Origin of the sequence: Streptomyces sp. XY431 (assembly GCF_001279805.1) — a bacterium.
In the GTDB taxonomy this organism is placed as follows: domain Bacteria; phylum Actinomycetota; class Actinomycetes; order Streptomycetales; family Streptomycetaceae; genus Kitasatospora; species Kitasatospora purpeofusca.
In genome coordinates this window covers 1-55,913 of record NZ_LGDO01000256.1, presented here as the reverse complement: position 1 = coordinate 55,913, position 55,913 = coordinate 1, and the positions used below count along the sequence as shown (strand labels likewise).

Sequence of the window (55,913 nt, the reverse complement as noted above, 5' to 3'; positions counted from 1 at the left end):
GCAGTTGGGGTCGGTGGTGGCGGCCGGCCGGGTCACGGTCGCGGTGTTCGACAGGGTGCCGATGGTGGAGGAGGGGACGGTGCCCGTGACCGTGTACGTCACGGAGCTGTTCGCCGCGATCGTGGCCGTCGTGTCGAGGTTGCCGGTGCCGCTCGCGGCGCCGCAACTGCTGCCGGTGCCACCGGACGCGCAGGTCCAGGTGAACCCGGACAGTGCGGACGGCAGCGCGTCGCGGACGGCGGCGTTGACGGCGGGCGCGGGTCCGGCGTTGCTCACCACGAAGGTGTAGGTGAGCCGCTGCCCCGGCACGTACGTGGTGGGGGAGGCGGTCTTCTTCACGGACAGGCCGACCTGGGTGACCCATTCGAGGACGATCTCGCCGTTGCCGCCGTCGCTGTAGCCGCCGCCGTCGCCGATTCCGCTGGTGTACTGGGCGTCGCTGCGGCCGCCCGAGGTGCCGCCGACGCCGTTGCCGCTGCTGTTGGTGCCGTTGGAGGTCTGGGTGTTGGTGACGCCGGCGCCCCGGTTGTAGCCGGAGCCGCCGCCGCCCATGCCGTTGGCGTCGAGCGTGCCGCCGCGCTGGCAGGCGCCGCCGCCACCGCCGTAGTAGCCGCCGCCGCCTCCGCCGCCACCCTCGTTCTGCGGGTTGGCGGCGCCGCGGCCGCCCTGGTACTGGCTCCCGGCGGTGGCGGCCGCGCACGCCGTCTGGGTGGCGGCGGCGCCACCCGCGCTCTGGGTGCCGCCCCGGCCGGAGGCCGCGGGCTGGTTGTCCTGGCCGCCGTTGCTGCCACCGCCGCCGCCCGCCGCCGGGGTGGTCGCGTCGGCGCCGGGGGAGGAGCCGCCGCCACCGCCGGCCACGACCAGCGGGTTGGTGCCGTAGGCGCCGTTCCACACGGCGCTCATGCCGCCGCCGCTGCCGCCCGTCGCACCGCCTCCGCCGACGTTGGTGAAGCCCTGACCGCCGGCGCCGCCGCCGCCGTACGTGGAGGTGGTGCTGTTCATCCGGCCGCCCTGGCCGACGGTCAGTGTCAGCGACTGACCGGGCGTCACCGCGAGGGTGCCGGTGGTGTAGCCGCCACCGCCGCCGCCGTACTGGCCGGTGTAGTAGGCGCGGGGGGAGCCCGCGCCGCCGGCGCCGAACACCCGGGCGTAGACGGCGGTCACGCCGGCCGGCACGGTGAAGGTCTGGTCGCCGCCGCTGTAGGTGACGCGGGTGCAGTTGGTGAAGCTGCCGGTCGGTGTGCACGCGGTCAGGGCCCGCTGCTCCCGGGGCAGGCCCTGCGGGCCGTAGGCGGGAGGGGCGGCGGCGAGCGCCAGTCCGCCCTGGGGGACCAGGCACAGCAGCGCGAGCACGCCGCGCATCGCCGTCCGGAACCGAGCGCCGAGCAACGACCTCACCGGGGCCATCCGGCGTCTCCTCTCGCGACCGTGCGCGTGCACGGGCACAGCTGGGCGGACAACACAAAAAATCAGGCGAATGTACGCAAATATCTGCAGATGAGATCAGAGACTGCCGAGGAGGAGCGTCCGTTGGGACGATCTGATGACGTGTCAGTCGCCTTTTGTGCTGGAATCAGCGCTTTCGGCCCATCCCGCTCATCGTTCGGCGCAACCGGGTGGAGCGGCCCCGGGACGGGACCGCCGTGTTGGGACCGGGCCCCGGGGCCCGGTCGCCCGCCGCCGTCAGTCGAAGGCCGGCACGGTGTCCAGGATCGCGAGCCGCGCGTTGGCCGTCCTGATGCTGCCGCAGAGCACCTGCGCGCCGCCGATGCGGTAGTTCTCGCCGCTGCCGGTGGCCTTGATCGCGGCGCCCTGGAGCGAGGTGTACTGCTTGTCCTGCAGGTCGTCCTTGCGCAGGTCGCGGACGACGATGAGCTTGCGGACCAGGTCGCCGGCGCCCTGCTGGGTGGCGAGGGCCTTCTTCTGGTCCTCGCTCAGTTTGGCGAAGGCCGCGTCGTTCGGGGCGAAGACGGTGACGTTCTCCATCGAGTCGAAGATGTCCTTCGCCTTGGCCGTCTTGACCAGGGCGGACAGCTGGGAGAGGTCCTTGGTCTGATCGATCGCGCCCAGCACCGGCAGGCGGCCCATCGCGTCGAGGCTGCCGGGGCCGTCGCCGGGCATCGCCGCGCAGGCCTGGCCGAAGGCCTTCTCGGGCGGCGGGGGCGCGACGGCCACCGGGCCGGGCCCGCCGGTCCCGGCGTCGACGCCGCCGCAACCGGCGAGCGCGGCGACGGCGAGCGCCAGGGCCGTGAGGAGGGCGGGGCGGTGGGTACGGCGGCTCATACGGGGATCCTCCAGGGGGAACCGGTCGAATCGTGCCGGATACGCCCCAGATGGTGACACCGCGCCGAGCCGCCGCCAGGGAGATCGGCCCCGCACCGCACCGCCCGTCACCCGTGCGGAGCCGTCCCCGGACCGGCGGCCGACCGGACCGCACCGGCCGCACCGGCCGCACCGGCCGACCGGACCGCACCGACCGCACTGGCCGACCGGGCCGATCCGGTGCGGCCCCTGCGCGGCCGCACCGGGGGCGTCATCCGGCGGTGCGCATTCCTCCAAGACGCCGTCCCCGGGACTGCGGCAGGCTTCTCCCGGAGGCACAGCCGACTCGAACGGCCCTAGGGGGGCTTCGTGGTCCGGGTCCGGCGGCCTCCGACCGAGAAGTCCACGACGAACCTGGGGGATGCACCATGCGCAAGGCCACGAAACTCACCCTGGCCGCCACGATGAGCGCCGCGGCGCTGTTCGCCGTCGCCGGCCCGGCCGCCGCGTCGAACACCGCCGTCACCGGCGCCGCCGCCTACTACGACCCGAACCGGAACAACTTCGGTCTCCAGGACACCAAGTCCGACGGCAACAGCGTCTTCATCGAGTACTGGATCAACGACGTGAAGCAGCCCCGCATCGTGAACTACAACGGCAACGGCTCCTGGCGGGACTACGTCGTGACCGTCGGCGAGGGCGGTGCGCTGCGGTGGAAGCTGTGCGTCGACATCTCCTTCTCGCCCGACCGCTGCTCCGGGATGGTCTACGACCGGGTCTGATCCCCGGCCCGCCGGCAGAGTCCGGCCGGTGACCGGGGCGGCGCCGATCCGGACGCGCCACCCCGGTCACCGGGGTTGTACCGCTGCTCCAGGACACCCACTCGCCATGACGAACAGCTGCAGGGCGGCCCCGGGGAGCAGGCCTCGCCGAGTCCGTACACCACCGGGGCAGCGCTGTGCCGGTCCCCGGGCGTCCCGTGCTACGTGGTCCGGGTGGGTTCGACGGTGCCGAGCGGGGCGGCCAGTGATTCCAGGCTGCGCCGTTCCGCCTTGACGCCGATCGCCGCCTCGACCAGTCCGGCGAGGGTCATCAGGGTCGCGCCGATGCAGAACGCCAGGGTGGTGTCGGAGACCTTCCCGCTGCTCACCAGGCCGTTGAACAGCAGGGGGCCGCTGATGCCGCCGATGGCGGTGCCGACGGCGTAGAAGAAGGCGATGCACATCGCCCTGGTCTCCAGGGGGAAGATCTCGCTGACCGTCAGGTAGGCGGAGCTGGCCCCGGCGGAGGCCAGGAACAGGACGGCCGTCCAGTAGGCGGTCATGGTGACGGCGGACAGCGAGCCGTGCTGGAAGAGCAGCGCGGTGCCGAACAGCAGTGCACCGGAGCCGATGTAGGTGCCGGCGATCATCGGTTTGCGTCCGACGGAGTCGAACAGGCCGCCCAGCAGCAGCGGTCCGAGGAAGTTCCCGACCGCGATCACCGCGAAGTAGTAGCCGGTGTCGCCCTCGGGGACGGCGAAGTACTTGGTGAGGATCACCGCGTAGCCGAAGGTCACCGAGTTGTAGAGGAAGGCCTGCCCGATGAACAGCGCCAGGCCGAGCACCGTTCGCCGCGGGTAGCGGGTGACGACCGTGCGGGCGATGGTGCCGAAGCCGAGCGGTCCGCGCTCGCGGATGCGGATCGGTGCGCCCTCGGTGGGCGGCAGCTCGCGGCCGTACTCCTCCCGCACGATCCGTTCGGCCTCGGCCACCACCTGCTCGGCCTCCTCGGCCCGGCCGTGGGTGAACAGCCAGCGCGGACTCTCCGGGACGTGCCGGCGCACCAGCAGGATGACCAGGCCGAGGACCACGCCGATGCCGAAGGCCAGCCGCCAGCCCAGGTCGGTCGCGAACAGGGCGGTGTTCAGCAGGGAGATGGAGGCGAAGGCGCCGATCGCCGCGCCGATCCAGAAGCTGCCGTTGATCACCAGATCGATCCGGCCGCGCACCCGGGCCGGGATCAGCTCGTCGATCGCGGAGTTGATCGCCGCGTACTCGCCGCCGATGCCGAATCCGGTGAGGAAGCGGCAGAGGAAGAAGAACCAGGCGGTCCAGGAGAACGCCGTGACGGCGGTGGCGGCCAGGTAGACGGCCAAAGTGATCATGAAGAGCTTCTTGCGGCCCAGCCGGTCGGTCAGCCAGCCGAAGAACAGCGCGCCGCTGCACGCCCCCGCGACGTAGACGGCGGCCGCGATCGTGGTGACCTGGGTCGTCGTGATGGTGATCCCGCTGCCGCTCTCGGCGAGCCGGGCCGCCATGTTGCCGACGATCGTGACCTCCAGACCGTCGAGGATCCAGACCGTCCCCAGCCCGATGACGATCCGCCAGTGCCAGCGGGACCACGGCAGCCGGTCCAGCCGCGCGGGGACGTCCGTCTCGATGACCCCGTCACCGGGGCGGTCCTGGGTCGATGGTGGTTGCCGCGCCTCTCGCTCCATGCCCTTCGCCGGGTCGGCCATGGTGAACCCCTTCCCTCGCGCCGGTAGGACCCCCGGCGTCTGCCCGGATCCCGCAGGACCACACCACACCATGCCAACCCGCTCATTCGGCGCATTCCGTCCGCCCGCCCGCCCGGCCACGCCGTGGCCGGGCGGGCGGGACGCGGTGTCCGTCCACGGGGCCCGTCCGCAGGACCTGTCGGGATCCGTCGCGCGCGGGGACGAGGAGTCCCGAGAAATTCTTCCGCGGGGCTGTCACATCCGTCGCGGGCTGCGGGTCAGTGGAGTGTTCGAGCAGCTGCGGCGGGGCGGGCCGGGATCGGTCCGCCACGTTTGCCCTCCTCTCCCTCTCCATTCGAATCAGGGGTATCCGTCATGTCTGTCGCCCACGTCGTCCTCGCCGTTGTCAGTGCTCTCTGGGTCGGCTTCTCGGGTGTCTCGCTCGCGCGCCGGGCGGAGTTCGTGACCCAGCCGCTCGTCGAGTACGGGGTGCCGCGCTCGTGGTGGGGCCCGCTGGCGCTCGCGAAGCTCGCCGGTGCGGCCGGCCTGCTGGTCGGTCTCGCCGTTCCGGCGCTCGGGGTCGCCGCCGCGATCGGCCTGATCCTGTACTTCCTCGGCGCGGTGATCACCTGTCTGCGGGCCCGCTCCTACAAGACCGTGGCCTTCCCGCTCCTCTACCTCGCCCCCGTCGCGGTCACCCTGGGCCTGGGCTTCGCCGCCTGACCGGGCGAGCCCGTGCCCCCGTCGCCGCTGCCGGCCGTCCGGCAGTGGCGCACGGGCGGGCGGCATGCGCAGGCGTCCACCTCGCCCATTGCAACAGTTCGACCGCTCCCGTTCCGAACCGATCGCCAGGAATACGAAGTCGGCACGGCGTTCGCGATTCCGGAAACGAACGGGCCCCAGCGCAGGAGAGAGCACCATGCTGAAGTTCGACACCCCCGCCCCGGTCACCGCCGCCGTCGACCTCCCGGCCGCCTCGGTGCGGTTCGTCGCCGCCGACCGGGCCGACACCACCGTCGAGGTCCTGCCCGCCGACGCGTCGGAGAGCCACGACGTGCTGGCCGCCGAGCGGGTCCGGGTCACCTGCGCCGACGGCCTGCTGCGCATCACGGCCCCGGAGGCGCCGCACCGGGACCTCGGCGACCCGGGCCGCATCCGGGTGACCGTCCGGCTCCCGTCCGGCTCCCGGGTCCAGGTCAGGGCCGCGCTCGGCGAGCTGCGCGGCGTCGGGCGCCTGGGCGAGGTCACCTTCGAGGGCGAACGGGGGACGGTCGACCTGGAGGAGAGCGTGGGCGCCCACCTCACCGTCAGGTCCGGCGACATCCACCTCGGCCGCCTCTCCGGCCCGGCCCGGATCACCACCCGGAAGGGCGACCTCACCGTCGCCGAGGCCACCGGCGGCGCGATCGACCTGCGCACCGGGCACGGCGACATCACGGTCGCCGCCGCCCGCGGCACCTGCGCCACCCTGAAGGCGACCACCTCCTACGGCCGGATCCTCAACACCCTGAGCGACACCCAGGACACCGCCGCCCGCCTGGCCCTCACCGCGACCACCTCCTTCGGCGACATCGCCGCCCGCAGTCTCTGAGCACCCATCGCGCCACCGCCGGCCGCCCGGACTCGGGGGGCCGCAGCGGCGTCCCCGGCCGGGTTCGGTCCGGCGGATCCTGGCAGGTCACACCGCAGTACGCTGGGGCGGTGCTGCTCCCCACCGTCCCGCGCACCAGCCCGCGGTCCGCCGTCGAACCGTCCATCGACACGCCGTTCGGCCCGCTGGCCTTCGCCACGACGATCGGGAACACGGTCCTTCCGCAACTGCCCGACGAGTTGTTCGAGCTGCCGGGCGACCGTACGCTCGCCCGCCGGGTGACTCCCGGGGCCACTGTCGAGATGCTGATCAACCCGTACGGTCCCGAGCTCGACCCCGACACCTGGGGACCGCTGACCGGCTGACAGAGTGGGCAAATGACCATGGACCGCGAGCACCCGGCCGATCTTTGCCCGGAACCCTGGCTGGGCGCCGCCCCGGCCCACGAGGATCTCGTCGCGGCGAAGGCGCTCGTCTACGACCGCTGCGGATTCTCCTGCTCGCAGCCGGTCCCTGAAGCCGAGAGCGCCGAGTACGCCGCCTACGAGTTCACCCTCGACGGCCTCGCTGTTCGGTTTCGCGCCGCCAGGACGACCCCCACCAAGGCGGGCCAGTTCGTCACGGTCTGGAAGAGGTCCCCGGCCGGACCCATCCAGCCGTTCGATGCCACGGACCCCGTCGACCTCTTTGTCATCAGCACCCGCGACGATCACCACTTCGGTCAGTTCGTCTTTCCCAAGGACGCGCTCCGCCGGCACGGCGTCGTATCGTCGAACGGTTCAGGTGGGAAACGAGCCTTTCGCATCTACCCGCCCTGGGTGACCCCTCCCAACCGCCAGGCCGGCAGTACGCAGGCGTGGCAGCTGGGCTTCTTCCTGCACCTGTACCAGGACGGGCCCGTCGACCTGGCCCGCGCCCAGGAGCTCTACCACCCGCAGGACAGCGCCGGCAGCGACCGGCCGTCACACCACCCCTGAGCGCCTACGAGCGACCTCGGTGACCCCGGAGTCGCAGGACATAGGGCTCCAGCTGGCGAGCAAGGCGTCAGGCCGTGCGCCGGTCCGGAACCTCGCACGATCGGGGCTGCCACGACGCCCCACTCCTTCCCGTCACTGTCATCCCGAGGAGTGCCGCCGCCGAGCCCAGAACAGGACATGGCCGTTGTCGCCCTCGGGCACGAACTCTTCGTGAACCACGTCGAGGCCGGCTCGCACGAGCCATGAGCGGTTCGTCGCGGCGTCCGCGTGACTCCACCACATCGCCGCCCCGCCACCGAGCCAATTCTCATCGGTCCCGGTCCAGGCCCGATGCCCGGTGGTGGCCAGAAACCAGCCCCCGGGCCGCAGCCAGGAAGCGATCCGACCGAGTAGGGCAGGCTGTTCCTCCACCGGAATATGGATCAGGGCGTACAGACAGACCACGGCGTCGAAGCTCTCTTCGGGGAACTCCAAGGTCGTGGCGTCAGCCCGGATGAAGTCGGCGCCCGGCACGAGTTCGCGGGCCCTGCGGATCTGGACCTCACTGATGTCGACGCCCGTCACGCGGTGACCAGCTGTGATCAAGGACCGGGCCGCAGGGACACCGGTGCCGCACCCGATGTCCAGGACGGTGCCTGCCGCCGGCAGTCGGCCGAGCAACTCCTCGATCCACGGTCCGTACTTCGTCTCGCTGCCGAATGTCCGCTCATAGTGTTCCGAGAGCAGGTCGTACCCCCGCCGGACCACCTCTTTGGGATCTTCAACGTCCACGCGGCGCACGCTAAGGCCGCATCGCCGAGAACGCGACTCCTTTTCGGCTCAGGTCCGGCTGCCGGAGCTGACCTCACCGCATGATCGACCCCCGAAGAACCTCCGAAGTCGACCACTCAGCGGTCGGGGGCGGCGTCCTCGATGGCGGCGAGCAGGAGTGCGTGGACGGTGGCGGCCGCCTCCTGGGTGGCCGGGTCGGGGTCCGTGAGCTGCGGTGTGATCAGCTCGGCGGCCGCGGCGAGGAGCGGGACCGGCACGGTGGCCTCGCGCAGGTGGAGGAGCTGGGAGGCGGCGCGCTCGCCGGGGGTGGCCCGGGTGCGGGCGTCGGGGATCAGGGAGGTGAGGCCCCGGGGGAGGGGCTGGGTGCTGGTCACCCGGTCCATTCTTCCGCCTCCGGGGCGCCGGCGATCACCACGGCCGGTCGGTGAGTTCCTCTCTTCACCTTCGCGCCGGGGTCGGCCGTCCGAGGCCGAGCATCGCCTCGGCGACCGCGTCCGTCGCCGCGTCGGGGATCCCGATGGCGGCGTGTTCGAGCACGAGGAGGCGTGCGCCGGGGATCTCGCGGGCCAGGGCCTCGCCGTTGCCGAGGGGGAAGAGCGGGTCGCGGCGGCCGTGGACGACGAGTGCGGGGAGGTCGATCGTGGGCAGGCGTTCGCGCCAGCGGGGTCGGCAGTCGAGCCGGGTGAACACGGTGCCCAGCTGGTTGGCCAGCTGGACCGGGGGCGCGGTGCCGGGGGTGCGGTCCCAGATCCGCGCGGCCTGCTCGCGCGCGGCGGCGGGGTCGTCGCCGCGGATGCCGGCGCCGGTGGCGGCGAACTCCGCGACCGCCTCCCGGTCGGTCCAGTCGGGCATTGGACGGGCGAACAATCGGCCCATGGTCGCCCGGTCGTGGTCGGGGAGGTCCTCGTCGGGCGGGCCGGGAGCGACCGGGCGGGTGCCGGCCAGGGTGAGGGCGGAGAACGCGTCGGGGTGGTCGAGGGCCGCGACCTGGGCGACCATCCCGCCGACGCCGGTCCCCGCGAGGTGCGCGGGTGCCCCGCCCAGCGCGCGGGCGAGGGCGGCGGCGTCGGCGGCGAGGTCGCGCAGGGTGTAGGCGGGCGCCTGCGGGTCCACCGTCGCCGACTCCCCGCTGTCGCGCAGGTCGTAGCGCACCACCCGGCGCCCGCCGGCGGCGAGGCGTTCGCAGAGCGCGTCGGGCCAGGAGAGCATGGTCGGCCCGCCCGCGAGCAGGACGAGCGGTGCGTCGTGGTCACCGAAGGACTCGATGCCCAGGACGGTGCCACGGACGGCGACGGTGGCCATCTCAGATCACCGGCCGTTGCCGTTGCCGTCGCGGCCGAGGCCGCGGTCCGGTGCGCTCATGTCGCCCGTCGCGGGGATGCCGTCGGTGCGGGCGTAGCGCAGGTACACGGTGCCCTCCGGACCGGCGGCCGGCGGTTCGAGGAGGGCGAGGTTCATGGGCACGGCGCCGCCGTCGAACACCTTCTTCCCGACGCCGAGCACGATCGGGTGCACCCACAGGTCGAGGCGGTCGAAGAGCCTCTCCCGCAGCAGCGTCTGCACCAGGTCCAGGCTGCCGACGACCTTCACGTTCTCGTGCCGGTCGCGGATCTCGCGCACGGCGGCGGCCAGGTCCGGGCCGAGCTGCGTGGAGCCGTCCCACGGGAGCTCCGGCTTGCCGCGGGAGGCCACGTACTTCGGGACGCGGTTGAACAGCTCGGCGATCTCGCCGTCCTTCTGGTGCGGCCAGTACGCGGCGAAGATGTCGTACGTCCGCCGGCCGAGCAGCAGGGCGTCCGTGCCCTCGTACGCGGCGAGGATCTGTGCCCCGGTGACCTCGTTCAGCAGGGGCGCCTGCCAGCCCCCGAACGGGAACCCCGCCGGGTCCTCGTCCGGTCCGCCGGGTGCCTGTGCGACGAGGTCGAGGGTGGCGAACAGTTCGATCTGGACGATTCCCATGTCTCTACTCCCGGAGTGCGTGGTTGTCCCTTCGAGATGTAGACCGGCCGGGCCCGGAAAACTCATCGCCACGCCGGTACCCGTTTTTCCGTACCCGTCGGCCGGGGGCCGTGCGCGGTGGCCCCCGGCGCGCGGTCGCGGTGTCAGGCCGGGACCGGTGCGGAGCCGAACTGGCGGGCGAGGTAGTCGAACCAGGTCCGGTGGAAGGCGGCGGCCAGCCGGGAGCCGGGGGCGATGAGGTCGAACGCGTGGTAGGCGCCGGGGTAGAGGTGGAGCTCGACCGGGACGCCCTGGGCGCGCAGCCGGGCCGCGTAGTCGAGGTCCTCGTCCCGGAAGCAGTCGAGGTCGCCGACGGTGATGAAGGTGGGTGGCAGGTCGGCGAGGTCGGCGGCGCGGGCGGGGGCCGCGTACGGGCAGACGTCCTCGGTGCCGGCGCGGTCGCCCAGGATCGCCTGCCAGGCCAGCAGGTTGGTCGAGCGGTCCCAGATCCCGATGTCGGTGATCTCGTGGCTCGACGCGGTCTGGTTGCGGTCGTCGAGCATGGGATACGTCAGGGACTGGAACAGTGGTGCCACGCCGCCGCGGTCGCGGACCATCAGGGCCGTGGCCGCCGCGATCCCGCCGCCGCCGCTCTGGCCGGCGATGCCGATGCGGCTGCCGTCCAGGCCCAGGGCCTCCGCCTCCCGGCAGAGCCACTGGTAGGCGGTGAAGCCGTCCTCGGCGGCGCCGGGGGCGGGCGTCTCCGGGGCGAGCCGGTAGTCGACGGCGGCGACGGCGCAGCCGAGGCTCGCCGCCAGCTTGGTGAGCCACGGCTCGTCCTGGGCGGCGAAGCCGAGCACTTGGCCGCCACCGTGGAACCAGACCAGTACCGGCAGCGGTCCGGTCGCGGTGGTGGGGCGCAGCAGGCGGACCGGCACCTGCACCTCGTGGCCGTCCGGGCCGTCCGCCCGGCCCGCTCGGCCCGTTCCGTCGGCTCGGCTCGCGAGGAGTTCCTCGACGGTGACCGACGGGTCCGCCGGCGAGCTGTCGGCGGCGGATTCGGCCTGGGCGCGGAAGGCCGCGCGCGTGGTGGCCAGGTCGGTCAGGTCGAACGCGCCGTTCGGGGTCATGGGGACCGCGTCGAGGGCCAGGCCCAGCTCCTGGTCCATCAGCCGACGGGAATCGGGCCTGCGGGTTGCAGGGATGCAGGTGTCGGGCGTGCGCGAATCGGCCATGGTCGTGCCTGCTTTCGGGGAGGGAGGGTGCATCGGGGGAGACGGATCAGGCGCGGAACGAGTCGATGACGACGACACCGGTGGGCCCGTACGTCTCCAGGGACTCCAGGACCTCGCTCGCCTCGTGGAGGCCGACGGTGCGCGAGACGATCCGGCCGGGGCTGAGCCGGCCAGCGGCGATCATGTTCAGCATGGTGCCGAAGCGCTGGCCCTGCATGCCGAATGCGCTCAGGAACTCCAGCTCCTTGACCATCATGACGTCGATCGGCAGGGCGACGTCGCCCTGCTCCGCGGCGGTGGTGTGCCCGAGCTGGAGGTGGCGGCCGCGGGTGCGCAGGGACAGCACCGAGTTGCGGCAGGCGGCGGCGATGCCCACGGCGTCGACCGACACATGGGCGCCGCCGCCGGTCAGGGTCTTCACGGCCTCGACGGGGTCGGTCGCGGCGGCGTTCACGGTGTGGACCGCGCCGAGCGCGCGGGCGGCGTCCAGCTTGTCGTCCGTGATGTCGATCGCGATGACGTTGGCGCCCGTCGCCGCGGCGATCTCCACCGTCGACAGCCCCGTGCCGCCCCCGGCGCCGTAGACCGCGACCCACTCGCCGCCGCGGACCCGCGCCTGGTCGACGACCCCGTGGAAGGCCGTCATGTAGCGGCAGGCCAGCGCGGCGACGTCGGTGAAGCCGACGCCCTCGGGCACCTCGACCAGGTTGACGTCGGCGAAGCGGACCATGACGTACTCGGCGAAGGCGCCCCAGTACGAGACCCCGGGCACCAGGGAGTCCACATGTTCGCAGACGTGCTGGTTGCCGCTGCGGCACAGCCCGCAGGAGCCCTCGCCGGGGTTCATCGGGAAGATCACGCGGGCTCCCTCCTGCCACCCCCGGACGTCGCGGCCGACCTCCACCACGGTGCCGGCGAACTCGTGTCCGAGCACGAACGGGGCCTGGACCCGCGGTCCGCCGGTCCAGAACTGCCCGGCCCACAGGGCCCAGTCGGTCCGGCAGATGCCGTTCGCCCCGACCCGCACGATCGCCCCGTCCGGCGGGCAGACGGGGTCGGGCACGTCCTGGAGGACGAGCGGGCGGTGGAGTTCCTCGATGACTGCGGCGCGCATGGCGCGGCCTCCTCGTGCTGCGGGGTGAAGACGCGTGGAGCGGGGAGCCGTCACGCGAAGTCCACCGGTTCAAGCGGTGGACCTGGAAGCTAGCCGCTTGTTCGGAACAATGTCAACCGCATAGAGTGGTGGACATGAAGGGTGAGCTGAAGGACGCAGCACCGGTCGGCGCGGGCGGCGCGGACACGGGCGGTACGGGCAGTACGGGCAGTACGGGCGTTACGGACGGAACCCGGGAGGGGCGTCAGCGCGCCAAGGCCGACTTCCGCTTCGACGACGCGCGGCTGTGCTTCGCCTTCGCCGGCACCCTGGCCGACCGCGGCACCGGCACGCCCTTCGAACGGCTGGCCCGGCCCGAGGACTTGAGCCGCTGGTCGGTGGAGAGCGGCTGCACCACGGCCGCACCGCCCTGCACCGCGGCCGACCTGGAGCGGGCGCGACACCTCCGCGAGGCGATCCACCGCACCGGCCGGGCCCTCGCGGAAGCTGTCCCGCCGGCCCTGGAGGACATCGCGCTCGTCAACCGCGCCGCCGCCGAGCCGCCCTCGACACCCGAACTCGCCCCCGACGCCACCACGGTGTGCTGGCGCGGCGACGGGATCGCGGCGGTACTGTCCATGGTCGCCAGGGACTTGATCGCACTCTGCGCCTCGGAGCACCGAGCCCACGTCCGCCTCTGCGGGAACCCCGACTGCGAAGTCCCCTTCGTCGACACCTCCCGCGCGAGCGCCCGCCGATGGTGCTCGATGAAGACCTGCGGCGCCCTCGCCAAAAAGCGTGCCTACCGCGCGAGGAAGCAGACACCGGAGCGTTGAGGCCGCACCGCCGCCCGGGCGGTCACCGGGCGGCGGTGCGGCTCTGCCCGATGTGGTACTCGACGGAACCGCACAGGCCGAGCGCGTCCTGCGGATCGTCGGCCCGGTGCCCGAACCGGCGGACGAGCACAACTGAGTCGAGGGTGACCTCTGCGCGGGCCAGCACGAACAGCAGGGTGAGCAGGGCGGCGCGGGCGTTGCCGTCGTCGAACGGGTGGAAGAAGCAGACATCGAGGTGGGCCCGGGCCGCCCTCGCGGCCAGGGAGAGCCGGCCGTCGGCCGCCTGCGCCAGGCAGGCGTCGAGCCGGGCGCGGGTGTCGGGGCCGATGCCGTAGCGCTCGCCGCCGCCCTTGGCGAAGGCGGGGAGGGTGCGCAGCCGCGGGGGTTCGGAAGTACCCAGGACGTGCTGCTGCCAGCCTCGCAGCAGCTCGAAGTCGAGGGCCGCTCCGCGTGCCGCGTCGGCCCGAACCAGCTCCAGTGCGGCGAGCAGGCCGGCGCCGCGAGCGGGATCCACGACGGCGTCGAAGGAGCGGAAGTCCTCCGCGGCCCCGTCCCGGGCGGGAGTCACCGGTCCACCGTCGTCACTGCCGTCGCTCTCCGGCCACGGCACGCTGTCGCGCACTTCGATCCAGCGCTCCAGGTGGTCCGGGAGAGGGCCGGGGTCCGGCGGCGACCAGCGGGTGTCCTGCGGGCGCAACGGGCCGACCAGTTTCTCGGCGATGTCCTCCGCCAGGACGGTGTCCGGCGAGGTCCAGCTCTCGAATCGACCGCCGACCGCCTGCCGCACCAGCCGCGCGGCCGACTCGGGGGAGACACCCCAGTAGCCGAGGAACCAGCCCAGGACCTGCAGGCAGTGCCCGTACCAGCCGCTTTCGGCGCCCGTGCGATCGGCCACCCGCAGGATCAGGTTCCGGGCGGCGCGCTCCCACAGGATTCGGTCCGCCACCAGGGTCTCCGGATTCAGCGGGTAGGCCTCGAACCGCTCGGCGAGGTCCTCCAGCCACTCGCGCCACTCGCACAGTGCCGCGACGACGTGGTCGGCGGTCTCCTCCGGGGTGGTGATCGAGTGCGAGCCGCAGCACCAGCTTCCGACCGGCCCCCCGTCGACGTCCCCCTCGCCGACCGACCAGCGCCACCCCGCCGCCCATCGGCCGTAGCGCTGCACCAGCACGTGCGTCATGGCATCGGACCACGGCTTGGCCACGTCCCAGGCCCAGTTGACCCGGGTCGGATCGAAATCGGGGTCCGGCCGGGAGGGTACCTGTTGCGCCGGGCCGAGGGAGCGGACCACGCGCGCCGCCGAGGCGGGATCGAAGGGGTGGTCGGCCGGGTCGACCTCGTCCCAGGTGAGGCCTGCGGGGTGAAATGTCTTCGACACCCGGTCAGGGTGCCACGGGGGCCGGGTGTATGCGCAACGGCGTTTCCGCCCGGGCGCCGACCGTTGTGCCGGCCGCGGCGCAGGCCGTCTCGGCCGGCCGGGTCAGGCCCGCCCGCAGCGTCATCACGAACACCATCACTGTCAGTAGAGGATGCGGCCCTGCAGTGCGGGCGGATTGAAGGGACCGGCCTGGCGGGAGAGGAAGGATCCGCTGGGGGTGCGGTCGTTATGGCGGCCCCAACTCCGAGGAGGAGGGCGATGGTTGTCGTGATTCTCTTCATCCGCAAGGTCACCGTGGTGGAGAGGATGCGAGCACGCGGGCTCCTTGTCTGCATGGCCACGACATCCCACCATGCGCAAACGGTGCCCCTTCCGCACGGATCGTCCGGTCCGCCCCGGGGGAGGTCGGTCCTGGGGCAGGATGATCACCATGACGACAACGACGGATATGACGGACGGCCTGACCTGGCTCGCGGAGCCGCAGTCGATCGCCTACGGCGGGTACAGCGTGGTCCTGGCCCGGGGACTGGCGTCGGAGGAGTTGGTGGACCGGATCGCCGCGGCGGCCGGGCCCGCGGTCGTGGCCAGGCCGCTCGGCCCGTACACCGGCGAGGACTTGACGGAGGAGTACGAGCTGGAGTTCGCGAGCGACTCCGAGGACATCGCGCTGCGCCACGGGCGGATCGGCGACCTCGCCTTCGCCGTCGCGTACGGCTACTGGCAAGGAGAGTTGGCCGTCGGGCCGGCCGTGTCGCGCGACGGCGCCGAGGTGTTCCACCTGGAGTTCGAGGAGGCGAACGGCAAGCCCGTGCCGCCGTTCTTCTCCGCCTGGCGGGACGGCCGACCGCTGTGTTCCTTCAACCTGCACCTGGACGGCAGCTGGGGCTCGGCCGCGGTCGAGGGTGAGCCGGCGACCGCCGCCGCGGTGACGGCGGCCCTGGCCGAGGCGGGGCTGCCCGACCCGGAGCGCGGGCGGGACGACCTCCACCGCACCAGCCTGGGTGTGCTCGCCCGCTCCTTCGGGCTCGCTCTTCCGCGCGCCGCGGTGGTCGAGGGTGAACTGCCGGCGGTACTGCTGGAGGTCGGCTGACCCGGCGCCGCGACGGGTGCCGGACGGGCAGTTCCGGAGCGCTGGAGGGGCAGAACGACGGGGGCGGACGGGGCAGAGCGGTAGGGCGGGCGGTGCCGGGAGACCCCGTCCGGCTGTGTCGAGGGGAAGCGTTCTCGCAGGTCGGGCGGGGTGGAGTCGGCTCCGGCGGGCCGGATCGGGAGTGCAGGGGCGTCGGGCCGGGCGGGGAGCGGGCCGCAGTACTGTCCGGCGGGGTTCCGACGGCGGTGCCGGGAGGCCCCGCTCGTCCGTACTTCGTCCTCGGGGGATCTGCCATGTCGGCTCGCCGTACTCTGCTCGTTCCGGCCGCGCTCGTCGGCGTCCTCCTCGCCGTGAGCGGCTGCGGACCCGACGACCCGAGCGGCCCGGGACCGACGCAGGCCGCGACCGGAACACCGGCGGTCGCGACACCGACCGGCGCCCCGGCCAGCGCTTCGGCCAGCGCCCCGACCTCGGCGCCGAAGACCACGACGCCGACGGTGCCCACGGCGGACGCGCCGCCGACCGGTGCGGCGGCCACGCCCGCCGGCGGAGGTGCCGACGATTCCTACGCCTACACCCACCCCTGTGACACCAAGGACCTCACCATCCGGGTGACCGCCCGCCCCGAGGCGCCGAGCCAGCGGGTGATCGAGGTGCGCAACCAGGGCGCGCGCTCCTGCGGCCTGAGCTACTTCCCGCTGGTCAGCGTGGGCGACTCGCACGCCGCCGACCGCAGCAAGGACCTCAGGCCGCTGGTCCCGGGCGGGCTGGGCGGCCCGCCCGCGTACCCGGTCGGCGCCGGGCGGACGGCGTACGCGGTGATCGACCTCAACCCCGGCGGCGGATCCGCCGCGACCACGGCCGGGGTCGACGAGCTGAACGTGCTGGCCGACGGTGACCACATGCCGACCGGTGAGACCCGGAACTTCCCGCTCGGCCCCGGTGCGAAGGTCCGGGCGCCCAAGCTGGGCCTGTACCGGGCCACCGTCGCCGACGCGGTCGCGAGCGCCGCCACCGCGGACCAGCGGCAGTAGCGGCGTCGACCCGGCGCGTCGACCCGGCCGGCGTCGGCGCCGCCCGCGCTCAGCCGATCCGGAGGGCCTTGACGCCGGAGAGGAGCGGGACGAGCTGGAAATTGCCGTCCCCGGCACCGCAGGAGGGCTGGGTGTCGGGGGTGTTGGAGATGTTGGTCCCGGCCTTGAAGCGCCCGTCCCTGCTCGGGGCGAAGGTGGTGAAGTGGTCGCGGAAGCCCTCGTAGTAGTACATGCACTGGTGCAGGTTCAGGTACCGGCCGGCGGTCAGGTCCAGTGGCGTGGCGCTCGACAGCAACGGGATGGGGTGGTCCGTCCCCCCGCCGCCGCAGAAGGGGTCGGTGTCGCGGGTGTTGGAGACGTTGGTACCGGCGACGAACTTGACGTCGGTGGTCCCGACCGTCGTGGTGAGGTGGTCCTGGTCGTAGTCGCTCCAGAAGACGCACTGGTGCAGGTTGAGGTAGCGCCCGGTGGTCAGGTCGTAGCCCTCGGCGGCCGTGTAGACACTGGGCTCGTAGGTCCCGTCGCCCGGGCCGCACACGGCCGCGGGCACGGGGGTGTCGGAGATGTCCGTGCCGGCAGTGAACCGGCCGTCCCGGCTCGGGACGAGGGTGGTCATGAGGTCGAAGCTGGTCGGCAGGAACGGGCCGTGGTAGACGCACTGGTGCAGGTTCAGGTACCGGCCCGCCGGGGGCGCCGGGGCTGCGGCGGAGGCGGAGGTGGCGGCGGGAACGGGGCCGACCAGGGCGGCCACGGACACGGCGGTGGCCGCGAGCGCGGCGGAGCGTGGGAGCACACGCATGGGGGACTCTCCTCGATGCGGTCGGTGCGGCGGCTCGGGACGAGCGGCCGTCACGCACGAGGCTTCCCGCTGCCTCCGGAGGCCCCGGCCGTGGGACGGGAACTTCACCTGAACCGACCTTCCCGACGGCCCGGGCCGGGGCCCGGCGCGTCCCGGGCCTGTCGTTCGTCCACGGGCCTATGGTGCTGGGTGCTCCCGCCCAGACCCTCCCGGAGGACACCGATGGCCGTTCCCGCGCTGGACCATTCGACGACCCGCTACTCCCTGCACCACGCCTACTGGATGGCGCGCGCGGCGGGCCTGGCGCCGCTGGACCGTGAGGCCATCGAGGAACAGGCGCGGGCGTGGGGCTTCCAGGAGGTCAGGCACTTCGAGTCCAAGCACGCCATGCCGTTCCCGATCGAGGACACCCAGGCCTACGTCATGGCCGGTGACCGCATGATCGTCGTCGGGTTCCGGGGTACCGAGGTGCTCAAGATCTACGACTGGCTCACCGACGTGAACACCCCGCCGGTCCCCGGCCCGGCGAACAAGGGCTTCGTGCACTACGGCTTCCACCAGGCACTGCAGTCCGTCTACCCCGGGATCCGCGACACCGTGAAGGAACTGCGCACCGGGAACCAGAGCGTCTGGTTCACCGGACACAGCCTCGGCGGCGCGCTCGCGATGCTGGCCGGCAGCAGGTTCTACTTCGAGGAGCCGCAGCTCCTGCCGGACGGCATCTACACCTTCGGCCAGCCCCGCACGTGCGAGCGCCTGCTCGCCGACGCCCACAACGCGGCCTTCCGGAAGCGCTGCTACCGCTTCGTCAACAACAACGACATCGTCCCCCACCTGCCGCCCGGACCGTTCTTCACCCATGTCGAGGCACTGCGCTACTTCGACGTGGACGGCCGCCTCCACGAGTCCATGCCGCTCGTGGCGGGGCTGAAGGACCGGGCCAAGGGCTTCGTCACCGACCGGCCGGCCCCCGAGACGGACGCCATCAGGGACCACCACCTGCCCAACTACCTGGCCGCGTTCGAGAAGAGCCTCGCCGCGTCCGGCTGAACGCCGCACGACACCTCCGCCTCGCCGCCGGGGCCCCGCCGTCACCCTCGCCACGGACCTCGTCGCCGTCGGTGTCCGGTGAGGTCCGGCGGGGGGGCGTCCTCGGGTGGCCGGGGCTTTCGGGTCAGGGCGGTTCATTTGATCAAGGCCCGGACATGCCCACCCGTGAAAGCGCGAGGCCCCTCTGTTGAGCCCGGTTGAATGTGACCGGTCTGCGGCGGTTCGGCTGCCCGGAACGCTCGCTCAGGCTCATCCGAGTGAGATGGTTTGCCAAGTCAGAGTCAAGGTTGTAACTGGTATCAGGCCAGGCTGCAGTGAGCCACTGCCCGTCATTCCATTGGTGATCGGAAATGTGAACTGGTCGAGCCCGGCAACCAAGCGTGAATGGGTCAATTCTGGGACCGGAACCCACAGAAATAAGTTCTTGGCGGCCGTATCCCATTCCCATTCTCCCTCATTGCTGGAGGTTCTCGCGAGAAATGCGAGAGGTCCCCACCACTTGCCTCTCGGTCGAGGATCCGACAGCTTGGCGTCGTCCCATTGAAGATCGACTTGGGTCGTCCGAGGATCCCAGCTCGGAATGATATTCACCGTTGCGCCGTGCATCATGACTGCCCCCTGGTGCGGCAGGAATCTTGAAATCTGTTGGCCGCGTCATGTAATTCCATCGTGCATCCCATGGTGGTGCCCCGCTGCCCGACGGTCGGTCGAAAGCCTGATAGGACCTGAGCATTTCGATGGCGAAATCGGGTTCGGCAAGGCCGTGCCGTCGCGAACAGATGTTCGGGCACACGGTTCGGCCCGTGCCCGTGCCCCCGGCGGCGACCCGCCGGCTCCGCCGCCGGAGTGACACCGGATGCGGGATGCCGCCGTACCTGGCTTCCTTGAATGGGGCGGAAGGCCGTGGGTCCCCCGAACGGACGCCGAACCGGTGGCGCCCGGCGTCCGCCGGCCGACGTCCGCCGCCCGACGCCAGACTGCGGAAGGTGAGTGCCGTGAACGCTGCTGACGACCGGAGGCCCGGCCAGGACGGTGCCGACCCGGTGGCGGAGCGGGAGCCGAGCGTGGGCGCGGAGCCGTCGCGGCGGCCGGAGGCCGCGCCCTACCACCATCCGGCGGCGGGTTGGGGTGCGGCACGGAGCGTGACGGAGTTCCTGGTCCGCGAGCGGACCCTGCTGGACGGCCCGCGGGCGATCCTGAAGATGAACCACGAGAACGGCGGCTTCGACTGCCCGGGCTGCGCCTGGCCGGACGACACCAAAGGCCTGCACCTGGACATCTGCGAGAACGGCATCAAGCACGTCACCTGGGAGATGACCCGCAAACGGGTCGGCCGGGAGTTCTTCGCCGCGCACACCGTCACCGAACTGTCGCGGTGGAGCGACTTCGCGCTGGAGGACCAAGGCCGCCTCACCGAGCCGATGGTATACGACGAGGCCACGGACCGGTACGTGCCGATCGACTGGCAGCAGGCCTTCGACCTGTTCGGCGAGAGCGTGCGCGCCCTGGCCGACCCGAACCAGGCCGCGTTCTACACCTCGGGGCGGCTCGGCAACGAGGCCACCTTCCTGTACCAGCTGATGGCCCGCGAGCTCGGCACCAACAACCTCCCCGACTGCTCGAACATGTGCCACGAGGCATCCGGTCGCGCCCTGCAGGCCGCGCTCGGCACCGGGAAGGGCACCGCCGACCTCAAGGACTGGGAGATGGCGGACGCGTTGTTCATCCTCGGTGTCAACGCGGCGTCCAACGCGCCCCGGATGCTCACCGCGCTGGCCGACGCGACCCGGCGCGGCGCGCGGATCGTGCACGTCAACCCGCTGGTCGAGGCCGCCGCGACCCGCACCATCGTGCCGCACGAGTTCCTCGACATGGCCCTGTTCAAGGCGACGAGCACCAGCACCCTCAACCTCCAGGTCCGCATCGGCGGCGACATGGCCCTGCTGCGCGGTATCGCCAAGGCCCTCCTGGAGCAGACCGCGCAGGACCCGAAGGCGCTGGACGCGCAGTTCGTCGAACGGCACACCACCGGCTTCGCCGCCTACCGCGACCTGTGCGAGCGGACACCTTGGGAGGAACTGGAACGGCAGAGCGGCCTCAGCCGCGAGCAGATCCTGCACGCCGCCCGGATCTACCGGGAGGCGGACCGGTCGATCTTCTCCTGGTGCCTCGGCGTCACCCAGCACGAGCACGGCGTCGACGCGATCCGGGAGATCGTCAACGTCCTGCTGCTCCGGGGCAACATCGGCCGCGAGGGCGCCGGCCCGTCCCCGGTGCGCGGGCACTCCAACGTCCAGGGCAACCGCACCTGCGGCATCGACCACCGGCCCGCACCCGAGTTCCTGGACCGCCTCTCCGCCGTCTGCGGCATCGACGCGCCGCGCGAGCACGGCAAGGACACGGTCGCCACCATCGGGGCGATGGCCCGCGGCGAGGTGAAGGTCTTCGTCGGCATGGGCGGCAACTTCGCCCTCGCCGCACCCGACACCGACTACACCTACCGCGCACTGCGCCGCTGCGAGCTGACGGTCCACGTGTCCACCAAGCTGAACCGCAGCCACCTGGTGCACGGACGGCGGGCGCTGATCCTGCCGTGCCTGGGCCGCACCGAGCAGGACCACCAGCGCGGCGGCCTCCAGGCCACCTCGGTGGAGGATTCCATGAGCATGGTCCACCTGTCCGTCGGGATGAAGAAGAAGCCGGCCTCCCGCCACCTGCTCTCCGAGCCGGCCGTCATCGCCGGCCTCGCCCGGGCCGCGCTGCCGGACAGCGCCACCCCGTGGGAGTGGTACGTGGAGGACTACGACCGGATCCGCGACACCATGGCCGAGGTCCTGGACGGCTTCGAGGACTTCAACCGGCGGGTGCGGCTTCCGCTCGGCTTCCGGGTCAAGCAGCCCGCCCGCGAACTCGTCTTCCTCACCCCGTCCGGCCGCGCCGAGTTCTCCGCCGCCCCGCTGCCCGACGTCGTGCCCGCGCCCGGCACGCTGGTGCTCGGCACCATGCGCTCGCACGACCAGTGGAACACCACCATCTACTCCGACAACGACCGCTACCGCGGCGTCAAGAATCTGCGCACGCTCATTTTCATGAACCCGGACGACATGCGGGCACGCCACCTCGCCGAGTTCGACCCCGTCGACATCACCGCCACCGCCCGGGACGGCTCCACCCGCTCCCTGCACGGCTACCTCGCCGTTCCCCACGACCTGCCCCGCGGCTGCGCGGCCGGCTACATGCCGGAGATGAACGTGCTGTGCGCGATCGGCGACTACTCCACCCAGAGCGACCAGCCGATCATGAAGCACCTCAACGTCACGGTGGCCCCCGCCGCCGAGGGGACCGCCCGGGAGACCACCCGCCCGGAGTGATGCGGAGCCGGGGCACGGTCCCCGGTGCGGATGTCTCGGGAATATGAGAGTGAACGCCTCAGATTCCCTCACAGGGCTTCAGGATTAGTCGTTCAAATAAATTGATGGTGCTCGATCCGAATCTGATCCGGATCGAGCACTGATCCTCTCGGGAATCGTTGAAGTCGAGGACAGGAAATCGACTCGGCGGGGAATGAGATCGACCTCGAAACCGGGGTGCCGCTCTGAGGCGGGGCCCGGTCAGGTGCGGCGGGTGACGGCGACGCCGGCCAGGCAGAGGGCGCCGCCGGCGAGGGTCAGCAGGGCGGGGGTTTCGCCGAGGAGGAGCCAGGCCATGGCGACGACGAGGGCCGGGACGGAGTAGGTGGTGGCGCCCATGCGGGCGGCGGTGGTGCGGGAGAGGGCGTAGGCCCAGGTGGTGAAGGCCAGGGCGGTCGGGAAGAGGCCGAGGTAGAGCACGTTGAGGGTCGCGGACGCGGGTGCGGCGGACAGGTCGGACACCAGCTGGGGGGCGAAGGGCAGGCAGGCGATCGCGCCGATCATGCAGCCGAACGTCGTCACCTGGAGTGCGCTGGCGTGTCGCAGGGCGGGCTTCTGGCTCACCACGCCAGCCGCGTAGGCCACGGCCGCGAGCAGGCACAGGCCGATGCCGGTCACCGAACTGCCGTCGCCGCCCGACATGGAGAGGCCGACGACGACCACACCGGTCAGGGAGACGGCCATGCCGGCGAGCAGCTTGGACGGGAGGCCCTCGCGCAGCAGCCAGCCGCCCAGCAGGGCGATCAGGACGGGTCCGATGCCGATCAGCATCGCGGCCGTGCCTGCCTCGACCTCCTTCTCGCCCCAGTTCAGGGCGACCATGTAGAGGCCGAACCAGAGCACGCCCGAGACGGCGATGCCCGGCCAGGCCGCGCGCGGGGGCAGGCCCTCCCGGCGGTAGGCCAGCAGGCCGAGCAGGGCGACCGTTCCCACCAGCAGGCGGCCGAGGGCCAGGGATCCGGGCCCGAAGTGCTCGTTCGCGCTCCGGATCGCCACGAAGGCGGATGCCCACAGGACCACCGTCGTCGAGGCCGCTGCCAGTGCCTTGCTGTCCCTCGGGGCCACGCCCGCCGCTGAGATGCTCATGCGGGAGAACCTATGGTGTCGAGGTTTCGGTCCGCACCGAAATAACGCCCTCAGCCGGCTCCGCCGCCGAGGACGACGTCGGCGATCAGGCGCGCCACCACCTCCGGCTGCTCCAGCATCACCATGTGCCCGCTGTCAGGGACCTCCACCAGGGTGGCTGAGGGGCAGGCTTCGAGGGCGGCGCGCTCGGTGTCGGTGAGCCCTACCTCGTCCCGGTCGCCGCGCACCACCCAGGCGCGGGCGCCGGACTCGCACAGCCGGGGTACCAGTTGGCCGTGGCGGTCCAGGTAGGCGAAGTACTCGGCGATGGCGCGGTTGCAGAACGACGGGGAGTTCCGCTTCAGATCGGCGACCAGCTCCGCCCGGCGCGGTTCCGGGAAACCCTCGGCCAGGATCTTCGGCGTCAGCCACAGCATGACCGGCCAGACCAGGGCGCCGAGCCCCGGGACCCGCCCGAGTGCCGAGGCGACCGCGAGCGCCGTGGACTCGTCCGGTCTTGAGAACGTGGGGGAGAGCAGCACCACCGGTCCGGAGAAGTGTCCGCCGGCCACCATCTCCAGGGCGATGTTGGCGCCGATGCTGTGGCCGACCACGGTCGTGCAGCCGTGTTCGGCCGCGAAGGTGCCGGTGATCGCCGCATAGTTCTCGATCGACACGTCCACGGGCGCGATCGTGCCGGCGTGGCCGGGGACGGTCGCCGCGATCAGGCGGATCGGTGCGTCGGCGAGTGCGGAGGCCGCCGTCAGGTCGGCGAAGAAGGTCGTGCCGCACATCCCGCCGGGCAGGAGCAGTACCCGGTGCGGGGCGTCGGGCGGACCGGACTCCCGGACGTCCCAGGCGTGGAACTGCGCGGCACCGACCATGGTTCGACCCTCCGGGCTCGTACGACGACCCGCATTGTCGCGCGCCGTGCCGCAACGGTCGGTGACCTTGGGCCGGGCGTGGCATGTCGGCCATGGCGAGGGCGGGCAGTGCGAGGGCGGGCGGGAAATTCGGTTGCGCCGATCTTGGAAGTCGCTAAGCTCTGATTCGTTCTCGCCGCGGGGCTTCCGTGGCGTGGGGACTGACGTGGAGAAGCAGAGGAGGTGCGTTTCGATGGTCGCCGCCGTGTCGCGGCGCGCCTTGGTGTGCGCGCCATACGCCTCTTCCTCTCGTCTTTCGCCCACCGGCTGACGACGCCTCGCAACTGGCGCATCGGTGGGCTGTTCCCCAGGAGCCACCACAGTGCGTGAGCGCTTTTCCAGCACCGACACCGATTCCTTCTCCCGTATTCGCGCCAAGGGCGCACCCCGTCGTGGCCGCCGGTCCGAGCGGTTCGACGACAACGAGCCCGAGGTCGTGCTCCGGTTCGACGACCACGGGGCCTACGCCGTCGCCAGTGACGAGTACGCCGACTTCGACGGCGAGTACGAGAGCCACGACGGCGAGTACGAGAACTACGACGACAGCTACGACAGCTACGACGACAATCCCGACGGCGGCCCGGCCGGGGGCGACCGCTGGTCGACGTGGGACCAGTCCACCCCCACCGAGAAGGGGCCCGAGCCGCGCCCTGGCTGGGTGGTGACCGAGCTCGCGGCCGTGGACACCGAACTCGGGCTGGTGAAGACCGGCAAGGAGGCGGACGTGTTCCTCCTGGAGCGCGGTGTGCCGGGCACGGACCGCCGCACGCTGATGGCGGCCAAGCGCTACCGCGACTCCCAGCACCGGATGTTCCACCGGGACTCCGGGTACCTGGAGGGGCGTCGGCACAAGGAGTCCCGGATCGCCCGGGCGATGGCCAAGCGCACCGCGTTCGGCAAGGAGGCCATCGCCGCGCAGTGGGCCGGTGCCGAGTTCAACGCGCTGTGCCGGCTGTGGTCGGCCGGGGTGGCCGTTCCCTACCCGGTGCAGATCACGGGCACGGAGATCCTGATGGAGTTCGTCGGCGACGAGAGCGGCATCGCCGCGCCCCGGCTCGCGCAGCTGAGGGCGGAGGAGGTGGACGTCGAGGACCTGTGGGAGCAGCTGGGCCGGAGCCTGTCGCTGCTGGCCGGTGACGGGTACGCGCACGGCGACCTGTCGGCGTACAACATCCTGGTCCACGAAGGGCGGCTGGTGATCATCGATGTGCCGCAGATCGTGGACGTCGTCGCGAACCCGCGCGGGCGCTCGTTCCTGGAGCGGGACGTGCGCAACGTCGGCGCCTGGTTCGTCTCCCGGGGGCTGCCGGAGCACCGCGTCGGCGAGCTCGTCGGATCGCTGGAGTTCGACGCGCGACTGGGGTGACGAGGGGTCGGTCGGTCGGCGGGGTGCGACCCCGCCGCCCGACCGGACACGATCCGACAGAGCCGGCCCCCGCCGTCAGGCCTCGCGCTTCCAGAGCCCCCGCTCGGCGAGGATCGGCAGCACGTTCTCCCCGACCCAGTACGCCCCCTCCAGGTGCGGGGCGCCGGAGAGGATGAACTCGTCCACGCCCAGCCGGTGGTACTCCTCGATCCGGTCCGCCACCTCGCGGTGGTCGCCGACGAGGGCGGTGCCCGCGCCGCCGCGCACCAGGCCGATCCCGGCCCACAGGTTGGGGGAGACCTCCAGCCGGTCGGTCGAGCCGCCGTGCAGCAGGCGCATCCGCCGCTGCCCCTCGGACTCGCTGCGGGCCAGTGCCGCCTGGGTCTCGGCGATCCGCGCCGGGTCCATGCCGGCGAGCAGGCGGCCGGCCTCCGCCCACGCCGCCTGCGCGCTGTCGCGGGTGATGACGTGCAGCCGGATGCCGAACCGCGGTGTGCGGCCGTGCCGGGCGGCGAGCTCGCGGACGTGCCGGATCTTCTCGGCGACCATGGCGGGCGGCTCGCCCCAGGTGAGGTAGACGTCGGCGTGCCGGGCGGCGACCTCGGCGGCCTCCGGCGAGGAGCCGCCGAAGTACACCTCGGGCACCGGTTCCGGCAGCCGGGTCAGCCGGGCGGCCTCCACCCGGAGGTGGGTGCCGCGGTGGTCGACCTGTTCGCCGCGCCAGAGCCGGCCGGTGATGGACAGGAACTCCCCGGTGCGGGCGTAGCGGCCCGCCTTGTCGAGGAAGTCCCCGTACGCGCGCTGCTCGGCGGACTCGCCGCCGGTGACGACGTTGAGCAGCAGCCGGCCGCCCGACTGGTTCTGGTAGCTGGTGGCCATCTGGGCGGCCAGCGTCGGGCTGAGCTGGCCGGGTCGGAAGGCCACCAGGTACTTCAGCCGCTCGGTCTCCCGGGTGAGCATCGCGGTGGTGAGCCAGGCGTCCTCGCACCAGGCGCCGGTCGGCGTCAGCGCCCCGGTGAAGCCGAGCTGTTCCGCGCTGCGCGCGATCTGGCCGAGGTAGGCGATGCTCGGCGGCCGGTCGGTGCCGGCGGTGCCGGGCGTCGAGCCGTGGCCGCCGCCGACGACGTGCCGGCTGTCCCCGGTGGTCGGCAGGAACCAGTGGGCGGTCAGCGCCATGGCGGCTCAGCCCTCCCGCACCGGGACGAACCCGCCGTAGCCGCCGTCGTGGTGGACCAGCGGCGGGCCGTCGGTGGTGTCGACGGCCAGTACCTCGCCGACGACCAGCAGGTGGTCGCCGACCGGCTGGAGCAGGAACGGGCGGGCCGTGAGCCGGGCGGCGGCGCCGGCGAGGACGGGTGTGCCGTACGGGCCGGTGTGCCAGTCCGTGCCGGCGAAGCGGTCGATCCCGCTGCGGGCGAAGCGGTTCGCCAGCTCCCGCTGGTCGTCGCGCAGGATGTGCACGGTGAAGGCCTCGGCCTCCCGTACGGCGGGCGCGGCCGAGGCGGTGGCCGACAGGTAGAAGGACACCAGGGCGGGGTCCAGGCTGACCGAGGTGAACGAGGTGGCGGTGAAGCCGACGGGGCCGCCGGGCCCGGCCGCGGTGATCACCGTGACGCCGGCCGCGTGCCGGCGCAGGGCGCTGCGGAGCAGGTCGGCGCCGTGGGCTCCGGCGAGCGCGGACGGCTGGGCGAGGACGGGCGGTTCGGCGAGGGCAGGTGGTTCGGCGAGGACGGGACGTTCGTCGAGGGTGGTCATGCGGGGTCTCCTTCCGGGGCGCGCGGGTGGGGGGTGCGTCCGCCCGCGTCGGTGGTGACGATCTGGGCGGGCAGGTGCGGGCCGCCCCGCAGGCGTTCCAGCCACTGGACGACGGCGGCGGCGACGCTGCGGTGGGCGGCGTCGTTGAGCGCGTCGTGCCGGCCGTCGGCGACCAGGACGAGGTCGGCGGCGAGTCGCCCGGCGAAGCGCCGTGCGGTGGCGGGCGGTGACACCGGGTCGGCTGACCCGTGCACCACGAGCACCGGCAGTTCAAGGACCGGCACCCCGTCGGCGGGGCCTTCGGTGACCGCGTCCTCGGCCGCCCGGGCGAGGTCGGCGGGGACGTCCTCGGCGAGCGCGCCGGGCCGGAAGTCCGGGTCGGCGGCCAGCAGGCCCCGGTGTGCCGGGCAGGACGTCCGGGCGCCGAGCTCGTCCGTCCAGCCGTCGGCGGTGTCCGAGGCTTCGGGTGCGGCAACTGTGCTGGGCAGGCCGACGAGCAGCAGCCCGTCGGGTGCGGCCTGCCGGGCGGCGGCCAGCGCGAGCAGGGCGCCGGTGTCCGAGCCGGCCAGCACCACGGGCGTGCCGGGCGGCGCGACGGCGCGGGCCTCGGCGACCTGACCGGCCAGGTCCGGCAGGGCGGACCTCGCGGCAGGCACTGCCGGGACGACCACGCGGTAGCCGTCGAAGGCCAGCCGCCGGCCGAAGCGGGCGTACACACCCGGGTGCTCGCCCCGGCCGGGAAGCAGCAGGACGGTGCCGCGCACGGTGACGCCGGCGGCGGGCTCCCAGGTGACTGGGACAGGCCCGGCGGCGGTGACGGAGGTGGTCATCGGGCCGCACCGGACACCGCGACGGCGGCCTGTGCGGTCTGCTGCACCTGCGCCTCCCCAGCAGCCTCAGCAGCCTCGGCCTCCCGGGCCGCCCGGGCGTCGCGGCGGGCGACCTCCTGGCGCACCAGCGGGATGAGCTCCTTGCCGTAGTCGAGGGCGTCGTCCAGCGGGTCGTAACCGCGGATCAGCAGCGTGGTGGCGCCGAGGTCGACATAGTCCAGCAGGGCCTGGGCGACCGTCTCCGGAGTGCCGACCAGGGCGGTCGAGTTCCCGGCGGCGCCGGTCGCCGCGGCCGGGGCCGTCCACAGCGCGCGGTCGTGCCGGTCGCCCTTGGCGGCGGCGGCCAGCAGGCGCTGGGAGCCGACGTTCTGCGGCGCGGCCCCGGGACCGGTCGGCAGGATCCGGCGGCGTCCGCCGAAGACGTCGTCGCGCTCCTTGATGGTGGCCAGGATGCGGTGGGCGCGGTCCCAGGCCTCCTCCTCGGTGCGGCCGAGGATCGGACGGAAGGACACGCTGATGCCCTGGAGGTCGGTGCGCCCGGCGGCGGTGGCGGCGGCCCGGACGGAGGCGATCTGCTGGGCGGTCTCGGCCAGCGGCTCGCCCCACAGCGCGAAGGTGTCGGCGTGCTTGCCGCCGACCCGGTAGGCGGCCTCGGAGGAGCCGCCGAAGAACAGTGGGATGCGCGGCCGTTGGACCGGCAGCACCTCGGACTTGAAGTCGGCGAGGCGGTAGTACGGGCCCTCGTGGTCGAACGGCTCCCCGGCGGTCCAGGCCTTGGTGAGCACGGTCAGGTAGTCGTCGGTGCGGGCGTAGCGCTCGTCCTTGGTGAGGTAGTCGCCGTCGCGGCGCTGCTCGGCGTCGTGGCCGCCGGTGATGATGTGGACGGCGACCCGGCCGCCGGAGAACTGGTCCAGGGTCGCGAAGGTGCGGGCGGCGACGGTGGGTGCGATGAAGCCGGGGCGGTGCGCGATCAGCAGGCCCAGCCGCTCGGTGTTCGCGGCGGCGAACGCGGCGACCTGGTTGGGGTCGGGGCTGGCCGAGGAGTGGGCGATCAGGATGCGGTCGAAGCCGGCCTCCTCGTGCGCCCGGGCGAACCGGCGGGTGTAGTCGGGGTCGACCACCGGGCCGTGCGCGGGGCGGGTCTCGGAGACGTCGTGGGTGGAGATCATGCCGATGAACTCGACGGGCATGGTGGTCTGCCTTTCTTGGCAAGGGTCTTGGCGCGGGGGATCGGGAGGAGGAAGGGAAGGAGAGGGAGGAAGGAGTCGGTCAGCCGACTGTCGGGCGGCGGTGCAGGGCGGCCCGGCCCCGGGCGAGCAGGATGGTGTCGTCCTGCGGGGTGTGCACCCGGGCGCACAGCACGTCGCGCAGGTGCCGCTGGAGCGGGTGGTGCCGGGTCAGGCCGTGGTTGCCGACCAGGGCGACGGCCCGCTGGACGGAGTCCACGGCGGCGCGGGTGCCGAGCAGCTTCGCGCCGGGCGCCTCCTCGACGGCTGGCGGCTCGCCCGCGTCGACGGCCGCGGCCAGCGCGGCCACCAGCCGCTCGGCGCCGCCGAGTTCGACGTCGATCAGGCCGAGTTCGCTCTGGAAGCGGGGCAGGCTGGCCAGGGGCGCGCCCAGGGCGCTCGGGGTCCGCTCGTGCAGGAAGGCGGTGAGCCAGGACTGCGCCGCACGGGCGACGCCCAGGTAGAGGGCGGCCAGGCCGAGCGAGTTCCAGGCGGCGCCGACCGGGTCCCGGCCGCCCTCCGGGGAGGGGGCGGCGAGCCGGGCGGTGTGGTCGAGCGGGACCCGTACCGCGTCCAGCAGCACATCGTCGCTGCGGCTGGCCCGCAGGCCGAGGTGGTCCCAGGTCGGCTCGACGGTGATGCCGGGCAGGTCGCCGCGGACCAGGAACGAGCCGACCCGGGGCTCGGGTTCGTCGGTGCGGGCCCACACCAGCAGCCAGCGCAGCGCCGGCGCGCCGGTGGAGAAGATCTTGCGCCCGGTCAGTTCCCACTCGTCGCCGCGCCGTTCGGCCACGGTCGCCGGCAGCCCGCCGCGCACGGGGGTGCCGAGCTCCGGCTCCACCCGGACGTGGTTGACCAGGGTGGGACGCTCGGCCGACTCGGCGAGCAGCTGCGCCAGCGGACCGGCCGGCCAGTGGGCCTCGCGCGCCTCGGCGGCGTGGACGAACAGGGTCATCGCGGTGACCAGGGCGACCGCCGGGTCGCCCGCGCCGAGCGCGCGTAGGATCCGGACGGTGTCGGCGAGACCGCGGCCGGGGCCGCCGTGCCGTTCGGCGACGGTCGCGGTGAGCAGACCGGCCCGGTGGACGAGCGCGATGCCCTCGGTGGGGAAGGTGGCGTCCCGGTCGTGCTCGGCGGCCCGCTCCGCGAGGGCGGCGGTCAGGGCGGGGAGTCCGTCGAGGTCGGGCGGCGGGGGTGCCGGTCGGGCGAGGGCGGCCGGTGCGGGTGCCGGGGTCATCGGGGCTGCTCCGAAGGAGTGGTCGCGTCGGGGACGGGGGTGCGGACGGCGTCACCCGGGTGGAGCCGGGCCCGCCAGCCCGGGCTGTGGTGGCAGGCAGCGGCGTGCGCCTCCTGACCAGTGGTGGAGACCCCGGTGGCCGGGCCGAGCTCCGGCACCGCCGCGCAGGCCGCGTCCGCGAACGGGCACCGGTGCGCGAATCCGCAACCCCCACCCGGGACGGCGGCCCCGGCGGGCGCCCGCAGGAGCCGCAGCACGGTCCGCCGGGCGGGATCCGGGCCCGGCGCCGAGGCGGCCAGCAGCGCGCTGTACGGGTGCAGCGGCCGGTCCAGCACCGCCTCCGCCGGGCCCTGCTCGACGATCCGGCCCCGGTAGAGCACGGCGATCCGGTCGGCGATCCCGGCCAGCGAGTCGAGATCGTGCGAGATCACCACGACGGCCAGGTCCAGTTCGCGGCGGAGCCGGTCCAGCAGGCGCAGCACGTGGTTGCGGTTGGAGGCGTCCAGGGCGCTGGCCGGTTCGTCGGCCAGCAGCAGCCGGGGCCGTCCGACGATCGCCCGGGCCAGGGCGACCCGCTGACGCTGGCCGCCCGACAGCGCGCCGGGGGTGCGGGCGGCGAGCGCGGCGTCCAGGCCGACCCGGTCGAGCGCCTCCCGCACCCTCGGCCCGCGCTCGGCGCGGGGGACGCCGGCCACGGCGAGCGGTTCGCCGACGAGGCGGGCCACCGTCAGATCGGGGTCGAGGGAACGCAGCGGGTCCTGGAACATGTACTGGACGGTCCCGGCACGCCGCGCCGTCCGCAGGGACCGGCCGCGCAGGGTGGTGCGGTCGGTGCCGTCCACCGTGATCCGGCCGGCGGTGACGGGGGCGAGCCCGGCCACGGCCCGGGCGAGCGTGGTCTTCCCGGAGCCGGTCTCGCCGATGAGGCCCAGGATCTCTCCGGAGCGTGCCTCCAGGTCGACCCCGCCGAGCACAGGGGTGCGGCCGTAGCGGACCTCCAGTCGCTCGATCCGCAGGGCGGGGGATCCGGTGACGGGCGTCGGCCCGTCCGTGATCGACGAGGCGATGGCGGTGATGCTCACGCCGGGACCTCCGTTCGTTCCGTGACGTCCGTCGGTTCGCGGACGCCGCTGAGGGTCAGTTCGGCGCTGCGCAGGCAGCGCGCGGCCCGGCGGCCGGTTCCGGGGGCGGGCGTGACCGGGACGGGCGTGAGCGGGACGGCCTGCTCGGTGCAGGCGGTGGTGGCGTACTCGCAGCGCGGGGCGAAGCGGCAGCCGGCTCCGGCGGTGCCGGGCTCGGGCGGCCGGCCGGGGATGACGGCGAGCTCCCAGCGGTCGCGGCGCCCCAGGGCAGCGACCCGCAGCAGCGCCTCGGTGTACGGGTGGGCCGGGGCGGCGACCACCTCGCTGGTGGGGCCCTCCTCGACGACCTCGCCCGCGTAGAGCACGAGGACCCGGTCGCACACCTCGGCGACCACCGCCAGATCGTGGCTGACCAGCAGCAGGGCCAGCCCGTGCCGCTCGCGCAGCAGGCCCAGCAGGTCCAGCACCTCGGCCTGGACGACGGTGTCCAGCGCGGTGGTGGCCTCGTCGGCGACCAGCAGCTGCGGGTCGCCGGAGATCGCGACCGCGATCAGGACCCGTTGGAGCATGCCGCCGGAGAGTTCGTGCGGGTAGCTGTCGTGGACCCGCTCCGGGTCGTGCAGACCGACAGCCTCGAAGAGTTCCACCGCCCGCCGGCGGGCCTGGGCGCGGGTGAGTCCGCGTCGGCGCAGCGGCTCGCCGAGCTGGCGCCCGACGGTGAGGGTGGGGTTGAGGTACGAGCCCGGGTCCTGGAAGACGGCGCCGATCCGGGTGCCGCGCACCTGCTGCCACTGGCGGTCGGTGAGGGTGACGAGATTCGCGTCGGCGAGATCCGTGTCGGCGCTCCCGGTGCCGCCGTCCGCCGTACCGCCGAGGACGATCCGCCCGGCGGACACGGCGACCCCGGGCGACGGCAGGCCGAGCACCGAGCGGCAGGTGAGCGTCTTGCCGCTGCCGGACTCGCCGACCAGCCCGACGGCCTCGCCGGGGAGGAGGTCGAACGAGACGTCGCGGACGGCCTCGGTGCGGCCGTGGCCGACGGTCACGTGCAGCCCCTCGACCCGCAGGGCGGCGGTGCGGGCGTGACGGCCGAGCTCGGGCTCAGGCGGGGTGGGGGACATGGTCGTGCTCCTTCCGGTCCGGCGTGGACGGGGCGCCCGGCACGGGCGGGGCCGGCTCGGGCGAGCCCGCGCCCGACGCGGCACGCCTCCTGGCGACCCGGCGGGTGCGGGCGGTGGCCGGGGCGCCGGTCCGATCGGTGTCGGCGAGGACGTCCGCCAGCAGGTTCAGCGCCCCGACGGTGAGCATGATCAGCACGGCGGGCGGGAGCGGTGCCCACGGCTGCTGGGCCAGGAAGCCGAGGTCGCTGGCGAGCATGCCGCCCCAGGTCGGGGCCGGTGGCTGCACACCGATCCCGAGGAAGGTGAGGGAGGAGACCGTGAGCAGACCGGTGGCCAGCGCGTGCGCGGTGGTGACGGCGACGGTCGGCAGCACCTTGCGCCAGGTGTGCACCCGCAGGATCCAGAACCGGGAGGCGCCCATCAGCTCGGCGGCCTCGACGTACTGGGCGCGGTCCAGTCCGAGCGCGGCGGCCCGGGTGACGCGGAAGAACAGCGGTGCGAGCAGGACGCCGAGCGCCAGCATCGCCTGGTGCAGCCCGTTGCCGAGCAGGCCGACGGCGGCGATCGCGAAGAGCGTGAACGGCAGCGTCATCAGGGAGTCCACGGCGCGCAGGGCCAGCCAGGAGGCGGCCGGGCCGAACCGCACCGACAGCAGCCCGGGGACGACCCCGAGCAAGGCGGCGACGGCCACCGCCTCGACGGCGGCGAGCACGGAGAGCCCGGTGCCGGCCAGCAACCGGCTCAGCACGTCGCGGCCCAGGTAGTCGGTGCCCAGCAGGTGGTCCGCCGAGGGTCCGCCCAGGATGTGGGCGGTGTCCTGGACGAGCGGGTCGGCCGGGGCGAGCCGTCCGCCGAACAGGGCCAGCAGCAGGACGAGGGCCAGGACGGCCAGCGCGGCGCGGGCGACGGGCACCCGCAGGGAGGCGCGCAGCGCGTTCACCGGGTTCCTCCCACAGCCGCTGCCGCCCCCGTCGCCTTTCCCACGCGCCCCTCCGGCCTCGGCCGAGGGCCGCGCCGGGCCACCGGGTTGAGGGCGAAGAGCACGGCGTCGACGGCCAGATTCGCCACGAGCACCACCGCGACGGTGACCAGCAGGGTGCCCTGGATCACCGGCACGTCGTGCTGCTCGGCCGCCCGGAGGGAGAGTTGGGCGATCCCCGGCAGGTTGAAGATCCGCTCGGTGACCACGGCGCCGCCGATGAGGACCGGCACGCTCATGCCGAGCACGGTGAAGGCCGGACCGGCCGCGTTGCGCAGCGCGTGGCCGAACAGCACCCGGCGGCCCGAGAGTCCGCGCATCAGGGCGCCGGTCGCGTAGTTCCGGCGCAGCTCCGCGACCAGTGAGGTCCGCAGCTGGCGCGCGATGCCGGCGGCGGCGTCCAGGCTGAGGGCCAGGGCCGGCAGCAGGGCGAACCGCAGCCACTGGCCCGGCTGTTGGGAGAACGGCACGTACCCGCCGGAGGGCAGCAGCCGCAGCTGGACGGCGACCAGGGTGATCAGTCCGATCGCGATCACGAAGGCGGGCAGGGTGCCGAGCAGGGTGCAGACGGCGGTCACCGCGCGGTCCAGCCGGCCGCCGTTGCTCAGCGCCGCCGCGACACCGGCCGCGCCGCCCAGCAGGACGGCCAGCAGCAGGGCGAGGCCGGCGATGGAGAGGTCGACCGGGAGCGCGGTGGCTATCGAGTCGGCGACCGGCACGGTGGTGAACCAGGAGGACCCGAGATCGCCGCCGACCGCGTCGAACAGCCAGTCGCCGTACTGCACGGCCAGCGGCCGGTCCAGGCCGAACTCGTGGTCCAGCCGGGCGATGTCGGCCGCGGTGGCGGTCTCGCCGAGGACGGCGGCGGCCGGGTTGGCGTCCGAGACGGCGCCGAGGCCGAAGGTGAGCAGCGAGGAGAGCAGGAAGACGGTGACCGTGCTCGCCAGCACCCGCCCCAGCGGGCGCGGGGCGCGCGCCCCTCGGCGGGCGAGGGGCCCCGTGCGCCAGGCGCCCGCGCGGGGCAGCACGGCGCTCACGAGGCGGTCACCCCCTCGAATCGCTGCACCGCCGTGAAGGCCGGGATCGGCGAGACGGACTTCCGTCGGGCCAGCAGCCGGGGGACGCTGTAGAGGAAGGTGTTGGGCATCGTGCGCACCGCGAGCGCGGTCGCCGCCCGGAGCACCTTCGGGTACTCCGGCGAGTCCAGCGGGGTGCGCGAGACCTGCTCGACGGCGGCGGCCAGCTCCGGCGGGGTGTGCCGGCCCGGGTTCATCAGGCCCTGTTCGCCGAACAGCACCTGGAAGGCCTGCGCGGCGGAGTCGCGGCCCGCGAACTGGTCGGTGAACAGGGCCTTGGCGTGCTGGATGTAGACGATCTGGGTGGCCTGCGCCGCCGGGACCACGTCGATGGTGGCCCGGATGCCGACCTCCTTCAGCTGCGCCTGGAGCTGCTCGGGCAGTCCCTGCGCGGCCGTGGTGGTCAGGGTGAGGTCGACGCCGTCGGGGTGGCCGGCCTCGGTGAGCAGCGCGCGCGCTTTGGCCGGGTCGTACCGGTAGAGGTCGGCCGAGGCGGGGTCGTAACCGACGTAACCCTTGGGGAACGGCTGGTGGTTGACCTCGCCGTAGCCGAACAGCTGGGTCTTGAGCAGGGCCTCCCGGTCGATCGCGAACTTGAGCGCCTCGACCACCTTGGGGTTGTCGAACGGCGCCTTCTCGACGTTGACGTCCAGCACCGCCACCACCAGGGACGGGATCACCTGGACCTCCAGGCCCGCCGCCTCGGCCGCGGCGACCTGGCTGCCCGGGATCTGGGCCACGTCGAACTGTCCGGACTGGAGCCCGGCGACCACGGTGGCGGCGTCCGGCAGCGGATGGACCTCGAAGGTCTCCAGCTTGATCGCTGTCGCGTCCCAGTAGGCGGGGTTGCGCCGCAGCACGGCCTTGGCGTTCTGGGTGTAGGAGGTGAGGGTGAACGGCCCGGCACCCGCCGGGCGGGTGGCCAGCCCGGCGGCGTCCGACTCGAAGGCCTTCGGGTTGACGATCATGCCGGTCTTGCCGGCCAGCAGGTTGGGGATCTGGTAGTCGGGCCGGGAGAGTTCGAGCAGCACGGTCTGCGCGTCGGGTGCGGACACCTCGCGGACGCTGGTGAGCTGCGGGGCGACCAGGGACTTGGCCTCGGTGCGCCCGCGGTCCAGGCTCTTCTTGACGGCCGCGGCGTCCAGCGGGGTGCCGTCGGAGAACGTCAGTCCGGGGCGCAGGGTGAAGGTGACCGAGGTGCCGTCGGCGCCGAACTTCCAGGCCGAGGCCAAAGCCGGTACGGCGGTGCCCTGTTCGTCGAGCTTGGTGAGGCCCGCGTAGACCAACGACAGGGAGTGGACGTCCCAGCCCGCCGAGGAGAACACCGGATCCCACGAAGTCGGCAGCGCCCAGCCCCACTTGAGGGTTCCGCCGGTGGCGGACCCGCCCGTCCCGGCCTGCCCGGGGTCGCCGCACGCGGCGAGGGCGAACGAGGCACCGAGGCCCAGGCCGAGGCCGAGCAGGGAGCGTCTGCCGAGCAGTGGGCGGTCGTTGGAGGAGCTGGTCATGACGGTCGGTCACCTTTCGGAGGGTGCGCGGCAGTTCCGGCTTCGGGCGCGGGCAAGGACGCGGGCAAGGGCACGGAGCGCGGGATCGGGGCAGGGCGGTGGGCGGAGCAACGGCGCGGGGAAGCGGGGCCGGGAGAGCGCGCGACGGTCGGCGCGGACGGGTCCGACGGGCGGTGCCGAGGGCCGGGAGACGCGTGGGAGGCACAGGGGTGGCGGTCGGCCGGGGGAGGGGCCGGTAGGCCGGGAGCCCGGGGCGCCGGGTTCAGGGCCCGTACGAGCGGTTCGCCCGGGCGGGCCGGGGCGCGGCGGCGTCGTGGCCGCCAGGTCCGGACGCGGTCAACAACAGTGGGTGCTGCTGGTGCGTCGGTGACTCGTCCAGCGGCGCACCGGGAGGGGGTGCGTGGAGGTCATGGACTCATCCTGGCCAGGTCAGCGGCCTGCTGTCAATGGACACCAAAAGGTGTCCCTTTGCTTCGGCGGCTGCCGCAACACGCCCTCAATGTGCCGTTCACGCGGCACCTTTGCGACGTCCACGGAGCGCCGTTGTACCGGCGGGATCCGGCCGGTGCGCCGAGCGCGGGGCGGCGCCGTGTGACGTCTTCGTCCCGTTCGGAGGCGCGGGTCCTCAGTCGCCGGCGGGGGAGCGGTGGGCCGCCACGACGGCCGGGCCGGAGCGCTCCTGCGGGTGGAGGACGACGTCCCCGTTCGCGGTCCGCACACGCCGGGATCCGGGCGGCAGCCCTCCGGTCGTTCCGGCCAGCTCGGGACCGGTGAGGCTCCGGTACCGTTCCAACAGGTCAGCGGCGGTGGGAACGCGGTCCGCCGGCGGCAGCGGCGCGGGGGAGACGGCGGCCAGCGCGCTCCGGTACTCGTCCGCGCTCCGCCACCCCGGCACCACCCGGCGCCCGCCCGGCCCGGTGAACACCACGGTCGGCAGTGCGTACCGGTGGCCGCCGTCATCGGTCTCCTTCGCCGCCCCCGGGTGGGGTCCGTCCCCGCGCAGCCCGATCACCTCCGGCAGCGGCCGCCGGGCCTCGGCGCGGTCGCGGCGCACCCGCTCGCGGACGGCCGCGGAGGCAAGATCGGCCCGCAGCCGCAGCTCGTCTAGGCCGGGCACCCCGGCCACCGCCGCGAGCACGCGCTCGGGGGTGTCGGCGGGCTCGCCCAGGACGAACACGCTCTCCCGCAGCCGGCGCAGCACCCGGTCGGCGACCAGCGGGCCCTGCGCCTCGGCGGCGGCCGCCGCCAGCGAGGACGGCCAGCTGCTCGCCGCCACCCAGCCCAGCCGGGCGGCCCGCGGCGCGCCCGCGTGGTCGGTGATCCGCTCGACGTACCCGGAGTACCAGGCCGTCTCGGCGGCCGGGTCCGGCGCGGGCTCCTCGTCCTCGTCGAACAGGACCCCGAAGACCCTCCGGTGCCGGCAGAAGCCCTCCGTCTCGCGCAGCAGCGCCCGCAGCCTCGGCTCGGCCGCCCAGGACCACGGGCACATCGGGTCGGTGTACTCGACGACCTCGACCGCACTGGCCCCGACCCCGACCTCGGCCTCGGCTGAGGCTGGGGCTTCGTCCCCGTCCCCGCTCACGCGGTCGCCACCCGGTCGCCGGAGCGCACCAGTTGGGCCACCGTCGTACCCGAGAGGATCTCCACGGCACGCTCCTCGACGCTGCGCCAGACCGACGGCAGTCCGTGCGCGGGGCCCGGGTAGTCGAGTCCGGCCAGCGGCTCGCCGCGCAGGGTGATCACCTCGCCGTCCACCGCGCGCACCACGTCCAGCAGGGTGATCTCCTCGGCCGTCCGGCCGAGCCAGTAGCCGCCCTCGCAGCCGCGCTGGCTGCGGACCAGCCCGGCCCGCCGCAGTTCGCCCACCACGGACTTGAGGAACCGGAACGGGATGCCCTGGGAGGCGGCGATGGCCTCGCAGGTGAGTGGGCGCGACGTGTCGCAGGCGAGCTCGACCAGAGCCCGGGCGGCGTAGTCGGCCTTGGCGGATATGTGCATGCACCCGAGTATCCCCCGGGCGGAGCGGTGCTCAAGTCCCTTGTCCGCCAAGGGCGGGACCGGCGGGCGGGAAAAGACACCTCTTGACATCCTTTTGCCGCCGGGCCTAGCGTCCGGTGACATCCCGGGGCGTCGGGCGCGGCCTGGGGAGGCACCGGGATACGCCGTCCCTACCGCTACTGCCCTACTGCCCGCCCGACCCAGGAGCACCATGTCCGCCGAATCCCACTCCCACCCGCACACCCCTTCGCCCGCCGGTGAGGGGCCGGCCGTCGTCACGGAGGCGGGCACCGGCTTCCACCCGCACCTGCACGGCACGGACGCTCCCGCCGGCACCGCCCTGCGGGCCCGGCTGCACCACATCCGCGCCGGTGAACTCGACGACGGCACCGCCCAGACCGGTGGGATGCGGCGCTTCGCCGCGATCAGCGGACGGACGGTCGGCTCGGAGAAGCTCTGGATGGGACAGACCCACGTCGCTCCCGCGACCGCCTCCTCCGACCACCACCACGGCGAGTCCGAGACCGCGATCCACGTGGTCAGCGGGCACCCCGAGTTCGTCTTCGTCGACGACTCGTCCGGCACGCCGGAGGAGGTCCGCCTGCGTACGGGCCCGGGCGACTACATCTTCGTCCCGCCGTTCGTCCCGCACCGCGAGGAGAACCCGGACCCGGACGAGGAGGCGGTGGTCGTCATCGCCCGCAGCACCCAGGAAGCCGTCGTGGTCAACCTCCCCGGCCTCTACGCCCTCGGCGACGGCGGCTGACCCCGCACCTGCCTCTGTTCCTCACCGGTCGGCGGGCCGGTCCGCCCAGACCCGGGCCAGACAGCGCCGCTCTCCCGGACCGGCGGGATCGTCGAACCCGGTCCGCCCGTGCAGGACGGCCGTGTTGTCCAGGAGCAGCAGATCGCCCCGGCGCAACGGGACCCGGAGGACCATCCCGGGGTCGGTCAGCACCCCGTGGAGGGTGTCCAGCGCCGCCTGCCGACCCGGTGGGAACGGCCGGCCGGTCTCCTGCTGGCCGCGCTCGATCCAGTAGCGGTTGTACTGGACGTGCAGGCCGTGGCGGCGCTGCTGGAACACGGGGGAGACGCGGTCGAAGTCCGGCCCGCGCCCGAAGTGGAAGTCCTGGTACAGGTGCTGCAGCGCGGACGGGTCCTGCTCCGCGAGACGGTCGTGGACGGCGCGGGCGCTGACGAGCAGCGACTCACCACCGGCCCGGGCCGGGCGGATGCACAACAGCCCCAGCAGCCACGGCGACTCGGGTCGGTGCGACCGGTCGGTGTGCGGGTCGAGCGTCCTGGCGTCCCCGTCCCGCTCCGTGGCACGGTCGGCGGCGGAGCGGTGGACCGCAGGCGCGGTCTCGGCGGTGAGCAGGTCGTCCGCCGCCGGGCCGTCCGCCGCCGGGCCCGCCGGGAGCGGCAGCACCGTGCCCAGCCGTGCGGCGAAGCTCCGGCACAGCTCGGCGCACTGCGGATCGCCGAGCCCGTCCAGCTCCAGGCCGCGCACCAGGGCCAGCCCCGGCCCGTGGCGCAGGCCGTGGGCGACGCGGGCGACCGGATCGGCGGCGTCCTGCGGTCCGCCCGGCGGGCTCGGCGACCAGGGAACGACCCAGTCCTGCTCGTCCAGGGTGTCGGGCGTCCAGGCCCGGGGCCCCGGCCCTTCGGCACGTCCCGTCATCAGTGCTCCCCTTCCCTGCCGGGTGGCGCGCGGTCCGAGCGGAGTGCCGTCCGGACAGCCACGTCCACCAGCCGTACGAGCAGGAGTCCCGAGAACTTCTTCCCCGCCCCCCGGGACGAAAACCCGCCCCGACGGCCACCGGCCGGTCGTCGCGGACCACGTAAGGATCTTGAGACCACGAGCAGTCCATGGCAGGCTCGTGCCGCATGATCGATGAATTCGCGAAGGACAACCTGCACGGGAGACTGCGGCGGGACCGCGAGGCGCTGCTCTGGAAACTCGACGGCCTGTCCGAGTACGACGCCCGCCGACCTCTGACAGCGACCGGGACCAACCTCCTCGGCCTGGTCAAACACATGGCCACCGTCGAGGCCAGGTACTTCGGCGAGGTCTTCGAACGCCCTTCCCCGGAACCGCTGCCCCGGTGGCAGGACTACGACGGCAGCGATCTGTGGGCGACCGAGGACGAGACGCGCGATCAGATCATCGGGTTCTGTCGGCGCACCTGGGAACACTCGGACGCGACGATCAACGAGCTCCCCCTCGACGCCCCCGGCAACGTCCCCTGGTGGTCGGAGCCCTCTCCCAACACGAACCTGTTCGCCGTCATGGTCCATGTCCTCGGCGAGTCCAACCGGCACGCCGGGCACGCCGACATCCTGCGCGAGAGCCTCGACGGCCGGACCGGGATCCGCCCCGAACACGAGAAGCGGATCGACGAGGAAGCCCGTGCGGCTTACTGCGCAAAGCTCGAGCAGGCCGCAAGGTCGGCCGCACCGCTCAAGGCTTAGAGGCTGCCTCCTGCCCTGATCACACCCCGGGTGGTCCGATCGACTCCGACGGTCACTACCGCCGGACAGCAGGTCCGGCCTGCGCCGCCGGGTCCGGCCTCGTAGGGTGTGCCCTGTGAACGATCGGCACGGATGGCGGGTCGCGCCCGATCCGGGCCGGGCCGTCCAACCGACCTGCGACCACCTCGACGGCCTGCGCGAGGTCCCGGCGAACGCGGCCCCCGGCTGCGAGGACTGCCTACGGGACGGCGGCACCTGGGTGAACCTGCTGGCCTGCCTGAGCTGCGGGCACCTCGGCTGCTGCGACAGCTCCCCGGGGCAGCACGCCTACCAGCACGCCCACGCCCACCGTGCCCACCACATCGCCCGCTCGCTCCGGCCCGGCGAGCACTGGGCCTGGTGCTACACCGACGAGGTCTACCTGCGCCCCGCCCGCCCGGCGTGACCGCGTCCCCGTTCCGTGGGCCCGCGGAACGGGCGTGCGGAAGGTCAGTCCGAGTCGCCGCGGCGCGCGTACGTGCGGATCCGGTAGCGCACACCGGACGTCGAGGTCCGAGACCCGCCGTCCTCGGTGACGGTCCAGTCGGGGCCGACGGCGGGGGCGTAGGTGTCGCCCTGCACCGACAGGTCGACCTCGGTGACCGACAGGGTCACGGCCCGGTCGATGACCTGGCGGTAGAGCTGCCCGCCGCCGATCACCCAGGTCTCGGCACCCGTGCCCTGCCCGGGTTCTGCGGCCGCGAGGTCCAGCGCCTCGTCGAGGGACCCGGCGCGGTCCGCGCCGTCCGCGGACCACTGCGGATTGCGGGTCACCACGATGTTGCGCCGCCCGGGCAGCGGCCGGAAGCGCGGCGGGAGCGACTCCCAGGTGCGGCGGCCCATCACCACCGGGCGCCCGAGGGTGGTCGCCTTGAAGTGGGCGAGGTCCTCGGGCAGGTGCCACGGCATCGTGTTGTCCGCGCCGATCACACCGTCCGGCGTCTGGGCCCAGATCAGTCCGATCCTCATACCGCGACCGGTGCCTTGATCGCGGGGTGGTGCTTGTAGTCCACCATCTCCACGTCGCCGTACGCGTAGTCGAAGAGCGATTCGGCCTGCCGCAACCGCAGCGCGGGGAAGTCGAACGGCGTCCGCGAGAGCTGCTCGGTCACCTGCTCCACATGGTTGTCGTAGATGTGGCAGTCACCGCCGGTCCAGATGAAGTCCCCGGGCTCCAGGCCCACCTGCTGCGCGACCATGTGGGTGAGCAGGGCGTAACTGGCGATGTTGAACGGGACCCCGAGGAACAGGTCGGCACTGCGCTGGTAGAGCTGGCAGGAGAGCCGGCCGTCGGCCACGTAGAACTGGAACAGGGCGTGGCACGGAGCGAGCGCCATGGCGTCCAGCTCCCCGACGTTCCAGGCCGAGACGATCATCCGGCGCGAGTCCGGATCGTTGCGCAGCGTGTCGAGGACCTGACTGATCTGGTCGATGTGCCGCCCGTCGGGAGTCGGCCAGCTGCGCCACTGGACGCCGTAGACGGGGCCGAGGTCGCCGTCCGGGGCGGCCCACTCGTCCCAGATGGTGACACCGTGCTCACGCAGCCACTTCACATTGGACTCGCCGCGCAGGAACCACAGCAGCTCGTACACCACGGACTTCAGGTGCACCTTCTTGGTGGTGACCAGTGGGAACCCCTGCGAGAGGTCGTAGCGCAACTGGTGTCCGAACACGCTCCGGGTACCGGTGCCCGTCCGGTCGGCCTTGGCCGTCCCGGCGGTGAGCGTGTGCCTCAACAGGTCTTCGTACTGGGTATCCACCACGAGGGGCAAGTGTACGTGCCCACCCTGTCCGCCCCGGCCCGCCAGGGGTCCCCGGCGTGAACCCACGCCGTCGCGCACCCGGGGCCACATCGATATTCCGGGGGCGCCACAGCCACCCATGGTGCTACCCTGCATACAGGCGATGCTGGAAGCCCACCCCCAGGGGTGCGGGAACCAGGCGCCAGTACACAGCCGAACCGCTCGTAGCGGCCGGCCCGGACACCGGCGGACCGAAGCACTTCCAACGCTCCGTTCCCGGCACATCCACAGCAGCTGAGAGCGCTCGCCCGGTACCGTCCGGGCTAACCAGCGACAGCGCGACAGCAACAGCCGACGCCGCCCGCACCGCCCTTCATGGTCGTGCTGAGGCCGCTTCGCCCGCCGCGCCCCGCGCCCCTCGACCGACTGCCGGCCGAGCCGCGATCCCGCTCCGCCAGCCCGGCCACTCACGGCCGCTGCGCCGCCACACCCTTCACACCGCACAGGAGTACCTGCTCGTGACGACCACCACCGAACCCACCACCACCGGCACGCCGCTGGACGGCCTGCTGAAGGCCGATCTGCACCAACTCGCCTCCGCCCTGGGCATTCCGGGCGCCGCACGCCTGCGCAAGGGCGAACTCGTCGAGGCGATCACCTCCACGCGCTCCACCGTCCGCCCGCCGGTGCCCGCCGAAGTACCGCGGCCCGCGCAGCGGGCGCGCGCCCGCTCCGACGGACCGGCGCAGCCGGACACCGCCGCCGCGAGCGACCTGGTCGCCGTCGCCGGAGTACTGGACATCCGCGAGGGCAACGCCGTGCTGCGCACCTCCGGCTACCTGCCCGGGCCCACCGATGTGCACCTGCCCGCCGGCCAGGTGCGCGCACTCGGCCTGCGGACCGGCGACGTCCTGACCGGTGCGACCCGCCCCGGTGCGACCCGCCCCCGCGCGGGCGGCGCCCGCCCGCAGCTGGCCCGTGTCGACACGGTCAACGGCTGCCCCGCCGAGGAGTCCCGGCCCCGCCCGGCGTTCCACGAACTGACCCCGCTGTACCCGCACCGGCAGCTGCGCCTGGAGACCGAGAGCGACCCGCGGCAGCTGACGGGCCGTGTCATCGACCTGGTGGCGCCGATCGGGAAGGGCCAGCGCGGCCTGATCGTCGCGCCGCCGAAGGCGGGCAAGACCCTCGTCCTGCAGTCGATCGCGGAGGCGATCGCTCGCAACCACCCCGAGGCGCATCTGATGGTCGTCCTGGTCGACGAGCGCCCGGAGGAGGTCACCGACATGCGCCGCTCGGTCAAGGGCGAGGTCATCGCCTCCACCTTCGACCGGCCCGCCCGCGAGCACATCGCGCTGGCCGAACTCGCCGTCGAGCGGGCCAAGCGCCTCGTCGAACTCGGCCACGACGTGGTCGTTCTGCTCGACTCCCTCACCCGCCTCGCCCGCGCCCACAACGCCACCGCCCCCGCCAACGGACGGACCCTCAGCGGCGGCCTCGACGCGAGCGTCCTGCAGCACCCGAAGCGGCTCTTCGGCGCGGCGCGCAGCATCGAGAACGGCGGCTCGCTGACCATCCTGGCGACCGCCCTTGTCGACACCGGCTCCCGGATGGACGACCTGATCTTCGAGGAGTTCAAGAGCACCGGCAACATGGAGCTCCGCCTCGACCGCCGCCTCGCCGACCGGCGCGTCTTCCCGGCCGTCGACGTCAAGGCCTCCGGCACCCGCCGCGAGGAACTCCTCCTCGGCCCCGCCCGCACCCCCGCGACCTGGGCCCTGCGCCGCGCCCTGGGCGGCCTCGACACCCAGCAGGCCACCGAACTCCTCCTGGACCGCGTGAAGCGCACCCGCGGCAACGCCGACCTCCTGCGCCAGGTGGTCACCAACTCCCCGTCCCGCCAGGCCTGAACGGGAGCACCCTCCACCTCTTCGGTTCCTGCCCCCGGCCCGTCCGCCGCCCGCCGCTCCCGCACGTCACCGGACCGACCGGGCGTCCCGGGAGCGCGCCCGTCAGGCGGTGGGTGCGGAGTTGGTGGCGTCCAGCGCCGCGCGCAGTGCCCGGGCCAGGGCCGTGCCGTCCCCGATCGCCCAGAAGTGGGCGAAGAACAGGCGCGGTTCCTCGGTGAGGCCGTGGTTGTGGAGTTCGACGAGGTCGATCCCGCCCCGGCGCAGGGCGGTCAGCACGGCGTGGACCTCGCCTGCGGTCATGGCGAAGTCGCCGTTGATCGCGGCCCGTCGGCCACCGACGGGGTAGAAGCTGATGAGTGTGGTCGCACCCGCTGCCGGGGGCAGGACGCGTCCGTGGTCGGTGACCGTCTCCCGGCGGGCGAAGGTGAACCGGAGGACTCCGCTGTCGTTGACGCCCTTCGCGTTCAGCGTCTCCTCGACGGCGGCGGTGTCCAGGTCGAGCGGCGGCTGCGAGGCGGGTGGCGGAGCGGTGGGCGTGCTGGTCACGGCGAGCGCGGCTGACACGCCGTGCGCCAGGGGCAGCGGGTCCTCGGCGTGACCGTGGAAGTGGGCCCACCACATGGCGGGCTCGTGGGCCGGCAGGTGCTTGTGGACCGAGGAAAGGTCCAGTCCCCGGGCGTGCAACGCGTCGGTGGCGTGCTGCAGCTCCGCCTCGGTGAGCGCGAGGCTGCCCATCACCACGGTCCGGCCGTCGTCGTAGCGGGTGAACGCCGCGTAGGAGCCCACGAACAGGGTGACCCCGTACGTGGTCACCGGCAGGTCCTGCCGGGCGAAACGCACCCGGTAGACCGAGCCGTCCGACATCGTCCCCGTCCTGCCCAGGACCTCGGCCACCGCGCCCCAGTCGGCCTCCCGCGTCGGCACGGGCAGCACCGGCTGCCGCCGGACCGCCTCTGCCGACGCCACCCTCGGAGTCGCCCCGACCAGCACCGGCGCCACTGCGGCTGCCGTCAGCAGTCGCCGGCGGGAAGGGTTCTCCCGGAAGTCCTCTGCGCCCCGCATCGCCACACGTTCCCTTCGCCCGACAGTTCGTCAGGACCATGGAACCGACCCGGGGCACCGAACCCGGAAGCGCCACGCCGGACCGCCGGGGAGGACCGGAACGTGCCCCTCCCGGCGGCGTCATGCCACCCGCCGCTTCGGCCCGGCACGTGGCGTGCCGGGCCGAAGCGGAGTGGGCCGGAGGTCAGCCGCGGGGGACGGCCTTGGTCCACCAGCCGCTCCAGTTGCCGCCGGCGTCCCGGTCGCGGAAGAAGTCCGCGCCGAGGGTGAAGGAGCGCGAGCCGATGCTGAAGGCGTTGCCCTTCCGGTTCACGATCTTGACCTTGTTGGCGAAGTCGTGGTCGCCGCCCAGGGACATCCACGCGGCCTGCGCGCCCTTCGGCGGGAACCAGGTCGTCCACACGTTGAAGTCGGTGCCGATCACGAAGAGCTGCTTGGTGCCGTCGGAGAGGGTGACGTAGGTCTTGCCGTCGCCGTAGTCGCCGCCGCAGAAGAAGGTGCCGCCGTTGGCGTTGCAGGTCTTGGGCCGGGGGGCCGGCTGCGCCTGGCCCCGGTCGTCGCCCTGGCTCTGGGCGAGGGCCGGGGACGAGGCCAGACCGAGGGTGGCCACGGCGGCGAGGGCCACGACGGCGGTCCTGATCCTGTTCATCACTGCTCCTGAGGAGTGCTGGTGCTGCACGGGAGGTGCGGGCCGGTCCGGCCCGCGGCCAGCCTCGGCCAGTCCTTGACGGAGCGTCAACGAAATCCGGGGCCGGTGCCCCCGGTGCAGGTCGTAGGTGCCTCTGTGGGCAGGAAACGCCGGAACGGTGAACCGTGCGGCGGTCGTGGCGGGCCGGGTCGGGACCCGCGGCGAGGCGGGGCGCGATCCGGGGCGGTTCGCGCCCACGGGTGCTCCGGGAGCCGCGCCCCGCGCTCTCGTCCGTACAAGAACCATTGCCGCACCCTGAAGGCGGATGCCACCGGATCCCGGCACCGGAACAAAGGGGAAGAACGTGACCACTCCCGCCCCGTCCCGCATCACTCTCGTCAACGGCAGCTTCGAGCAGCCCGCCGTCGCGGGCGGCAACGCGCTGCTGCCCGACGCCTCCCAGACCCAGAGCCCGAACCACGTCCCGGGCTGGCTGACCACCGCCACCGACCACCTCATCGAGATCTGGCACGACGGCTTCAACGGCGTCCCCTCCGCCGACGGCGCCCAGTTCGCCGAACTCAACGCCAACCAGGTCTCCACGCTCTACCAGGACCTGCCCACCACCCCCGGCGCCACGCTGTACTGGCGGCTCTACCACCGCGGGCGGCTCGGCCAGGACACCATGGCCCTGGACATCGGCCGGCCCGGCGCGGTGGTCCAGCAGCGCCAGTTCACCGACGGCACCACCGCCTGGGGCTTCTACTCCGGCACCTACACCGTCCCGGCCGGGCAGACCGTCACCCGCTTCGCCTTCCGCTCGGTCGCCTCCGCCGGCGGCAACCAGTCGGTCGGGAACTTCCTCGACGGCATCTTCTTCGGCACCGCCCCCGCCGTCACCCTCACCAAGTCCGCGATCCCCGACGGGCCCCTCCAGGTGGGCGACGTCATCACCTACCGGATCGTCGCCAGGAACGAGGGCGGCGGCAGCGCCGAAGCCCTCGTCCTCACCGACACCGTCCCGGACGGCACCACCTACCTGCCCGGGACCCTGCGCATCGTCAACGGCCCCAACGCCGGGGCGAAGACCGACCGGCAGGGTGACGACCAGGCCTCCTTCGACCCGGTGGGCAACCGGGTGACGTTCAACCTCGGCAACGGCGCCACCGCGGGCCGCGGCGGCAGCCTGCCCAACACCGACACCCTGCCGAACGGCACCACCGTCGAGTACCGGGTCACCATCGACGAGGACAGCGCCGGCGGACACATCACCAACACCGCCACCGCCACCTACGAGAACCGGCTCGGCCCCACCCCCGAACCCCTCACCGCCACCTCCGACCCGGCCGACACCGAGGTCCTCCCGGCGGCCGACCTGAACGTCACCAAGTCCGCCGACGAGACCACCGTCACCGTCGGCCAGACCGTCACCTACCGGGTCACCGTACGCAACGCCGGACCCAACACGGCCACCGGCGTCACCGTCACCGACCCCCTCCCGGCCGGTCTGGCGTTCCTCTCCGCCGAGACGGGAAGCGGCAGTTACGACCCGGGCACCGGCAAGTGGAGCGTCGGAACGCTGGCCGCCGACGCCTCCGCCACCCTCACCCTCCGGGCCAAGGCCACCGCCCCGGGCGCCGTCACCAACACCGCGACGGCGCACGCCACCGAGACCGACCTCCACCTCGCCGACAACACCGACTCCGTCACCGTCTGCGTCAAGGCCGCCCCCGCCTGCCCGCCCGCCGGCGGCTGCGGCCCCTGCTGACCCCGCCGCCCCGCTGTCCGGCCCCGGCCCGGGTGGGCCGGGGCCGGCCGCGCGAGCCCCGCCTCACTGCAGGATGTTGATCGCACGGGCGATCACCAGCGTCGCCACGATCAGGGAGGTGGCGGCCTCGACCATCATCAGCAGCTTGGCCCACCGCTTGATCGCGGAGACGTCGGTCGGGCTGAACGCGGTCGCGGTCCAGAAGGACAGCGACAGGTAGTCGGCGAACCGCGGCACCCAGCCGGCCGGTGCGTACGCCGTGTGCTGCATCTCGGGGAAGACGAACGCCGCTCCTGCGGCGGGCCGGTGGGCACGGGCCGCGGCGCCACCGCGGTCCAGGTCCCAGTACCAGAGCGCGAAGGCGATCACATTCGTCACCCAGGTCACGCCACCGGTCGCCAGCAGACCGGTGGCGTTGTCGGCGAACAGCTTGTTGTCGGTCAGGATGTCCGACACCAGGTGGATTCCGGCGTACAGGTTCGAGGCGGTGATGAAGGCGATCACGGTCTCGGTGACCACCCGCAGCCAGGTCTTCTGCCGGTCGATCCGCCCCGGATCGCCGACGACCAGCGCCACCAGCAGGGTGAACAGGACCACCGGCACCACCCACACCGGGTCCACCCGGTACGACGTGGGCAGCGCCACGTGGAGCAGCCCGGCACTCACCACCGCCGTGGCCACCGGCCACCAGTGCTCCCCACGCACCGCGCCCGCACCGGGCCCCACCGACGACGGACCGGCCGGACCGGGGCTTGCTCGCATGCCTCATTCTGACCCCGTCGGTGGACACCCCCCACGCGTTCCACCGCGCGACACGCGGCGGGCCCGCACCATCGGCAGAGCGGCGGGCCGGCTGTCCGGTGCGGACCCAGCTCGCCTCGGCCGCGTCCGCCGATCGCAGCGCAGCGGCGCGCCCGACCGCAGTCGGCGCCCACCGGGCCCCGTGCCGGTGGGCCGGTGGGGCGCCGTGCGAGGATGCGGCGGAAGGTGTTTCGGCAACGGGGGAGCCGTCATGGGAACCGAGCAATTTCACGACCTCGACCGCGCGTTGGTCCTGGGCCCCGGCGGCCGCCTGGGCGTCGCCTGGACGGCCGGACTGGCCGCCGGTCTGCGCGGCGCCGGAGTGGATCTGGGCGAGGCCGATCTGATCGTGGGCACCTCCGCCGGCGCGATCGTCGGTGCCGTCCTCGCGGCCGGGGGCGACCCGGCCCGACTGGGTGTGCTCCCCGCGCGGCGGCCCGTCGAAGGGGCAGCCGCGCCGCGCCGCCCCGACCCGGCGGTGACGGGCGCGGTGTTCGCCGCCCTCGGCGAGTCCGGCGCGGACCCGGCCGGGACACGGCGCCGGGTCGGCCGCATCGCCCTGGGGACGGTCGACGCGGATGCGGAGGAGCGGGTGGTCGCCCAGCGTGCCGCGCTGATCGGCGCCGACACCTGGCCGTCGCGCAGGTTGCTGATCCCGGCCGTCGACGCCGAGAGCGGTGAGCCGGTCGTGTGGGAGGCCGCCTCGGGCGTTCCGCTGGTCCGCGCGGTCGCCGCCTCCAGCGCGTTCCCGGGCTTCGAGCCGCCCGTGGCGGTCGACGGCCGGCACTACCTGGACGGCGCCCTGCGGGCCGGTACGAACGCCGACCTGGCGGCCGGCGCCCGCACGATGGTGGTGGTCGAGCCGCTGGCGCACCGTCACCCCGGCGCCGCGCCCGGGCCCGCCCGCGTCCTGGCCCCCGAGCTGCCGGCCGTGCGCCTCCTGGACGCCGACCCGGGCGACCGCGAGTCCTGGGAGGAGATCCACCGGCTCGGCCGGGAGCAGGGCGAGTCCGCGGCCGAGGGCCTGCGCGCGTTCTGGCGCCCTGCGACCGCCCGCAGCTGAGCCCGGCCGAGGTCGGACCTCCGCCCGCCTCCGCGCACCGCACCCCGCTGCCTGAGCAGTGCGGCAAGGTCCCCGGAGGTCTGGGGCACGGCTGCGGGGCCGTGCCGGTCTGCTCCCTCACCTGGTTCCTCGCCCGGTTCCTCGCCGCGGCTCCGCACGCCCCGGAGGCGGCCGGTGTGTTGTTCACCTCGTCCTTCCGGGCGACCCTGTCGATCGGTGCCCTGACCGGCGGCCTCGTGGTTGATCGTTCCTCCCCGGCCACCGTCATGGTGCTCGGGGGAGTGGTCGCTCTCCTCGCCGCCGCCCTCGTCCGGGGCCACGGCCACCGGGTGCGACCCGATTCGGCCGCGCCCGGGTCTTGATCGCCTCGGGCCCGGCGGCGCCGCCGCGCCCGGATTCGGGCACGATCGAGTCCACCACGTGGACGTTCGCGGGCCCGTTGGCGCGGGCCTGTCGCCCCGCCGCGCTCGCGCTCACGCGGCGTGCGCGGCGAGCCGCTTCGCGGCCCTCGGGCCTCGCCCCGCCCCGCCGGGCCTTGTCCCGTCCAGCCTGTTCCGAAGTAGGGCGGGGTGGACCCGGGGCGCGGTTGAACCCGATAGCGGATCGTGACATGACCGCCGCCCGTCGAGCCGGAACCGGATGGCAGGATTCCGCCTCCCGGTCGCTGCCGCTCCCTCGTGGATGCCGGTCGCGCCACCCTGCCTCGCAGAGGAGCGCCATCGTGGTCCATCTCTCCGGCCTGTTCCCCCACCGTCGGGCCCTGCCGGCGGCCCTCACCACCGCGTCGGCCCTGCTGCTCGCCGCCTGCACCGGGTCGGAGGCCCCGGCGGGCGTCGAGGACCAGGCCCGGGCGGCCGTCCCGAGCGCGCAGCGCGCCGCCGGGGTGTTGCGGATCGGGTCCGACCTCAACTACCCGCCGGTCGCGTTCCGCGGTACGGACGGCAAGCCCGCCGGTCTCGACCCGGACCTGGCCGAAGCGCTGGGGAAGGTCCTCGGCCTGCGGATCGAACTGGTCGACACGCCGTTCGACGAGCTGATACCGGGTGTCAACGCCAGGCGGTTCGACGTGGCGATGTCGGGGATCAGTGACACGCCCGCGCGCCGCAACGCGCTCGGCGAGAACGGCATGCCGACGGGTCGGCCGGGCGTGGACTTCGTGGACTACTTCATCGCCTGGACTTCGATCATCGTGCAGAAGGGCAACCCGAAGGGGATCCGGACGCTGGACGACCTCTGCGGCCGCACCGTCGCCGTGCAGCGCGGCACGACCCAGGACGAGATCGTCAGCCGCCAGGTGGGTGCGTGCGAACGGGCGGGCAAGCCCTTGCAGGTCCACCGCTTCGACGACGACACCGTGGCCCTCGCCGAGGTGGCGGCCGGCCGGGCGGTGGCGGACTTCAACGACCTCCCGGTGGCGGCCTACGCGGCCAGGACCACCGACGACGGCAACCGGTTCGAGGTGACGGGTGCGCTGTCGCAGTCGAGCCCGTACGGGATCGCGGTGAACAAGAGCGACACCGCTCTGCGCGACGCGGTGGCGAAGGGGCTGGACGAGCTGATGCGCAATGGAGAGTACGACGCGATCCTCGCAAAGTGGAACGTCGGTGCTGGCGCGGCCCGGGTGGCGGCGATCAACGGGGGACTGTGACCCGGCGTCCGCGCGGGCCGCACGCCGCCCTTCGGCGCGGACGAGGTGGGAGTGGTCCTCCGCCGGTGCCTCCCGCTCGGTCCCCGGTACTGCGGCCGAAGGTGCGGCGCAGAGGCCGGGTCGTCGACCACGGAGAGTTCGGCGGCGTCGCCCGCGGCCGGATCGATTCCTGACTCGCTGCGCGCGTTCGGCCGACCGGCAACAGCACGTTCGTCCGTGGAGCTCCGGTATCCCGCGGGCGAGCCCGATGCCGGGCCGATCGTATGCTGGCGCATATGTTTTTCCTCGTTACGGGGGTCTTCGTGGCAGCCGGCTTCGCGGTCTCCAGGCTCGCTGTGCATGCCGCACGCGACCTGCTCGCCGTCACGGCCGCATTGTTCGGGTTGACCGCAGGAGCTCTGACCGGCCTCGGTGTGGGCATCGCGTGCCTGCCGAACTACGGCGGGCCGATCTTCACTGTGCTCATGTGGATCGGCGGCCTGTTCGGCACGGCCCTGGGGCTCGCCCGCCGCCTGGACCGCCGGGCGTAACCTCTCGACGGTTCCGCCTGCCGCCGCGCATCGCACCCCGCTGCCGCGTGCCCCCGTGACCGGGGAAGCAAGGTCCCCGGCGGCCCTGTCAGAGGTGATCGTTAGGCTGCGGGAGTCGCCGGGTGATCGTTGCCCGGCCGGTGAACAGCACGGGGGAGTGGCGGGTCATGGTCGGGGAGATCGGTGCGCAGGGGTACTTCGCGCGGCTGGAGGACGCGAAGGTCGTCTTCCGCAACGAGCGCGGGCGGGTACTGAAGAAGGTGCCGCCGGTGCTGGCGGGGCATCCCGCTCTGCCGCGGTTGTTCGCGCTCGCGGCCGGTGTCGAAGCGCACCGCCGGATGTGCGGGCAGGAGGCGGAGCGGCTGGTGCGCGAGGGCGTCGCGGTGCCGGTCCGGGTGGTGGAGCTGCTCTCGGTGGACGCCGCCTGGGCGGAGGCGTTGGCGCAGGCCGGTCTCGTTCCCGCCGCCGGGGAACGGGGCGGCGAGGACGGGCTGCTCGCCCGCCGCTACCGGCACCCCGCCCTGCCCGACGCGGAGCGCGTGCTGCTCACCACCGCCGACGCCGTACGCCACCGCGACCGGCTGATGGCCCACCAGGGCTGGGAACCGCTCGGCCCCCTGGCGCCGACCGGGCTGCCGGCCGACGGGGCGATGCCGTTCCCCGAGTCCGCGCTCGCCGGGCATCCCACCCATGAGCAGGAGGTGCTGCGGTACGTCGAGCGCCTGGAGGAGGCCACCTCGGCGTGGCGGGTGTGGGTGAAGCGCGACGTCGATGCCGTGCTGAAGTCGATCGCCGCCGCCGACCCGGTGCTCTCGCGCTGCTTCCTGGACGGCGTCGCGGACCTGTGCCTGCGCCACGGCGGGGAGCGGGCCGACGCGGCGGCGTGGTTCGCCCGCGCCAGGTCGGCGGAACGCACCGCCGGCGAGCAGGTCGACCAGGAGTGGCTGGACGCCCGTTACGCCGCCGTGGACGCGGCCGGCGCGCTCACGGACACCGCACTGCGCGAACGCGTGCGGCAGGTCACCGCGCGCGGCGCCGACCGCGCCGCGGCCCGCCGCACACTCGTCCTGCTCGGCGACCGCACGCTCCGCGAGGGCCCGCGCCCCGGGCTCGCCACCGACCTCGTGCGCACCGCCCGTGCCGCCGGCCTGGACCCGGCCCGCGAGCTCGCCCGGCTGGCCGGTCGGCTGCTGCCGGTCCGGAATCTGTTGCACACGGCGACCCGCGACTTCTGGGCCGCGCTGCTCGCCGACCCCGCCTGGGAGCTGGTCCTGGCCGAACGCCCGCATCTCGGCCGGGAGGTGGTCGCGGCGGGGCCGCAGTCCGGGATGCCGGAGGTGGACCTGACGCTCGACTACCTGGAGCGGACCGGCGCGCTGGCGCACCTCACCGCCCCCGTCGACGCGGGCGGCGCCGCACCCGGCACCGCCGCCGACTGGCTGCGCGCCCTGGTCGTCCTGGCCGACCGGTCGCCCCGCTCGGGGGCCCGGCCGGTCGTGCACCGGCTCGCCGCGCTGCTGGCGCCGCGGATCGCCGCCGACGGCGTGCCCGTCGACCTGCCGTACCCGAGCCGGTGGGACCGGCGGGTGCCGGGGAGCCCGGTCCTGCGACTGGGTGTCCTGGACCTGCTGCTGGCCGCGGGCGCGCCGGTGGCCGACCCGCCGCCGCGGCTCGCCGACCCGTACCTGTACCGCGTCGACACCGCGCCGCGCCCCGACCTGCCCTCGCTGAGAGCCGATCCGAGGTTCGCCCGTGAGCTGCGGGCCCTGCTGCGGGCGGAGTTCGAGCTGACCAACGGCGGTGACGCGGACAACCTCTGGTACCAGCCGCACGATCCGAAGGGGTGGGCGAAGACACCCACCCTGGTGGACACCCAACCGGGGCGCGCCGTGCTGGCGCAGTGGTGCGACGAGGAACTCGCCGAGCTGCCCGTGCTCGACCTGGACGGCGTGGCACTGATGCTCGCCCGCTTCCAGCACATCGGCGCCGCCGCCGGACTGCTCGCCGCCCCCGACCGGGCCCGGCGGCTGGCCGCCGTCGACGTCCCCGCCCTGCTGCTCGACGCGGTGCGGGCGGAGGCCCCGGAGCCCGCGCTGGACCGGGCCGGCGCCGAACTGCTGCTCGGCGCGGTCGAGGCGCGTTCCGTGTTCCGCGACGCTGCCGCCGGTCTGGTGCGCCAGCGGATCAGCCGGCTTCTGGGGATCGAGGAGGAGCGGGTCGGCCGGGAGTTCGCCCGCCTGGTGCAGATCGCCGCGAACTGCCGGGACGGGCTGGCGCACCTGGTGCCACTGCTGACCCCCGGGGCCGCGGCGCCCGCTGCCCCTCCCGCACCGGCCGACCCTCCGGCCGACCCGCCGTCCGCCCCCGCCACCCCTTCCGCCCCCGCGCGGGTACGCGTCGGCCGCCTGCTGCGCGAGGCGGCCACCCACAGTCCCCTCTGGGACGGTGACCTCGACCGCCCCAGCACGATCGTCCCGGGCGCGTCCGCCGCCTTCCCCTACCTGGTCGTCGACTGGCGGACCGAGCTGCTCCGCGGTGACGCCACGAGTCCCGGACGGCTGCGCGAGTACGCCGACCTGCCGTTCGTGGCGGAGCGGGGGGCGGGCCGCTGGCGCACCGTCACCGTCTCGCGCCCGGACCACCGGCCCACCCCGCCGGCTGGCCACCTCTTCCGGACCGCGCTGTCGGCCGCGCTCGTCCTCCACAGCAGCTTCAACCGGGCCGTACTGCTGGAGTACGCCCCCGGCGGCACCTTCCCCGAGGACGGCCCACTGGCCGCCGCCGGCTGCGAGGTCCGCACCAGCGCCGACCTCACCGCGCAGATCGACCCCGACCTGCTGCACGCCTACCTGGAACTGTTCGCCGAGCGCGGCCCGCTGCCCGCCCACCCCGGGGCGGCCGAGCACCTGGCCGAGCGGCTCGCCCTGGCACCGGCCGAGGCGGGCGCCCTGCTCGCCGTCCGCACCCTCCACCGGGACCACGAGAGCGCCGCCGAGAAGGAGGTCACCCGACGGATCGGCTCCGACGCCGTCCGGGAGTTCCGCAACCGGCTGGTGCCCGCCGAGCCGGAGCGCCTGTGGACGCACGGGCCGGACGTGGAGCGCGCGGTGGCCTGGTGGCACGAGCGCTACGGCGCGCCGCCGGTCGACGCCGACCTGCTGGCCCTGGCGCGGCGCGAGATCCGTTTCCCCACCGGCGAATGGGCGCCGACCGGCCCCGGACCGGCCGCCGACCCGGTCCCGCCGGGCCTGCGCAGGCGCTGCCGCCACCCGGAGGCCCTGCTCGCCGCCGCCCTCGCGACGGACGGCGAGCCCGACTTCGCGCCCGCGCCGTACGCCTCGCCGTACGTGATGGCCTGGCTCGCCTACCGCACGCCCGCCGGCCACCCGCTGCGCCCCGCACTCGCCGCGGCCGCACTGCGCGTCACCTCCGATCTCACCTCCGACCTCGCCGCCGAGTCGGAGGACGCCCGAGCAGTGTGGCGGGTCTTCTCCGTCGACCGCCGGACCGCCACCGGCAGGCCGTCACCCCCACCGGCCGACCTGCCCGGCGTGGAGGTGGTGGACGAACCGGCCACGGGCCAGTGGCACGTCCTGGTGCGCCCCGGCCTGCTCACGGGTGCAGACGACCCGGTCCTGGACGCGCTCGACGACTACTACGACCGATTGAAGCCCTCGCAGGCCCGGCCGGCCGGCTCCGGCCTGCCCGCCCTCGCGGACCTGCGCATCCTGCTGTCCGGCGACCTGGCGGCGCTCGGCCACCACCTCGCCGCCGACGCCCACCGCACCCCCGGCTGGGAGCAGGACCCGCGCCGCAGCGCCCCGGACGTCGTCGCCGCCTGCGCGAACGCCCTCGACCTGCCCACGGACGCCGCCGCGCTGTACCTGATGCTGCTCGCCCTGCCCGACCCCACCGACCGCCAGGTCCGGCAGTGGACGGGCTGGACCTCGGCCACGCTGAAGGCCGCCCAGCAGCGGCTGTGCGCGACCGGCCTGGTGGTCACCGCCCGCCGACCCCGCGCCGGCCGCACCCTCTTCCTCCCCGGCCCCTGGCTGGACCTGAAAGCCCCCCGACTCCCGGTCGAGGCCGCCGAACTTGCCCACCTCACCCTCGCCCCCGAACGCGCGAGCACCGCCCACAC

General features: G+C 73.7%; 51 protein-coding genes and 2 pseudogenes (1 of these 53 running past the window's edge). 22 read left to right on the top strand and 31 right to left on the bottom strand.

The annotated features are described in order from the left end of the window. Positions 1–1,407, bottom strand: partial view of a DUF11 domain-containing protein gene (locus ADK60_RS45000; RefSeq protein ID WP_053648546.1) — the beginning only. It extends 2,046 nt beyond the left edge of the window; the window shows 1,407 of its 3,453 coding nt (coding positions 1–1,407); the start codon lies at positions 1,405–1,407; its stop codon lies beyond the left edge, outside the window. Positions 1,408–1,683: 276 nt separating this feature from the next. Then, positions 1,684–2,283, bottom strand: coding sequence for a fasciclin domain-containing protein (locus tag ADK60_RS22860; RefSeq protein ID WP_053648543.1), 600 nt, complete (start codon positions 2,281–2,283; stop codon positions 1,684–1,686). A gap of 407 nt (positions 2,284–2,690) precedes the next feature. Here ADK60_RS22860 and ADK60_RS22855 point away from each other — a divergent pair, with 407 nt between their 5' ends. Next, a complete protein-coding gene (locus ADK60_RS22855; RefSeq protein WP_045942090.1) occupies positions 2,691–3,044 on the top strand; it encodes a hypothetical protein in 354 nt (117 codons plus the stop codon). Between the two features lie 200 nt (positions 3,045–3,244). Here the strand turns inward: ADK60_RS22855 and ADK60_RS22850 are convergent, their stop codons facing one another. Beyond that, a complete protein-coding gene (locus tag ADK60_RS22850) occupies positions 3,245–4,741 on the bottom strand; it encodes an MFS transporter (protein ID WP_053648558.1) in 1,497 nt (498 codons plus the stop codon). Between the two features lie 375 nt (positions 4,742–5,116). On the opposite strand from ADK60_RS22850, the gene ADK60_RS22845 reads away from it, so the two are divergent. From ADK60_RS22845 to ADK60_RS22830, 4 genes are all read left to right on the top strand, one after another. Then, positions 5,117–5,464: a DoxX family protein gene (locus ADK60_RS22845; protein WP_053648542.1), complete on the top strand. Its 348-nt coding sequence runs from the start codon at positions 5,117–5,119 to the stop codon at positions 5,462–5,464. Positions 5,465–5,660: 196 nt separating this feature from the next. Next, entirely contained in the window at positions 5,661–6,332 is a 672-nt protein-coding gene (locus ADK60_RS22840) for a DUF4097 family beta strand repeat-containing protein (protein WP_053648540.1), read from the top strand. 110 nt (positions 6,333–6,442) lie between these two features. Then, positions 6,443–6,697, top strand: coding sequence for a hypothetical protein (locus tag ADK60_RS22835; protein ID WP_053648537.1), 255 nt, complete (start codon positions 6,443–6,445; stop codon positions 6,695–6,697). Positions 6,698–6,715: 18 nt separating this feature from the next. Beyond that, positions 6,716–7,309: a MepB family protein gene (locus tag ADK60_RS22830; RefSeq protein WP_053648556.1), complete on the top strand. Its 594-nt coding sequence runs from the start codon at positions 6,716–6,718 to the stop codon at positions 7,307–7,309. 138 nt (positions 7,310–7,447) lie between these two features. Here ADK60_RS22830 and ADK60_RS22825 read toward each other — a convergent pair whose 3' ends face one another. From ADK60_RS22825 to ADK60_RS22800, 6 genes are all read right to left on the bottom strand, one after another. Continuing rightward, positions 7,448–8,080 (bottom strand): class I SAM-dependent methyltransferase, encoded by a 633-nt coding sequence (locus ADK60_RS22825; protein WP_053648554.1) that lies wholly within the window; start codon positions 8,078–8,080, stop codon positions 7,448–7,450. A gap of 116 nt (positions 8,081–8,196) precedes the next feature. Further along, a complete protein-coding gene (locus tag ADK60_RS22820) occupies positions 8,197–8,454 on the bottom strand; it encodes a hypothetical protein (RefSeq protein ID WP_159400532.1) in 258 nt (85 codons plus the stop codon). A gap of 64 nt (positions 8,455–8,518) precedes the next feature. Then, on the bottom strand, positions 8,519–9,382 hold the full coding sequence (locus ADK60_RS22815; protein ID WP_053648533.1) for an alpha/beta fold hydrolase: 864 nt from the start codon (positions 9,380–9,382) through the stop codon (positions 8,519–8,521). A 6-nt stretch (positions 9,383–9,388) separates the two neighbouring features. Beyond that, positions 9,389–10,039 (bottom strand): dihydrofolate reductase family protein, encoded by a 651-nt coding sequence (locus ADK60_RS22810; RefSeq protein WP_053648530.1) that lies wholly within the window; start codon positions 10,037–10,039, stop codon positions 9,389–9,391. A gap of 143 nt (positions 10,040–10,182) precedes the next feature. Further along, complete coding sequence (locus ADK60_RS22805; protein ID WP_053648527.1) at positions 10,183–11,187, bottom strand: alpha/beta hydrolase; 1,005 nt, start codon at positions 11,185–11,187, stop codon at positions 10,183–10,185. 112 nt (positions 11,188–11,299) lie between these two features. Beyond that, on the bottom strand, positions 11,300–12,367 hold the full coding sequence (locus ADK60_RS22800) for an alcohol dehydrogenase catalytic domain-containing protein (protein WP_053648525.1): 1,068 nt from the start codon (positions 12,365–12,367) through the stop codon (positions 11,300–11,302). A 134-nt stretch (positions 12,368–12,501) separates the two neighbouring features. On the opposite strand from ADK60_RS22800, the gene ADK60_RS22795 reads away from it, so the two are divergent. Continuing rightward, on the top strand, positions 12,502–13,182 hold the full coding sequence (locus ADK60_RS22795; RefSeq protein WP_053648523.1) for a CGNR zinc finger domain-containing protein: 681 nt from the start codon (positions 12,502–12,504) through the stop codon (positions 13,180–13,182). A 22-nt stretch (positions 13,183–13,204) separates the two neighbouring features. On the opposite strand, the gene ADK60_RS22790 is transcribed toward ADK60_RS22795, so the two are convergent. Further along, complete coding sequence (locus ADK60_RS22790; RefSeq protein WP_053648521.1) at positions 13,205–14,560, bottom strand: Fic family protein; 1,356 nt, start codon at positions 14,558–14,560, stop codon at positions 13,205–13,207. A gap of 430 nt (positions 14,561–14,990) precedes the next feature. Between ADK60_RS22790 and ADK60_RS22785 the strand changes: the two genes are divergently transcribed. Both ADK60_RS22785 and ADK60_RS22780 read left to right on the top strand, forming a co-directional pair. After that, positions 14,991–15,650 carry a hypothetical protein gene (locus tag ADK60_RS22785; protein ID WP_159400531.1) on the top strand — a complete coding sequence of 220 codons (660 nt, stop codon included), beginning with the start codon at positions 14,991–14,993 and terminating at the stop codon, positions 15,648–15,650. A 293-nt stretch (positions 15,651–15,943) separates the two neighbouring features. Further along, entirely contained in the window at positions 15,944–16,684 is a 741-nt protein-coding gene (locus tag ADK60_RS22780) for a DUF4232 domain-containing protein (RefSeq protein WP_053648517.1), read from the top strand. A gap of 49 nt (positions 16,685–16,733) precedes the next feature. Here ADK60_RS22780 and ADK60_RS22775 read toward each other — a convergent pair whose 3' ends face one another. Next, positions 16,734–17,483: a hypothetical protein gene (locus tag ADK60_RS22775; protein WP_053648515.1), complete on the bottom strand. Its 750-nt coding sequence runs from the start codon at positions 17,481–17,483 to the stop codon at positions 16,734–16,736. Between the two features lie 222 nt (positions 17,484–17,705). Here ADK60_RS22775 and ADK60_RS22770 point away from each other — a divergent pair, with 222 nt between their 5' ends. Next, a complete protein-coding gene (locus ADK60_RS22770) occupies positions 17,706–18,533 on the top strand; it encodes a lipase family protein (RefSeq protein WP_053648513.1) in 828 nt (275 codons plus the stop codon). Positions 18,534–19,576: 1,043 nt separating this feature from the next. Further along, positions 19,577–21,904 carry an FdhF/YdeP family oxidoreductase gene (locus tag ADK60_RS22765; RefSeq protein WP_079008628.1) on the top strand — a complete coding sequence of 776 codons (2,328 nt, stop codon included), beginning with the start codon at positions 19,577–19,579 and terminating at the stop codon, positions 21,902–21,904. Positions 21,905–22,144: 240 nt separating this feature from the next. On the opposite strand, the gene ADK60_RS22760 is transcribed toward ADK60_RS22765, so the two are convergent. Continuing rightward, positions 22,145–23,029, bottom strand: coding sequence for a DMT family transporter (locus tag ADK60_RS22760; protein WP_053648508.1), 885 nt, complete (start codon positions 23,027–23,029; stop codon positions 22,145–22,147). Positions 23,030–23,079: 50 nt separating this feature from the next. Next, complete coding sequence (locus ADK60_RS22755; RefSeq protein ID WP_053648506.1) at positions 23,080–23,892, bottom strand: alpha/beta fold hydrolase; 813 nt, start codon at positions 23,890–23,892, stop codon at positions 23,080–23,082. Positions 23,893–24,253: 361 nt separating this feature from the next. Here ADK60_RS22755 and ADK60_RS22750 point away from each other — a divergent pair, with 361 nt between their 5' ends. Next, entirely contained in the window at positions 24,254–25,297 is a 1,044-nt protein-coding gene (locus ADK60_RS22750; RefSeq protein WP_053648504.1) for a serine protein kinase RIO, read from the top strand. Between the two features lie 75 nt (positions 25,298–25,372). On the opposite strand, the gene ADK60_RS22745 is transcribed toward ADK60_RS22750, so the two are convergent. The 12 genes from ADK60_RS22745 to ADK60_RS22690 form a co-directional block, all read right to left on the bottom strand. After that, a complete protein-coding gene (locus ADK60_RS22745; protein ID WP_053648502.1) occupies positions 25,373–26,473 on the bottom strand; it encodes an LLM class flavin-dependent oxidoreductase in 1,101 nt (366 codons plus the stop codon). Between the two features lie 6 nt (positions 26,474–26,479). Next, positions 26,480–27,052, bottom strand: coding sequence for a flavin reductase family protein (locus ADK60_RS22740; RefSeq protein WP_079008625.1), 573 nt, complete (start codon positions 27,050–27,052; stop codon positions 26,480–26,482). After that, complete coding sequence (locus tag ADK60_RS22735) at positions 27,049–27,882, bottom strand: alpha/beta hydrolase (RefSeq protein ID WP_053648500.1); 834 nt, start codon at positions 27,880–27,882, stop codon at positions 27,049–27,051. The genes ADK60_RS22740 and ADK60_RS22735 overlap by 4 nt, the downstream gene beginning before the upstream one ends. Continuing rightward, on the bottom strand, positions 27,879–29,072 hold the full coding sequence (locus tag ADK60_RS22730; RefSeq protein ID WP_053648498.1) for an LLM class flavin-dependent oxidoreductase: 1,194 nt from the start codon (positions 29,070–29,072) through the stop codon (positions 27,879–27,881). Before ADK60_RS22730 ends, ADK60_RS22735 begins: the two co-directional genes overlap by 4 nt. A gap of 79 nt (positions 29,073–29,151) precedes the next feature. Further along, positions 29,152–30,345, bottom strand: coding sequence for an acyl-CoA dehydrogenase family protein (locus tag ADK60_RS22725; RefSeq protein ID WP_053648496.1), 1,194 nt, complete (start codon positions 30,343–30,345; stop codon positions 29,152–29,154). Continuing rightward, the gene (locus ADK60_RS22720; RefSeq protein ID WP_079008626.1) at positions 30,342–31,400 is read right to left on the bottom strand and encodes an ABC transporter ATP-binding protein; all 1,059 of its coding nucleotides are present in this window, start codon (positions 31,398–31,400) and stop codon (positions 30,342–30,344) included. The genes ADK60_RS22725 and ADK60_RS22720 overlap by 4 nt, the downstream gene beginning before the upstream one ends. 23 nt (positions 31,401–31,423) lie before the next feature. After that, positions 31,424–32,548 carry an ABC transporter ATP-binding protein gene (locus tag ADK60_RS22715; RefSeq protein WP_053648494.1) on the bottom strand — a complete coding sequence of 375 codons (1,125 nt, stop codon included), beginning with the start codon at positions 32,546–32,548 and terminating at the stop codon, positions 31,424–31,426. Then, positions 32,529–33,488 (bottom strand): ABC transporter permease, encoded by a 960-nt coding sequence (locus ADK60_RS22710; protein WP_053648492.1) that lies wholly within the window; start codon positions 33,486–33,488, stop codon positions 32,529–32,531. Before ADK60_RS22710 ends, ADK60_RS22715 begins: the two co-directional genes overlap by 20 nt. Beyond that, complete coding sequence (locus tag ADK60_RS22705) at positions 33,485–34,564, bottom strand: ABC transporter permease (protein ID WP_079008624.1); 1,080 nt, start codon at positions 34,562–34,564, stop codon at positions 33,485–33,487. The genes ADK60_RS22710 and ADK60_RS22705 overlap by 4 nt, the downstream gene beginning before the upstream one ends. After that, positions 34,561–36,111 (bottom strand): ABC transporter substrate-binding protein, encoded by a 1,551-nt coding sequence (locus ADK60_RS22700; RefSeq protein WP_053648491.1) that lies wholly within the window; start codon positions 36,109–36,111, stop codon positions 34,561–34,563. Before ADK60_RS22700 ends, ADK60_RS22705 begins: the two co-directional genes overlap by 4 nt. Positions 36,112–36,736: 625 nt before the next feature. Then, on the bottom strand, positions 36,737–37,600 hold the full coding sequence (locus ADK60_RS22695) for a DsbA family oxidoreductase (protein ID WP_053648551.1): 864 nt from the start codon (positions 37,598–37,600) through the stop codon (positions 36,737–36,739). Positions 37,601–37,689: 89 nt separating this feature from the next. Continuing rightward, the gene (locus ADK60_RS22690) at positions 37,690–38,109 is read right to left on the bottom strand and encodes an RrF2 family transcriptional regulator (protein ID WP_053648489.1); all 420 of its coding nucleotides are present in this window, start codon (positions 38,107–38,109) and stop codon (positions 37,690–37,692) included. 211 nt (positions 38,110–38,320) lie between these two features. Between ADK60_RS22690 and ADK60_RS22685 the strand changes: the two genes are divergently transcribed. Then, positions 38,321–38,875 (top strand): cupin domain-containing protein, encoded by a 555-nt coding sequence (locus ADK60_RS22685; protein WP_079008623.1) that lies wholly within the window; start codon positions 38,321–38,323, stop codon positions 38,873–38,875. A gap of 21 nt (positions 38,876–38,896) precedes the next feature. On the opposite strand, the gene ADK60_RS22680 is transcribed toward ADK60_RS22685, so the two are convergent. Continuing rightward, positions 38,897–39,790, bottom strand: coding sequence for a TauD/TfdA family dioxygenase (locus ADK60_RS22680; RefSeq protein WP_053648487.1), 894 nt, complete (start codon positions 39,788–39,790; stop codon positions 38,897–38,899). Positions 39,791–39,996: 206 nt separating this feature from the next. On the opposite strand from ADK60_RS22680, the gene ADK60_RS22675 reads away from it, so the two are divergent. Together ADK60_RS22675 and ADK60_RS22670 are read left to right on the top strand one after the other, a co-directional pair. Beyond that, positions 39,997–40,581, top strand: a complete 585-nt coding sequence (locus ADK60_RS22675) for a DinB family protein (protein WP_053648485.1) — start codon at positions 39,997–39,999, stop codon at positions 40,579–40,581. Positions 40,582–40,696: 115 nt separating this feature from the next. Further along, positions 40,697–41,026 (top strand): UBP-type zinc finger domain-containing protein, encoded by a 330-nt coding sequence (locus tag ADK60_RS22670; RefSeq protein WP_078897343.1) that lies wholly within the window; start codon positions 40,697–40,699, stop codon positions 41,024–41,026. A gap of 44 nt (positions 41,027–41,070) precedes the next feature. On the opposite strand, the gene ADK60_RS22665 is transcribed toward ADK60_RS22670, so the two are convergent. Continuing rightward, a complete protein-coding gene (locus ADK60_RS22665) occupies positions 41,071–41,589 on the bottom strand; it encodes a dihydrofolate reductase (RefSeq protein ID WP_053648483.1) in 519 nt (172 codons plus the stop codon). Further along, the gene (locus ADK60_RS22660) at positions 41,586–42,383 is read right to left on the bottom strand and encodes a thymidylate synthase (RefSeq protein ID WP_053648481.1); all 798 of its coding nucleotides are present in this window, start codon (positions 42,381–42,383) and stop codon (positions 41,586–41,588) included. The genes ADK60_RS22665 and ADK60_RS22660 overlap by 4 nt, the downstream gene beginning before the upstream one ends. Before the next feature lie 56 nt (positions 42,384–42,439). Here ADK60_RS22660 and ADK60_RS48170 point away from each other — a divergent pair. Together ADK60_RS48170 and rho are read left to right on the top strand one after the other, a co-directional pair. Then, a pseudogene (locus ADK60_RS48170) lies at positions 42,440–42,985 on the top strand (hypothetical protein); the annotation flags it as partial. Further along, positions 42,965–44,272: a transcription termination factor Rho gene (gene rho / locus ADK60_RS22655; RefSeq protein ID WP_353651767.1), complete on the top strand. Its 1,308-nt coding sequence runs from the start codon at positions 42,965–42,967 to the stop codon at positions 44,270–44,272. The pseudogene ADK60_RS48170 and the gene rho, both read left to right, overlap by 21 nt. A 102-nt stretch (positions 44,273–44,374) precedes the next feature. Here the strand turns inward: rho and ADK60_RS22650 are convergent, their stop codons facing one another. Beyond that, positions 44,375–45,334, bottom strand: a complete 960-nt coding sequence (locus ADK60_RS22650) for an LppY/LpqO family protein (RefSeq protein ID WP_063783229.1) — start codon at positions 45,332–45,334, stop codon at positions 44,375–44,377. A gap of 184 nt (positions 45,335–45,518) precedes the next feature. Then, a complete protein-coding gene (locus ADK60_RS22645; RefSeq protein WP_045944421.1) occupies positions 45,519–45,983 on the bottom strand; it encodes a hypothetical protein in 465 nt (154 codons plus the stop codon). Between the two features lie 343 nt (positions 45,984–46,326). Here ADK60_RS22645 and ADK60_RS22640 point away from each other — a divergent pair, with 343 nt between their 5' ends. Then, entirely contained in the window at positions 46,327–47,730 is a 1,404-nt protein-coding gene (locus tag ADK60_RS22640) for a CLIPPER-2 domain-containing protein (RefSeq protein ID WP_053648476.1), read from the top strand. Positions 47,731–47,793: 63 nt separating this feature from the next. Here ADK60_RS22640 and ADK60_RS44995 read toward each other — a convergent pair whose 3' ends face one another. Further along, entirely contained in the window at positions 47,794–48,492 is a 699-nt protein-coding gene (locus ADK60_RS44995) for a hypothetical protein (protein ID WP_159400530.1), read from the bottom strand. A 250-nt stretch (positions 48,493–48,742) separates the two neighbouring features. Between ADK60_RS44995 and ADK60_RS44990 the strand changes: the two genes are divergently transcribed. The 5 genes and pseudogenes from ADK60_RS44990 to ADK60_RS22610 form a co-directional block, all read left to right on the top strand. Further along, a complete protein-coding gene (locus ADK60_RS44990) occupies positions 48,743–49,594 on the top strand; it encodes a patatin-like phospholipase family protein (RefSeq protein ID WP_053648472.1) in 852 nt (283 codons plus the stop codon). A gap of 101 nt (positions 49,595–49,695) precedes the next feature. Beyond that, on the top strand, positions 49,696–49,956 hold the full coding sequence (locus ADK60_RS22625; RefSeq protein ID WP_053648470.1) for a hypothetical protein: 261 nt from the start codon (positions 49,696–49,698) through the stop codon (positions 49,954–49,956). A gap of 359 nt (positions 49,957–50,315) precedes the next feature. Then, positions 50,316–51,242, top strand: coding sequence for an ABC transporter substrate-binding protein (locus tag ADK60_RS22620; protein ID WP_053648468.1), 927 nt, complete (start codon positions 50,316–50,318; stop codon positions 51,240–51,242). Between the two features lie 275 nt (positions 51,243–51,517). Then, positions 51,518–51,772 (top strand): hypothetical protein, encoded by a 255-nt coding sequence (locus ADK60_RS22615; RefSeq protein ID WP_159394503.1) that lies wholly within the window; start codon positions 51,518–51,520, stop codon positions 51,770–51,772. 140 nt (positions 51,773–51,912) lie between these two features. Then, a pseudogene (locus ADK60_RS22610) lies at positions 51,913–55,913 on the top strand (hypothetical protein); the annotation flags it as partial.

Excerpts from the sequence above, each read along its gene's own strand:
- ADK60_RS22860 (WP_053648543.1), bottom strand. The coding sequence starts at position 2,283 with ATGAGCCGCCGTACCCACCGCCCCGCCCTCCTCACGGCCCTGGCGCTC.
- ADK60_RS22855 (WP_045942090.1), top strand. The coding sequence starts at position 2,691 with ATGCGCAAGGCCACGAAACTCACCCTGGCCGCCACGATGAGCGCCGCG.
- ADK60_RS22850 (WP_053648558.1), bottom strand. The coding sequence starts at position 4,741 with ATGGAGCGAGAGGCGCGGCAACCACCATCGACCCAGGACCGCCCCGGT.
- ADK60_RS22845 (WP_053648542.1), top strand. The coding sequence starts at position 5,117 with ATGTCTGTCGCCCACGTCGTCCTCGCCGTTGTCAGTGCTCTCTGGGTC.
- ADK60_RS22840 (WP_053648540.1), top strand. The coding sequence starts at position 5,661 with ATGCTGAAGTTCGACACCCCCGCCCCGGTCACCGCCGCCGTCGACCTC.
- ADK60_RS22830 (WP_053648556.1), top strand. The coding sequence starts at position 6,716 with ATGGACCGCGAGCACCCGGCCGATCTTTGCCCGGAACCCTGGCTGGGC.
- ADK60_RS22815 (WP_053648533.1), bottom strand. The coding sequence starts at position 9,382 with ATGGCCACCGTCGCCGTCCGTGGCACCGTCCTGGGCATCGAGTCCTTC.
- ADK60_RS22810 (WP_053648530.1), bottom strand. The coding sequence starts at position 10,039 with ATGGGAATCGTCCAGATCGAACTGTTCGCCACCCTCGACCTCGTCGCA.
- ADK60_RS22805 (WP_053648527.1), bottom strand. The coding sequence starts at position 11,187 with ATGGACCAGGAGCTGGGCCTGGCCCTCGACGCGGTCCCCATGACCCCG.
- ADK60_RS22800 (WP_053648525.1), bottom strand. The coding sequence starts at position 12,367 with ATGCGCGCCGCAGTCATCGAGGAACTCCACCGCCCGCTCGTCCTCCAG.
- ADK60_RS22795 (WP_053648523.1), top strand. The coding sequence starts at position 12,502 with ATGAAGGGTGAGCTGAAGGACGCAGCACCGGTCGGCGCGGGCGGCGCG.
- ADK60_RS22785 (WP_159400531.1), top strand. The coding sequence starts at position 14,991 with ATGACGACAACGACGGATATGACGGACGGCCTGACCTGGCTCGCGGAG.
- ADK60_RS22780 (WP_053648517.1), top strand. The coding sequence starts at position 15,944 with ATGTCGGCTCGCCGTACTCTGCTCGTTCCGGCCGCGCTCGTCGGCGTC.
- ADK60_RS22775 (WP_053648515.1), bottom strand. The coding sequence starts at position 17,483 with ATGCGTGTGCTCCCACGCTCCGCCGCGCTCGCGGCCACCGCCGTGTCC.
- ADK60_RS22770 (WP_053648513.1), top strand. The coding sequence starts at position 17,706 with ATGGCCGTTCCCGCGCTGGACCATTCGACGACCCGCTACTCCCTGCAC.
- ADK60_RS22760 (WP_053648508.1), bottom strand. The coding sequence starts at position 23,029 with ATGAGCATCTCAGCGGCGGGCGTGGCCCCGAGGGACAGCAAGGCACTG.
- ADK60_RS22755 (WP_053648506.1), bottom strand. The coding sequence starts at position 23,892 with ATGGTCGGTGCCGCGCAGTTCCACGCCTGGGACGTCCGGGAGTCCGGT.
- ADK60_RS22745 (WP_053648502.1), bottom strand. The coding sequence starts at position 26,473 with ATGGCGCTGACCGCCCACTGGTTCCTGCCGACCACCGGGGACAGCCGG.
- ADK60_RS22740 (WP_079008625.1), bottom strand. The coding sequence starts at position 27,052 with ATGACCACCCTCGACGAACGTCCCGTCCTCGCCGAACCACCTGCCCTC.
- ADK60_RS22735 (WP_053648500.1), bottom strand. The coding sequence starts at position 27,882 with ATGACCACCTCCGTCACCGCCGCCGGGCCTGTCCCAGTCACCTGGGAG.
- ADK60_RS22730 (WP_053648498.1), bottom strand. The coding sequence starts at position 29,072 with ATGCCCGTCGAGTTCATCGGCATGATCTCCACCCACGACGTCTCCGAG.
- ADK60_RS22725 (WP_053648496.1), bottom strand. The coding sequence starts at position 30,345 with ATGACCCCGGCACCCGCACCGGCCGCCCTCGCCCGACCGGCACCCCCG.
- ADK60_RS22715 (WP_053648494.1), bottom strand. The coding sequence starts at position 32,548 with ATGTCCCCCACCCCGCCTGAGCCCGAGCTCGGCCGTCACGCCCGCACC.
- ADK60_RS22700 (WP_053648491.1), bottom strand. The coding sequence starts at position 36,111 with ATGACCAGCTCCTCCAACGACCGCCCACTGCTCGGCAGACGCTCCCTG.
- ADK60_RS22695 (WP_053648551.1), bottom strand. The coding sequence starts at position 37,600 with ATGTGCCCGTGGTCCTGGGCGGCCGAGCCGAGGCTGCGGGCGCTGCTG.
- ADK60_RS22690 (WP_053648489.1), bottom strand. The coding sequence starts at position 38,109 with ATGCACATATCCGCCAAGGCCGACTACGCCGCCCGGGCTCTGGTCGAG.
- ADK60_RS22685 (WP_079008623.1), top strand. The coding sequence starts at position 38,321 with ATGTCCGCCGAATCCCACTCCCACCCGCACACCCCTTCGCCCGCCGGT.
- ADK60_RS22680 (WP_053648487.1), bottom strand. The coding sequence starts at position 39,790 with ATGACGGGACGTGCCGAAGGGCCGGGGCCCCGGGCCTGGACGCCCGAC.
- ADK60_RS22675 (WP_053648485.1), top strand. The coding sequence starts at position 39,997 with ATGATCGATGAATTCGCGAAGGACAACCTGCACGGGAGACTGCGGCGG.
- ADK60_RS22665 (WP_053648483.1), bottom strand. The coding sequence starts at position 41,589 with ATGAGGATCGGACTGATCTGGGCCCAGACGCCGGACGGTGTGATCGGC.
- ADK60_RS22650 (WP_063783229.1), bottom strand. The coding sequence starts at position 45,334 with ATGCGGGGCGCAGAGGACTTCCGGGAGAACCCTTCCCGCCGGCGACTG.
- ADK60_RS22645 (WP_045944421.1), bottom strand. The coding sequence starts at position 45,983 with ATGAACAGGATCAGGACCGCCGTCGTGGCCCTCGCCGCCGTGGCCACC.
- ADK60_RS44995 (WP_159400530.1), bottom strand. The coding sequence starts at position 48,492 with ATGCGAGCAAGCCCCGGTCCGGCCGGTCCGTCGTCGGTGGGGCCCGGT.
- ADK60_RS44990 (WP_053648472.1), top strand. The coding sequence starts at position 48,743 with ATGGGAACCGAGCAATTTCACGACCTCGACCGCGCGTTGGTCCTGGGC.
- ADK60_RS22615 (WP_159394503.1), top strand. The coding sequence starts at position 51,518 with ATGTTTTTCCTCGTTACGGGGGTCTTCGTGGCAGCCGGCTTCGCGGTC.